The organism is Chryseobacterium aurantiacum, assembly GCF_003020585.1.
In the GTDB taxonomy this organism is placed as follows: domain Bacteria; phylum Bacteroidota; class Bacteroidia; order Flavobacteriales; family Weeksellaceae; genus Chryseobacterium; species Chryseobacterium aurantiacum.
This window is the reverse complement of record NZ_PXUE01000001.1, coordinates 576,715-633,311: the sequence shown is the minus strand read 5'-3', so window position 1 is coordinate 633,311 and position 56,597 is coordinate 576,715. Positions and strand designations below refer to the sequence as shown.

General features: G+C 35.0%; 62 protein-coding genes and 1 other RNA gene (2 of these 63 only partly in view). 31 read left to right on the top strand and 32 right to left on the bottom strand.

The features are described from left to right. The 3 genes from C7D53_RS02880 to C7D53_RS02870 all read left to right on the top strand — a co-directional run. Positions 1-1,196, top strand: partial view of a ribonucleoside-diphosphate reductase subunit alpha gene (locus C7D53_RS02880; RefSeq protein WP_106914880.1) — the 3' portion only. Its footprint begins 463 nt before the window's first position; the window shows 1,196 of its 1,659 coding nt (coding positions 464-1,659); its start codon lies off the left edge, out of view; it ends in the stop codon at positions 1,194-1,196. Positions 1,197-1,332: 136 nt separating this feature from the next. Further along, positions 1,333-2,223, top strand: a complete 891-nt coding sequence (locus tag C7D53_RS02875; protein WP_106914879.1) for a DUF72 domain-containing protein — start codon at positions 1,333-1,335, stop codon at positions 2,221-2,223. A 150-nt stretch (positions 2,224-2,373) separates the two neighbouring features. Next, positions 2,374-2,604, top strand: coding sequence for a hypothetical protein (locus C7D53_RS02870; protein ID WP_106914878.1), 231 nt, complete (start codon positions 2,374-2,376; stop codon positions 2,602-2,604). A 62-nt stretch (positions 2,605-2,666) separates the two neighbouring features. Here C7D53_RS02870 and C7D53_RS02865 read toward each other — a convergent pair whose 3' ends face one another. The 6 genes from C7D53_RS02865 to C7D53_RS02840 all read right to left on the bottom strand — a co-directional run bounded on the left by C7D53_RS02865 (position 2,667) and on the right by C7D53_RS02840 (position 9,180). Next, on the bottom strand, positions 2,667-3,191 hold the full coding sequence (locus C7D53_RS02865; protein WP_162926060.1) for a hypothetical protein: 525 nt from the start codon (positions 3,189-3,191) through the stop codon (positions 2,667-2,669). Between the two features lie 113 nt (positions 3,192-3,304). After that, positions 3,305-3,949, bottom strand: a complete 645-nt coding sequence (locus C7D53_RS02860; RefSeq protein ID WP_106914876.1) for an HD domain-containing protein — start codon at positions 3,947-3,949, stop codon at positions 3,305-3,307. After that, positions 3,946-4,791, bottom strand: coding sequence for an alpha/beta hydrolase family protein (locus tag C7D53_RS02855; RefSeq protein ID WP_106914875.1), 846 nt, complete (start codon positions 4,789-4,791; stop codon positions 3,946-3,948). Before C7D53_RS02855 ends, C7D53_RS02860 begins: the two co-directional genes overlap by 4 nt. Before the next feature lie 88 nt (positions 4,792-4,879). Beyond that, on the bottom strand, positions 4,880-5,770 hold the full coding sequence (locus C7D53_RS02850) for a ribokinase (protein ID WP_106914874.1): 891 nt from the start codon (positions 5,768-5,770) through the stop codon (positions 4,880-4,882). 67 nt (positions 5,771-5,837) lie between these two features. Then, positions 5,838-6,473, bottom strand: a complete 636-nt coding sequence (locus tag C7D53_RS02845; RefSeq protein ID WP_106914873.1) for a DUF4241 domain-containing protein — start codon at positions 6,471-6,473, stop codon at positions 5,838-5,840. A gap of 91 nt (positions 6,474-6,564) precedes the next feature. Next, complete coding sequence (locus tag C7D53_RS02840; protein ID WP_106914872.1) at positions 6,565-9,180, bottom strand: valine--tRNA ligase; 2,616 nt, start codon at positions 9,178-9,180, stop codon at positions 6,565-6,567. Between the two features lie 128 nt (positions 9,181-9,308). Between C7D53_RS02840 and C7D53_RS02835 the strand changes: the two genes are divergently transcribed. The 3 genes from C7D53_RS02835 to C7D53_RS02825 all read left to right on the top strand — a co-directional run bounded on the left by C7D53_RS02835 (position 9,309) and on the right by C7D53_RS02825 (position 11,753). Next, positions 9,309-9,773, top strand: coding sequence for a DUF1573 domain-containing protein (locus C7D53_RS02835; RefSeq protein ID WP_076352624.1), 465 nt, complete (start codon positions 9,309-9,311; stop codon positions 9,771-9,773). A gap of 109 nt (positions 9,774-9,882) precedes the next feature. Then, on the top strand, positions 9,883-10,755 hold the full coding sequence (locus C7D53_RS02830; RefSeq protein WP_106914871.1) for a polyphosphate kinase 2 family protein: 873 nt from the start codon (positions 9,883-9,885) through the stop codon (positions 10,753-10,755). Positions 10,756-10,937: 182 nt separating this feature from the next. Further along, positions 10,938-11,753, top strand: a complete 816-nt coding sequence (locus tag C7D53_RS02825; protein ID WP_106914870.1) for a hypothetical protein — start codon at positions 10,938-10,940, stop codon at positions 11,751-11,753. A 74-nt stretch (positions 11,754-11,827) separates the two neighbouring features. Here the strand turns inward: C7D53_RS02825 and rnpB are convergent. Next, positions 11,828-12,151: RNase P RNA component class A (rnpB, locus tag C7D53_RS02820), an RNA gene on the bottom strand. 273 nt (positions 12,152-12,424) lie between these two features. On the opposite strand from rnpB, the gene C7D53_RS02815 reads away from it, so the two are divergent. The 3 genes from C7D53_RS02815 to C7D53_RS02805 are packed head-to-tail and all read left to right on the top strand — an operon-like array spanning position 12,425 to position 15,262. Further along, a complete protein-coding gene (locus C7D53_RS02815) occupies positions 12,425-12,916 on the top strand; it encodes an RNA polymerase sigma factor (RefSeq protein ID WP_027374652.1) in 492 nt (163 codons plus the stop codon). Next, positions 12,909-13,583 (top strand): beta-carotene 15,15'-monooxygenase, encoded by a 675-nt coding sequence (locus C7D53_RS02810; RefSeq protein WP_106914869.1) that lies wholly within the window; start codon positions 12,909-12,911, stop codon positions 13,581-13,583. Before C7D53_RS02815 ends, C7D53_RS02810 begins: the two co-directional genes overlap by 8 nt. Before the next feature lie 59 nt (positions 13,584-13,642). Continuing rightward, positions 13,643-15,262 (top strand): AMP-binding protein, encoded by a 1,620-nt coding sequence (locus C7D53_RS02805; protein ID WP_106914868.1) that lies wholly within the window; start codon positions 13,643-13,645, stop codon positions 15,260-15,262. A 162-nt stretch (positions 15,263-15,424) separates the two neighbouring features. Here the strand turns inward: C7D53_RS02805 and rpoN are convergent, their stop codons facing one another. From rpoN to C7D53_RS02780, 5 genes are all read right to left on the bottom strand, one after another. After that, positions 15,425-16,888 (bottom strand): RNA polymerase factor sigma-54, encoded by a 1,464-nt coding sequence (gene rpoN / locus C7D53_RS02800; protein WP_106914867.1) that lies wholly within the window; start codon positions 16,886-16,888, stop codon positions 15,425-15,427. 159 nt (positions 16,889-17,047) lie between these two features. After that, positions 17,048-18,496, bottom strand: coding sequence for an asparagine--tRNA ligase (gene asnS / locus C7D53_RS02795; protein WP_106914866.1), 1,449 nt, complete (start codon positions 18,494-18,496; stop codon positions 17,048-17,050). Positions 18,497-18,607: 111 nt separating this feature from the next. Further along, complete coding sequence (locus C7D53_RS02790; RefSeq protein ID WP_106914865.1) at positions 18,608-19,207, bottom strand: CDP-alcohol phosphatidyltransferase family protein; 600 nt, start codon at positions 19,205-19,207, stop codon at positions 18,608-18,610. 11 nt (positions 19,208-19,218) lie between these two features. Further along, positions 19,219-19,881 (bottom strand): LA_2272 family surface repeat-containing protein, encoded by a 663-nt coding sequence (locus tag C7D53_RS02785; RefSeq protein WP_106914864.1) that lies wholly within the window; start codon positions 19,879-19,881, stop codon positions 19,219-19,221. Next, positions 19,878-20,525, bottom strand: coding sequence for a hypothetical protein (locus C7D53_RS02780; RefSeq protein WP_106914863.1), 648 nt, complete (start codon positions 20,523-20,525; stop codon positions 19,878-19,880). The genes C7D53_RS02785 and C7D53_RS02780 overlap by 4 nt, the downstream gene beginning before the upstream one ends. Before the next feature lie 105 nt (positions 20,526-20,630). Here C7D53_RS02780 and C7D53_RS02775 point away from each other — a divergent pair, with 105 nt between their 5' ends. The 3 genes from C7D53_RS02775 (at position 20,631) to C7D53_RS02765 (ending at position 24,071) form a co-directional block, all read left to right on the top strand. Then, complete coding sequence (locus tag C7D53_RS02775; protein WP_106914862.1) at positions 20,631-21,560, top strand: helix-turn-helix domain-containing protein; 930 nt, start codon at positions 20,631-20,633, stop codon at positions 21,558-21,560. Then, on the top strand, positions 21,557-22,360 hold the full coding sequence (locus C7D53_RS02770; protein ID WP_106914861.1) for a helix-turn-helix transcriptional regulator: 804 nt from the start codon (positions 21,557-21,559) through the stop codon (positions 22,358-22,360). Before C7D53_RS02775 ends, C7D53_RS02770 begins: the two co-directional genes overlap by 4 nt. A 64-nt stretch (positions 22,361-22,424) precedes the next feature. After that, positions 22,425-24,071, top strand: a complete 1,647-nt coding sequence (locus C7D53_RS02765) for a serine hydrolase domain-containing protein (protein WP_106914860.1) — start codon at positions 22,425-22,427, stop codon at positions 24,069-24,071. 58 nt (positions 24,072-24,129) lie between these two features. Here C7D53_RS02765 and rimM read toward each other — a convergent pair whose 3' ends face one another. The 6 genes from rimM to C7D53_RS02735 all read right to left on the bottom strand — a co-directional run bounded on the left by rimM (position 24,130) and on the right by C7D53_RS02735 (position 27,917). After that, a complete protein-coding gene (rimM, locus tag C7D53_RS02760) occupies positions 24,130-24,672 on the bottom strand; it encodes a ribosome maturation factor RimM (RefSeq protein ID WP_106914859.1) in 543 nt (180 codons plus the stop codon). Between the two features lie 14 nt (positions 24,673-24,686). After that, complete coding sequence (locus C7D53_RS02755) at positions 24,687-25,250, bottom strand: 30S ribosomal protein S16 (protein WP_106914858.1); 564 nt, start codon at positions 25,248-25,250, stop codon at positions 24,687-24,689. A gap of 108 nt (positions 25,251-25,358) precedes the next feature. Next, positions 25,359-26,159 (bottom strand): WG repeat-containing protein, encoded by an 801-nt coding sequence (locus C7D53_RS02750; protein ID WP_106914857.1) that lies wholly within the window; start codon positions 26,157-26,159, stop codon positions 25,359-25,361. Between the two features lie 7 nt (positions 26,160-26,166). Further along, the gene (locus tag C7D53_RS02745) at positions 26,167-26,679 is read right to left on the bottom strand and encodes a nitroreductase family protein (protein WP_106914856.1); all 513 of its coding nucleotides are present in this window, start codon (positions 26,677-26,679) and stop codon (positions 26,167-26,169) included. Positions 26,680-26,727: 48 nt separating this feature from the next. Then, positions 26,728-27,348, bottom strand: coding sequence for a DoxX family protein (locus tag C7D53_RS02740; RefSeq protein WP_106914855.1), 621 nt, complete (start codon positions 27,346-27,348; stop codon positions 26,728-26,730). 119 nt (positions 27,349-27,467) lie between these two features. Next, positions 27,468-27,917, bottom strand: coding sequence for a GreA/GreB family elongation factor (locus C7D53_RS02735; RefSeq protein WP_106914854.1), 450 nt, complete (start codon positions 27,915-27,917; stop codon positions 27,468-27,470). Between the two features lie 132 nt (positions 27,918-28,049). On the opposite strand from C7D53_RS02735, the gene C7D53_RS02730 reads away from it, so the two are divergent. After that, positions 28,050-28,412, top strand: coding sequence for a DUF805 domain-containing protein (locus C7D53_RS02730; protein WP_106915554.1), 363 nt, complete (start codon positions 28,050-28,052; stop codon positions 28,410-28,412). A gap of 36 nt (positions 28,413-28,448) precedes the next feature. Here the strand turns inward: C7D53_RS02730 and C7D53_RS02725 are convergent, their stop codons facing one another. Further along, complete coding sequence (locus C7D53_RS02725; protein ID WP_106914853.1) at positions 28,449-28,973, bottom strand: SRPBCC family protein; 525 nt, start codon at positions 28,971-28,973, stop codon at positions 28,449-28,451. A gap of 213 nt (positions 28,974-29,186) precedes the next feature. On the opposite strand from C7D53_RS02725, the gene C7D53_RS02720 reads away from it, so the two are divergent. The 5 genes from C7D53_RS02720 to C7D53_RS02700 all read left to right on the top strand — a co-directional run bounded on the left by C7D53_RS02720 (position 29,187) and on the right by C7D53_RS02700 (position 34,010). Beyond that, a complete protein-coding gene (locus C7D53_RS02720; protein ID WP_106914852.1) occupies positions 29,187-31,205 on the top strand; it encodes a M3 family metallopeptidase in 2,019 nt (672 codons plus the stop codon). Between the two features lie 28 nt (positions 31,206-31,233). Next, the gene (locus C7D53_RS02715) at positions 31,234-31,617 is read left to right on the top strand and encodes a tetratricopeptide repeat protein (protein WP_106914851.1); all 384 of its coding nucleotides are present in this window, start codon (positions 31,234-31,236) and stop codon (positions 31,615-31,617) included. Positions 31,618-31,717: 100 nt separating this feature from the next. After that, positions 31,718-31,918 carry a YqaE/Pmp3 family membrane protein gene (locus C7D53_RS02710; protein ID WP_106914850.1) on the top strand — a complete coding sequence of 67 codons (201 nt, stop codon included), beginning with the start codon at positions 31,718-31,720 and terminating at the stop codon, positions 31,916-31,918. A gap of 147 nt (positions 31,919-32,065) precedes the next feature. Then, on the top strand, positions 32,066-32,797 hold the full coding sequence (locus C7D53_RS02705; RefSeq protein ID WP_106914849.1) for a class I SAM-dependent methyltransferase: 732 nt from the start codon (positions 32,066-32,068) through the stop codon (positions 32,795-32,797). A 109-nt stretch (positions 32,798-32,906) separates the two neighbouring features. Beyond that, entirely contained in the window at positions 32,907-34,010 is a 1,104-nt protein-coding gene (locus C7D53_RS02700; protein ID WP_228422155.1) for a serine hydrolase domain-containing protein, read from the top strand. Between the two features lie 27 nt (positions 34,011-34,037). On the opposite strand, the gene C7D53_RS02695 is transcribed toward C7D53_RS02700, so the two are convergent. Both C7D53_RS02695 and C7D53_RS02690 read right to left on the bottom strand, forming a co-directional pair. After that, the gene (locus C7D53_RS02695; protein ID WP_106914848.1) at positions 34,038-35,438 is read right to left on the bottom strand and encodes an MFS transporter; all 1,401 of its coding nucleotides are present in this window, start codon (positions 35,436-35,438) and stop codon (positions 34,038-34,040) included. Positions 35,439-35,477: 39 nt separating this feature from the next. Next, the gene (locus C7D53_RS02690; RefSeq protein WP_106914847.1) at positions 35,478-36,041 is read right to left on the bottom strand and encodes a TetR/AcrR family transcriptional regulator; all 564 of its coding nucleotides are present in this window, start codon (positions 36,039-36,041) and stop codon (positions 35,478-35,480) included. 118 nt (positions 36,042-36,159) lie between these two features. On the opposite strand from C7D53_RS02690, the gene C7D53_RS02685 reads away from it, so the two are divergent. The 4 genes from C7D53_RS02685 to C7D53_RS02670 all read left to right on the top strand — a co-directional run bounded on the left by C7D53_RS02685 (position 36,160) and on the right by C7D53_RS02670 (position 40,632). Then, positions 36,160-36,825 carry a hypothetical protein gene (locus C7D53_RS02685; RefSeq protein WP_106914846.1) on the top strand — a complete coding sequence of 222 codons (666 nt, stop codon included), beginning with the start codon at positions 36,160-36,162 and terminating at the stop codon, positions 36,823-36,825. Positions 36,826-36,949: 124 nt separating this feature from the next. After that, positions 36,950-37,327: a VOC family protein gene (locus C7D53_RS02680; protein ID WP_106914845.1), complete on the top strand. Its 378-nt coding sequence runs from the start codon at positions 36,950-36,952 to the stop codon at positions 37,325-37,327. A 137-nt stretch (positions 37,328-37,464) separates the two neighbouring features. Next, positions 37,465-38,079 carry a hypothetical protein gene (locus C7D53_RS02675; protein ID WP_106914844.1) on the top strand — a complete coding sequence of 205 codons (615 nt, stop codon included), beginning with the start codon at positions 37,465-37,467 and terminating at the stop codon, positions 38,077-38,079. Between the two features lie 180 nt (positions 38,080-38,259). Further along, positions 38,260-40,632, top strand: coding sequence for a TonB-dependent receptor domain-containing protein (locus tag C7D53_RS02670; protein WP_106914843.1), 2,373 nt, complete (start codon positions 38,260-38,262; stop codon positions 40,630-40,632). 112 nt (positions 40,633-40,744) lie between these two features. On the opposite strand, the gene C7D53_RS02665 is transcribed toward C7D53_RS02670, so the two are convergent. Further along, on the bottom strand, positions 40,745-41,098 hold the full coding sequence (locus tag C7D53_RS02665; RefSeq protein WP_106914842.1) for a hypothetical protein: 354 nt from the start codon (positions 41,096-41,098) through the stop codon (positions 40,745-40,747). After that, positions 41,098-41,232: a hypothetical protein gene (locus tag C7D53_RS21195; RefSeq protein ID WP_262497850.1), complete on the bottom strand. Its 135-nt coding sequence runs from the start codon at positions 41,230-41,232 to the stop codon at positions 41,098-41,100. The genes C7D53_RS02665 and C7D53_RS21195 overlap by 1 nt, the downstream gene beginning before the upstream one ends. A 100-nt stretch (positions 41,233-41,332) precedes the next feature. Here C7D53_RS21195 and C7D53_RS02660 point away from each other — a divergent pair, with 100 nt between their 5' ends. The 7 genes from C7D53_RS02660 to C7D53_RS02630 all read left to right on the top strand — a co-directional run bounded on the left by C7D53_RS02660 (position 41,333) and on the right by C7D53_RS02630 (position 46,784). Continuing rightward, entirely contained in the window at positions 41,333-41,953 is a 621-nt protein-coding gene (locus C7D53_RS02660; protein ID WP_106914841.1) for a TetR/AcrR family transcriptional regulator, read from the top strand. Next, positions 41,931-42,437 (top strand): GNAT family N-acetyltransferase, encoded by a 507-nt coding sequence (locus tag C7D53_RS02655; protein WP_106914840.1) that lies wholly within the window; start codon positions 41,931-41,933, stop codon positions 42,435-42,437. Before C7D53_RS02660 ends, C7D53_RS02655 begins: the two co-directional genes overlap by 23 nt. Beyond that, the gene (locus tag C7D53_RS02650; RefSeq protein WP_106914839.1) at positions 42,437-43,255 is read left to right on the top strand and encodes a helix-turn-helix domain-containing protein; all 819 of its coding nucleotides are present in this window, start codon (positions 42,437-42,439) and stop codon (positions 43,253-43,255) included. Before C7D53_RS02655 ends, C7D53_RS02650 begins: the two co-directional genes overlap by 1 nt. Before the next feature lie 74 nt (positions 43,256-43,329). Beyond that, positions 43,330-43,932, top strand: a complete 603-nt coding sequence (locus tag C7D53_RS02645; protein WP_106914838.1) for an NAD(P)H-dependent oxidoreductase — start codon at positions 43,330-43,332, stop codon at positions 43,930-43,932. Between the two features lie 448 nt (positions 43,933-44,380). Next, positions 44,381-45,580 (top strand): tyrosine--tRNA ligase, encoded by a 1,200-nt coding sequence (tyrS, locus tag C7D53_RS02640; RefSeq protein WP_106914837.1) that lies wholly within the window; start codon positions 44,381-44,383, stop codon positions 45,578-45,580. Positions 45,581-45,721: 141 nt separating this feature from the next. Then, positions 45,722-46,270 (top strand): hypothetical protein, encoded by a 549-nt coding sequence (locus tag C7D53_RS02635; protein WP_106914836.1) that lies wholly within the window; start codon positions 45,722-45,724, stop codon positions 46,268-46,270. Positions 46,271-46,343: 73 nt separating this feature from the next. Beyond that, positions 46,344-46,784 carry a GNAT family N-acetyltransferase gene (locus tag C7D53_RS02630; RefSeq protein WP_106914835.1) on the top strand — a complete coding sequence of 147 codons (441 nt, stop codon included), beginning with the start codon at positions 46,344-46,346 and terminating at the stop codon, positions 46,782-46,784. 38 nt (positions 46,785-46,822) lie between these two features. Here C7D53_RS02630 and C7D53_RS02625 read toward each other — a convergent pair whose 3' ends face one another. From C7D53_RS02625 to panD, 8 genes are all read right to left on the bottom strand, one after another. Continuing rightward, positions 46,823-48,334, bottom strand: a complete 1,512-nt coding sequence (locus C7D53_RS02625) for a helix-hairpin-helix domain-containing protein (RefSeq protein WP_106914834.1) — start codon at positions 48,332-48,334, stop codon at positions 46,823-46,825. Positions 48,335-48,339: 5 nt separating this feature from the next. Beyond that, positions 48,340-49,608 (bottom strand): PP2C family serine/threonine-protein phosphatase, encoded by a 1,269-nt coding sequence (locus tag C7D53_RS02620; protein WP_106914833.1) that lies wholly within the window; start codon positions 49,606-49,608, stop codon positions 48,340-48,342. Between the two features lie 11 nt (positions 49,609-49,619). Further along, the gene (locus C7D53_RS02615; protein ID WP_106914832.1) at positions 49,620-50,663 is read right to left on the bottom strand and encodes a TerY-C metal binding domain-containing protein; all 1,044 of its coding nucleotides are present in this window, start codon (positions 50,661-50,663) and stop codon (positions 49,620-49,622) included. A gap of 19 nt (positions 50,664-50,682) precedes the next feature. Then, positions 50,683-51,321, bottom strand: a complete 639-nt coding sequence (locus C7D53_RS02610; RefSeq protein WP_106914831.1) for a vWA domain-containing protein — start codon at positions 51,319-51,321, stop codon at positions 50,683-50,685. Between the two features lie 81 nt (positions 51,322-51,402). Further along, on the bottom strand, positions 51,403-52,077 hold the full coding sequence (locus C7D53_RS02605) for a TerD family protein (protein WP_106914830.1): 675 nt from the start codon (positions 52,075-52,077) through the stop codon (positions 51,403-51,405). A 26-nt stretch (positions 52,078-52,103) separates the two neighbouring features. Continuing rightward, positions 52,104-52,679 (bottom strand): TerD family protein, encoded by a 576-nt coding sequence (locus C7D53_RS02600; RefSeq protein ID WP_076352669.1) that lies wholly within the window; start codon positions 52,677-52,679, stop codon positions 52,104-52,106. A 185-nt stretch (positions 52,680-52,864) separates the two neighbouring features. Beyond that, on the bottom strand, positions 52,865-53,887 hold the full coding sequence (locus tag C7D53_RS02595) for a lysylphosphatidylglycerol synthase transmembrane domain-containing protein (RefSeq protein ID WP_106914829.1): 1,023 nt from the start codon (positions 53,885-53,887) through the stop codon (positions 52,865-52,867). A gap of 3 nt (positions 53,888-53,890) precedes the next feature. Beyond that, complete coding sequence (panD, locus tag C7D53_RS02590; RefSeq protein ID WP_029294648.1) at positions 53,891-54,241, bottom strand: aspartate 1-decarboxylase; 351 nt, start codon at positions 54,239-54,241, stop codon at positions 53,891-53,893. A gap of 315 nt (positions 54,242-54,556) precedes the next feature. Between panD and C7D53_RS02585 the strand changes: the two genes are divergently transcribed. Both C7D53_RS02585 and C7D53_RS02580 read left to right on the top strand, forming a co-directional pair. Continuing rightward, complete coding sequence (locus C7D53_RS02585; protein ID WP_228422153.1) at positions 54,557-55,288, top strand: carbonic anhydrase family protein; 732 nt, start codon at positions 54,557-54,559, stop codon at positions 55,286-55,288. Between the two features lie 430 nt (positions 55,289-55,718). Beyond that, positions 55,719-56,009: an HU family DNA-binding protein gene (locus C7D53_RS02580; RefSeq protein WP_047097388.1), complete on the top strand. Its 291-nt coding sequence runs from the start codon at positions 55,719-55,721 to the stop codon at positions 56,007-56,009. A gap of 232 nt (positions 56,010-56,241) precedes the next feature. Here the strand turns inward: C7D53_RS02580 and pdxH are convergent, their stop codons facing one another. Continuing rightward, on the bottom strand, positions 56,242-56,597 hold the 3' portion of the coding sequence (gene pdxH / locus C7D53_RS02575) for a pyridoxamine 5'-phosphate oxidase (protein ID WP_106914828.1). It continues 286 nt past the right edge of the window; 356 of the gene's 642 nt are visible here — the last part of the coding sequence; the start codon falls outside the window, past its right edge — the gene reads right to left on this strand; it ends in the stop codon at positions 56,242-56,244.

The following is a 56,597-nucleotide window of genomic DNA, read 5'->3' as shown; positions in this document are numbered from 1 at the left end:
GAAGAGGAGCCTTTGCTGCGTATCTAGACATTGATCACGGAGATATTGAAGAATTTTTATCAATTAAAGATATCGGTAGCCCGATTCAAAACCTGTTTACCGGAGTTTGTGTACCAGACTACTGGATGCAGGATATGATTGACGGCGATATGGAAAAACGTAAAGTTTGGGCAAGAGTATTGGAAAGCCGTCAGCAAAAAGGTCTTCCGTACATTTTCTTCACAGACAACGTTAACAGAAATAAGCCTCAGGTTTATAAAGATTTAGGAATGACGGTAAACGCTAGTAACCTTTGTTCTGAAATCATGCTTCCATCTACAATGGAAGAATCTTTCATCTGCTGTCTGTCTTCTATGAACCTTGAATTGTACGATGAGTGGAAAGATACTGATGCCGTGAAATTAGCAGTATACTTCCTTGATGCTGTTTTATCTGAATTTATTGATAAAACTGAAGGAAACTACTATCTACAAGGAGCCAGAACTTTTGCTATGCGTCACAGAGCGCTAGGATTAGGAGTTCTAGGATACCATTCTTATTTACAGAAAAATATGATCCCGTTTGAAAGCTTTGAGGCTACTCAGTTCAACGCGAGAGCATTCAGACATATCAAAGAACAGGCTGAGCAGGCTTCAAGAGAGCTTGCCAACATCTATGGAGAACCAGAAGTATTGAAAGGATACGGATTAAGAAATACCACTACAATGGCTATTGCTCCTACCACTTCAAGTTCTGCAATCTTAGGGCAAACTTCTCCGGGAATTGAACCTTTCTCTTCTAACTATTATAAAGCAGGTCTTGCTAAAGGAAACTTTATGCGTAAGAACAAATACCTGGCAAAATTATTGAAAGAAAAAGGACTGGATAACGAAGAAACATGGAGAACAATCATGTTGAACCACGGTTCTGTACAGCACCTGAATGAGCTTACTCCTGAAGAAAAGGCAGTATTCAAAACATTCAAGGAAATCTCGCCTATGGAAGTTATTTCCCAGGCAGCACAGAGACAGCAATACATTGATCAGGCTCAATCTTTGAACCTTCAGATTCCTTCCACAATGCCTGTAAAAGATGTAAACTACCTATACATTGAGGCTTGGAAAAAAGGAGTAAAAACACTTTACTACCAGAGAAGTTCTTCCGTTTCAAAAGAAATGATGGTGAACTTCGTATCATGCTCAAGCTGTGAAGCATAAGATCAAGTAATAAACACGCTATATTTACAAAAGCACGCCGAAAGGTGTGCTTTTGTCGTTATTCAAAATATTCCATAGTATTACAGGGAATCCACTGAAAAAAAATGCTTAATTTTAAAAATTAAAACAGCTTAATATGAAATTCGGACAAGTAGAAGACCCATCAAAAATAGACTTCACCCTTCCAAAAGATCACTCCAGAACCAAGGAAATTTTAAGCCTTAATAAAAAAGGACTGGAAAACATTTCCATCGGATGTGCCAAATGGAACAAAACAGATCTTAAAGGATTCTATCCCAAAGGAACCAAGGATGAGCTTACATATTATGCCACACAATTTAACTCCATTGAATTAAATGCAACCTTTTACGGAATGCCCACGCCGGATCAGGTAAAAACATGGAAAGAAAAAACTCCGGACAACTTCAAATTCTTTCCGAAGATCACCAATACTGTTTCCCATTTCAGAAGACTGATTGACGTTACAGATCCGGTGACTCATTTTGCCTCAGCAGTTATCAATTTTGAAGAAAAACTGGGAATGGCCTTTCTTCAGCTTCATGATAACTTTAAACCTAAAGATTATGACAGACTGGAAAAATTTGTAAAAGAATGGCCCAAAGAAGTTCCTTTAGCAATAGAGCTTAGAAATACAGAATGGTTTACTGACGAGGAAATCCTTAATACAACCTGCGAGCTCTTTGAAGCCCACAACATCACCAATATCATCGTAGATACTGCCGGAAGAAGAGATATGCTTCATATGCGCCTTACAACACCCAACGCATTCATCCGTTATGTAGGAGCCAATGCAGAAAGTGACTATGAAAGGTTGGATGACTGGTTAAAACATCTTAGCCAATGGAAAAAGGACGGTCTTCAAAATCTTTATTTTTTTGTGCATCAAAATATTGAAAAGGCTTCACCTCTTCTGTCTGCCTACTTCATCAAAAAATTGAATGAAGAATGGAAAACCGATATTCATATTCCACAAATGGCCACTGAAAGCACAGGTACTCTTTTTTAGTAAAAAGCAATTATTGAACAGTTTAAAATTTAAATAGACTCATTTTAATTTACGCCTGTAACAGCAATAAAGACCTTTTCATATCTGAAAAATTTATACATTAGAGTACATCATATTTCACAAATAGGATGTACTTAAAAAAATTTGATCATGGACAAGGAAATTTGTAAAATCAGTGTTGCAAGCAACTGGCTTGGCGATGAATATATCTTTTATGAGGATCATACCATCAAAAGAATATATGATAATCACAGTTTAAGCTCCAATAAAACAGAATGGCTGAGACCTAAAGAAATCAGTAAACAAAACAAAGACAAGATTGTGAAGGGCTGTCCGGAAGAATTTAAGGAACAGGTTATGCAAATCTTAGACTACCCTTAATGAGCAACCCTTAATAATTAACAGGTAATGAGTGATTTTTCACGTTACTCATTACCTATCAACTATTTATTTTTATTTTTCTTCAAAAGCAATACGAGATTAAGGAATAAAAGCAGAAAATCTAATGAAATCCAAATTCCTAGCTTAGTGTTCTCATAATTGTAGGCATCAACCTGCTTTTTTGCTGCATCAGAAAGCTTCATGCTTTGGTTAATGTAATTTTGTACCTCCACAATCTGATCTATATTCTTATTAGGAACAGAATGCTGGGAAAAATATACCAGATTCTTTTTACCAAGATAACCCACAATCCAGTACTCGTCAGACTTATCCATCTTCAGGTATTCTACCCTATAATATTCCGGGCGTACTTTTCCGATGTGCTTTGGTTCCAGCGAGATGTTTTTGTCAATCTTATTTACATTGATCAGATAAAAATCCAGAGTTTGTGGAAGTTTATTAATTACCTGCAGCCCTACGGAGTTATCTACAAATGCTACAGCACTTTTTTTGATAAACCAATAGGTAAAAACAGAGATGGACGAAACCACCGTTACAATACGGAACAACCTTGCCCATTTTGCCATTCTTCCTGATTTTATTTTATACAAAATCAAGGAAAGGATACAAGCCCAAAAGATAACAAGAATGAAAAATACCATACTGCAAAGATACTGATTTCAGAATTTTTCAGAGAATGTTAATCCACATTCCACTCTTTATAAAACTGATCAAGGAAATTCAGCATATAATTATGTCTTTCTTCAGCCATTTTTTTCCCTTTTTCAGTATTCATAAGGTCCTTTAGAAGCAATAGTTTTTCATAAAAATGATTCACGGTTGTTCCATTAGACTTCTTATACTCTTCTTTAGACATGCCTAGCTTCGGCTCAACTTCAGGGTCATACATTGGATTATTTTTAAATCCTCCAAAATTGAACGTTCTGGCAATTCCAATAGCCCCAATGGCATCAATACGGTCTGCATCCTGTACAATCTGCAACTCCAAAGATGGATTTTCAGGGGCATCTCCTCTATTTTTAAAGGAAATATTTTCAATTACATATAAAACTTTTTCAATAGTTTCATCAGGAACATTCTGCTGCTCCAAAAACGCTCTTGATATTTTGGGGGCAAGGGTTTCATCCCCATTATGGAATTTAGGATCAGCAATATCATGCAGTAGTGCAGATAACTCTACAACTTCCTGATTACAATTTTCTGTTTCTGCTATTTTTTTAGCCAGTTTCCAGACTCTTTCGATGTGAAACCAATCGTGTCCTGCTTCGGCTCCTTCTAGTTTTTCCTTTACAAATTCTACGGTGTTGTCAATCGTACTTTTCATTTATCTATCAGTTCATTTAAAATAATATCCCAAAGTTTATGATTGTAACTTCTAAAAAAATTAATGTGTCCTATTTCTTTTTTCTCAGATTCGGAGGTTTTTACAAGTCTGTAGGTTGGTTTAAGGTTGGGATAGGTTGTATTCAATAAGCTTAATACTCCCTTTTCTGTCAGCCAGACATCATCCTCCGCACGAATTACAAAGACTTTTTGTGTTAATTTTTTAGAATAATCATCAATCTTTTCCAACAATCGGTTGGTAGATTTCTTATTTAAAATTAAGGTTCTCCAGTCATATGCGCAATTTTTTGGAAGACTTTCTCCAAGTCCAAACCAATTTGCAGGAAAATAACCTAATAACGAAGTGGTTACAGGCTGAACAATTCCAAATCCCAAATAGGCTTCGATTTTGGTTTTCAACTTTAGATTACCAACAAAAGCATTTTGAGTTCCTACAAAAACAAATTCTTCAAACATTTCAGAATCATCATTCATTCCTAAAATCAAGGCGCCCACAGAATGGCCCAGACAATATTTTCTATAATCAGAAAACTCGGTTTTGATGTACTCAGTTAATGTTTTATAATCCCGTGATCCCCAAACTCTCATAGAACTATGAAAGCCTTTCATATTCTTTGGCTTAGAAAGTCCGATTCCGGTATAATCGTAGGTTATTACTGTAAAACCCTGCTCAGAAAAATAATTGGCAAATGAAAAATACACCTGTTGTTTCACACCAGTAGCAGAGTTAATCAACAGCAGTTTTCCATTATTTTTTTCGGGTTGAAAAAGATGTATAGCTAGAGAAGCATGGTCTTTTGTGGTAAGTATTAGTTTTTCCATAGATAAAAGAAAAAATCCACTATAAAAGTGGACATTTTCAATATATTTTTATGTTAAGTTTCTAAGTTTTGATATGTCGCAAATAGCTTTAGGACATAAAATCTGATCTTCTTGGCAATCCTGTCTGAGATCCTTTACCTTCAGAAACTCTTGAAGAAACCTCATTTCCAAATTTCACGCATTCTTCAATGGAATTTCCATGACAAAATGCGATGGCAAAACCTGATGTAAATGCATCTCCCATTCCCATCTTATAAACAGTTTTATCTTTATCGTTTCTGTAGTATTTCATTTCTGTTCCATCAAAGTAAATGGTAGAATTGGAATCATCCCTTACAAAAACCTTATTAAAGTATTTCTTCAGTACCTCTTCTCTCTGTTCTTCACCAAAAATGATATAAAGTTCACTACTTTTGGTTACGATAAAATCTACTGCTTCCAGAATTTCATCACTTACCCTCATGGCAGGAGAAGCATACAACCCTACTTTTTTACCATATTTCTTTGCTTTTCTTACGGTATACTCTACTACTTCCATAGAAACTTCAAGCTGCACAAGGACAAGATCAGAAGTATGAAAATACCGGTCTGCCTCGTCAATATGGGATGTATTAAGATATTTATTAGCTGCAGGCACTACTACAATAGCCGCATTACCCTCAGAAGTCGTTACATAAGCAGTACCTGTAGATTCTTTATCTGTTTCATGCACAAAACCTACATTCACGCTTTCGCTTACCAGATTTCTCATGATTTGCTGTCCCAGAGGATCCATTCCTACACAACCTATAAAGTAAACACTCGCTCCCAATCTTGCGGTACCTACTGCCTGATTAGCACCTTTTCCTCCAAAATAACTTTCTGAATTCACAGCCAGAACTGTTTCATTAGGCAAAGGGAGTTTATCGGTTTCTAAAACAAGATCTATTGAGGAACTTCCTACAACAATAATTTGGGGTTGATCTGATGAGAAATTCATTGTGTTTTATATTAGTTTTAAAATTTATAACAGACGAAATTTCATGCCAAAAGTAACTAATTTTTATTTAACTTATTTCAATAAATTCAGTAATAATTTTCACCGGCGATTGATCTTTACTATAAGCAATATAGCTGGCATAGAAACCTTCTCCATAACCGGTCTCAAAAGCGAATATAGTTCCGGGATGAGCAGCTGATGGTTTCAAAAATGCATATTGATCTATGGCACCGTTTTCATCAAAGAAATATTCATGGAAAAATTCTTCATAGATTCCCATAAAATCTGCGCCTTTGTTATGATATAGCTTTTGCTCCAGATCATTAAGGCTATTTTGGGTATCTACATCCATAAAACATCCCATTCCACTTTCTACAGGATATCCAAAAACCTCTTCTTTTGCGAGTTCTTTGATATTTTGCCCTGCTGTAGTGGCAAGCTTCCAGTCTGTAATTTCGTCATTACCGAATACGATTTCTGCATAAGCAACACAGTTGCTTTCTCTTTCTTTATGAAGCATTACCGAGAATTCTCCTTTCGGAAAAACTGTAGAAAAAGGGAGCATATCATTCGTAATTAACGGATCACAGGCTACTAGCTTTCCACTGGAAAGATAGATTTTTCCTACCTCAAAACTTTCTAACAAAGGGCTTTCTACGAAGTCCTTCGAAAATAGTTTTTTAATGTTTTCTATATGTGTCATTTTATATCTTTTCTTAAACCATCAGGCTGGATACAAGTTTTCATCTGTACCCAGCCTGATATTAAGACAACGTGTTGTCTCTATTTTAAATTTACAAACTTTTCAGCTTCTCTTCCAAGATCGCAATCTTGTCAATAGCATCTTTTTGTTTTTTACGTTCAACGTCTACAACTTCTGGTTTTGCATTGGCAACAAACTTTTCGTTGGAAAGTTTCTTTTCTACTGAAATAAGGAATCCTTTTAAGTACTTTAATTCTTCTTCAGTTTTTGTTTTTTCTTCTCCTAAGTCTAAGTTTTCACTTAAAGGAATAGAAACCTCAGTAGCTCCTACCAGGAAAGTAAAGCTTGGCTTATCTGTTTTTTGCCCGAAGTTAATTTCAGAAACGTTCGCCAGTTTTCTTACGATTGCTTCATTGGCAAATTCTGCAGCGTTTGTAAATACCTCTACTGCTTCTCTTGGTGAAATTCCTTTGGTCTGACGATAGTTTCTAACTCCGGAGATCAATTCTTTTGAAATTTCAAAGTTCTTAATTACTTCTTCGCTGAACTCATCTGCATTTTTCTGCTGGGCAATAACAAGAGCATCATCAATACTTCTCTCTGAAATTAAATGCCAAATTTCTTCCGATTGGAAAGGCATAAACGGATGAAGTAATTTCATCAATTCTTCAAAGAAAATAATCGTTCTGTCATAAACCTCCTTAGAAATTCCCTCTCCATAGTTTGGCTTGATTGCTTCAAGATACCAACCACAAAAATCATCCCAAATTAATTTATAAATCAAATGAAGTGCATCTGAAATTCTGAATTTCTCGAATTGATCATTGATCTCAACAATTGTTTTGTTTAATTTGTTTTCAAACCATTCGATAGCCTGGTGATCTGTAGCAATTGCCGGCTTATCTTCATGGTTCCACATGTTGATCAAACGGAAAGCACTCCAGATTTTCGTCATGAAGTTTCTTCCCTGAAGCATTAAATCTTCATCAAAAAGAAGGTCGTTTCCTGCAGCTGAACTCAATAGAATCCCTACACGAACACCATCTGCACCATATTTATCCATCAATTCAAGTGGATCCGGAGAGTTTCCTAAAGATTTTGACATCTTTCTTCTCTGCTTATCTCTTACAATTCCTGTAAAGTAAACATTTTTAAACGGAACCTCTTTTCTGTATTCCAATCCGGCCATGATCATTCTCGCTACCCAGAAGAAAATAATGTCCGGACCTGTAACCAGGTCAGATGTAGGATAGTAATAGTTGATATCTTTATTTTCAGGATCAAGTAATCCATCAAATACAGACATTGGCCACAACCAAGATGAGAACCAGGTATCCAGTGCATCGTCATCCTGTCTAAGGCTTTCTGTTGTTAAATCCTGATTTCCTGTTTTTTGTTTTGCTAATACTAAAGCTTCTTCCTTAGTTTCGGCAACTACAAAATCCTCATCTCCTGTACCATAATAGTATGCAGGAATCTGCTGTCCCCACCAAAGCTGACGGGAAATATTCCAGTCACGGATGTTTTCCATCCAGTGTTTGTAGGTATTTTTAAACTTCTCAGGATAGAACTTCACCTCATCATCCATTACTACATCCAATGCAGGTTTAGCAATTTCAGACATCTTAAGGAACCACTGTACTGAAACCTTTGGTTCAATAACAGCTCCGGTTCTTTCGGAAGTTCCTACTTTATTTACATAATCTTCTGCTTTTAGTAAAAGATCTTTTTCTTCTAATTCTTTTGCGATTTGCTTTCTTACCTCAAATCTGTTTTTCCCTGCATAATGTAGACCATGCTCGTTAAGGTTTCCGTCATCATCTAAAGCATCAATCATTTTCAACTGGTGCTTTTGCCCGATTTCATAGTCATTGATATCATGCGCCGGAGTAATTTTCAAGGCACCTGTTCCGAACTCAATGTCCACATATTCGTCTTCAATAATAGGAATTACTCTATCTACGATAGGTACAATTACGTTTTTACCTTTTAGGTGGGCATATCTTTCATCATTAGGATTGATACATACCGCAGTATCCCCGAAAATTGTTTCAGGACGTGTTGTAGCAACTGAAAGAAACTCTTCAGATCCTTCAATTTTATATTTAAGGAAATATAATTTTCCGTTCTGCTCTTTAAATATTACCTCTTCATCTGAAATATTGGTCTTCGCTTCCGGATCCCAGTTTACCATTCTGTAGCCTCTGTAGATTAATCCTTTATTGTAAAGATCTACAAAGCTTTTGATAACCTGTTGAGAAAGCTTTTCCTCCATCGTAAAACGGGTTCTGTCCCAATCACAAGAACAACCTAATTTTTTAAGCTGCTCAAGGATAGTTCCTCCATATTTATTCGTCCATTCCCAAGCGTGCTCAAGGAACTGTTCACGAGTAATATCTGACTTATTGACCCCTTCAGACTTCAATTTAGCAACAACTTTAGCTTCGGTAGCAATTGAAGCGTGATCTGTTCCCGGAATCCAACAAGCATTAAACCCGCGCATTCTTGCACGACGGACCAGAACATCTTGAATGGTATTGTTCAACATATGCCCCATGTGTAGTATCCCCGTAACGTTTGGCGGAGGGATAACAATGGTATATGGTGGTTTGTCATTAGGCTCTGAGTGGAAATACTTGTTTTCCAACCAGTAATTGTACCATTTTTGTTCTGTTTCCTGTGGATTGTACTTTTCTGAAATCTGCATAAATTCTATTTCTTTGGCTTGCAATTTGCAAAAATAGTCTAAAGAAAAAAATTTTTAAGCATGAATTAAAATAATTTTTAACTTTGTTTCACAAAATTTATCTAACAAACATATTAACATTCAAGAATATGAAGAAATTAATCGCAGGAATTGCATTATTCGGAACATTTGCTCTTGCATCTGCACAAACTATTACATTTGATAAAACTACTTTCGACTATGGTACTATTAAGCCTAGCTCTGACGGTACAAGATTTTTCACAGTAACCAATACTGGTGACAAGCCTTTGATTATTTCAAATGTAAAACCATCTTGTGGATGTACAACTCCTGAATTCAGCCAAGACCCGATCATGCCAGGAAAATCTGCTAAGATCAAGGTTGGATACAACACTGCCCTTACAGGAGGTTTCAACAAAATGATCGAAGTTTTTTCTAACGACCCTGCAAACAGCAGAAGCGTAATCTATATTAAAGGTAACGTAGATGCTAATGCTCCTGAGCCAAAAGTATTGACTCCTGCAGAGCAGAAAGAAGCTGCTAAAGCTGAGAAGAAAGCTGCTAAACTAGCTAAAAAAACTGCTGCAAAGTAAGCTCTACTTAAAAAAATAAAGAAACCGCCTCCACTGAGGCGGTTTTTTTATTACATTTATGTAAGAGTAGATCAGAGACATACAACAATCTTTTAATATTAAACAAAATATGGACACCAATTTCTCAGATGATTTTAAAGTAAACGGAAAATTCTCAATAAAAAAAGCATCAACATCCTATCAGGGAAAGCTCACTAAAGAAGAGGGAACTCAATTATTGATTCAGGAAAAAGAAAAGCTTCGTGAGTTGCAGGAAAGACTTTATGCGGATGGTAGCCAATCTCTTCTGGTTGTACTTCAGGCAATGGATGCTGCGGGAAAAGACAGCATGATAGAACATGTTTTTGGAGGAGTAAATCCGCAGGGATGTAATGTTACCAGCTTTAAGACACCGAGTTCTAAAGAATATTCTCATGATTTTTTGTGGAGGCATTATCTGGCATTGCCTCAAAAAGGAATGATCGGAATCTTTAACCGTTCCCACTACGAAAGTGTTTTGGTCTGCAAGGTTCATCCTGAATATAATTTAAGTGAAAAAACATGGTCCTCAGTAAAGGATTTTGACGATAAATTTTGGGAAAACCGCTATGAAAGTATCCGAAATTTCGAAAAACATCTTGCTCAGAATGGAACAACCATTATCAAAATATTCCTGAATGTATCCAAGGACGAACAAAAGAAAAGACTGCTAGACAGAATTAATGAACAGGAAAAAAACTGGAAATTCTCTGCTGCTGATCTTCCTGAAAGGGCTTTATTCAGCCAATATATGGAAGCTTATGAAACAGCTATTAACGAAACTTCCAAAGATCATGCTCCATGGTATGTGCTTCCTGCGGACAATAAATGGTTTGCAAGAGTAGCTGCTGTTCAGATCATTATTGACACTTTGGAGAAAATGAACCTGAAATATCCAAAGCTTTCAGAAAAAGACAAAGAGGACCTTCAAAAGGCTAAACAGCAATTATTGAGTGAAAAATAGAGTAAGATTAAAAAAATAATTATGATTGAAATACTTTCGTGAATTGAAATTGACAAGTTTTTTCATTTTAAAATCATAATAGCAGTAAAAACTCAGAAAATAAGCTAATAAAATAATAATTGGGATTGTAACAATCTAAAAATGATAAATAGACAGTACCCATTACCTTAAAAAAACACAAAATGATTTCAAAAGAGACTTTCTATAAAACGTTTTTCCTAGAAAATGTAAATAAGTTTTTTCAATACATCGAAGACGCTGAAAGATTTTCAACAGAAAATTTTTATAATAGATATCATAAAATAATTGGCCATCCATATTATATGACAATGGCTTATGATGAACCACTAAATGGATATTCATCGTATCTTGATTTTGGAAGATTAAAACATCAAATTGAAAATGAGGACTTTTTATTCTGTACGTTTGCAGAAAATATAAACTTCTTGGCTTCAATATATTGGTCAGGCACTTACATAGACAGACAGGTAAGCGGAATAAGGCGATTACTTAAAGCCAAGTTGAAAGAAAAAGAAATTGGTTATGACAAAAAGAAATATAAGGAAAAGACTGATGCTCTTGAACTCAACAGAAAACATTATGGGAATGTGCTTCAAACAGGTTATAAGTTTTTACTTTTAGAAGAAGAGTTAAACAGAAAATACGGCTATAAAATATGTTATATAATTCGAAGGTCAGCACTTTACATATCATATGATTTACCTGATATAATGATTTATTATTTTATTATACCAGAAAATGAAATAGAAACATTTCAAAGTTATAAGTCAGACACATTTCATATTTATACCAGTGAATTATTTGAAAATACAGATTTGGTAGAAGAAATGAATAATTACTGTAATCGCTTCAACAATCCCAATTTACCTTATGACATAGTAAACAATTGGTGTGATATAGCTAAAAAAATTGAAAAGGGAATTTATCCACAAAAAGATGCGAAAGGAAATCTCATAATCAAGGCGAGTAGTTTATAAGGGTTTCACAAAATACAGGGTAAGTACTAAATTAATGCCAGTCCTTTTATTACATTAATTATTTGAAATAAGAAAAAACGAGAAAATCTATAAGCCGGATTTTGTACTTCCGAAGAAGTGCTTGTTATTTATCTACGCTTTACATTGCTGCAAAACTTGAGCTGATTACCCCTCGGTTTTCAGGACGAGCCGCCCCTATTTCCATTGCTGAAAAGAACCGATATACTTACCATTGCACCGCAAAGAGTTTACCTGGTTTCACTACAGCCGAACTGTACCTGCTTTCTGTTGCACTTGTCCTACCCTCACGGGTGACGGATGTTATCCGCTTTGCTGCTCTATGGTGTCCGGACTTTCCTACCCCTGCCGAAACAGGAATCAACAAGCCGATTTTCTCGTGGGCGCAAAGATACATAAATTTCGTGGTAAAAGGGTGAAAAGATGAAACAGCAAAGGGATTGGGGTGAGAAAAACTTTTTTATTGAACCTATCTGATTCCCAACAATTTGCATGATATTGATAAAATCAGCAGACTTATATTCTTTCATTAACTACTTTATTTTCAACATTATTGTTTATTTATATTTCGTGATTTTACCTTTTCGTGATTTTGGAATTATTATTCTTCATCAATTACTACATTATTGTTATCTTCGTGCCATTATACATCTATGAATTCCAGAGAAAAAGAATTTGCGCAACTTATCAAAGATAATCAAGGCCTGATTATCAAAGTATCGCGCTTATATACCAATTCCCTGGAAGATGAGGAGGATCTTTTTCAGGAGATCGTCCTGCAACTTTGGAGAAGTTATGATTCTTTTAAAGGAAATTCAAAGATTTCCACATGGATGTACCGTGTAGCGCTTAATACCGCCATTACTCTTTTTAGAAAAAAAAGCAAAAGCCTTCCTACCAATGAACTGGATATCAACCACAAAGATTTTGTGGAAGATGATGATGAGAAACAACAACAGATATCGCTTTTGTATACTGTGATCAAGACTCTTCCGAATATAGAGAGAGCCATTGTCATGATGTATCTTGACGATCTGCCTTACAAGGATATTGCAGAAAACCTCGGAATCACTGAAGTTAATGCACGTGTGAAAATGAACAGATTAAAGAAAACCCTTAAAGAACAGATGGAAAAATATGCCTGAATTTGATTTAGATAGCTTTAAGAAAACATGGCAGGAACAACCTGTACAGCCAAAATATGACAACAGTGAGATTCTTCAGATGCTGAATAGAAAGTCACGCAATTATGTAAAGTATATTTTCTGGATCAGTGTTGTAGAATTTTTGTTCTTTTCTGTTTTGGGCTTATTCTACTTCTTTCAGGAGGAAGAATCTGATAGTTTCCGCAAAATGCTGGAAAGATTAGGGGCTCAGGAGGCACCTGAAGTTGAGAATAACTTTGGCCACGTTTATTTAGCTATAAAAGTGTTGAGCTTATTGATTACGGCTTACTTTGTCTTAAAATTCTACCAGAATTACCGAAAAATAAAGATTGAAGAAAATCTTAAAGGACTTATTACCAGAATTATTAGTTTCAAAAAAACGGTAAATGCCTTTATTCTTATCAGTATTGTATTGCTGATTGCGTTTACTTTTGTATTGACTGCTTTTATATTTTATACACTGAGCTCTCAAAATATACAGCCTACGAATTCTAATCTTACCATCATTATTGTTGGCATTACCATCAGTACATTACTGGCTGTTTCCATGATTTGGTTTTACTATAGATTGGTATATGGAAGTATCATTAAAAAACTTGATAAAAACCTGAAGCAGCTTAAAGAAATAGATTCCCAGGAAAATTAATATCCATAGGCTATAGTTCAAGATATAATTGTTAATTTTATTTAACCAAATCTTATACTATGCCTTTATCTTATGTGTATGGAACTTCTGAGGTTCCATTATTAGGACAGACTATTGGAGGAAACCTTAAAAGTACTGTCGAAAAATACCCCAATCAGGAAGCACTTGTCTGTGTTCATCAGGGCTACAGAGCTACTTATCAAGAATTTTACAACCAAACGACTGCCATTGCAAAAGCCCTTTTATTTTTAGGTGCAAAATCTGGTGACCGAATTGGGATATGGTCTTCCAATCGTTATGAATGGGTTCTTTTACAATATGCAACGGCCAGAATCGGAACTATTTTGGTTAATATCAATCCGGCATACAGAACTCATGAGCTAACTTATGTCCTGAATCAGTCTGAAGTACGTTTCATTTTCTCTTCCTTACATTTTAAAAGCAGTAATTACAAGGAAATGGTAGAATACGCCAAGGAGGTGTGCCCTACCCTTGAACATGAAATTTTCTTTGATGATAACTGGGAAGACTTTGTCAATAACGGACAGGATATTTCGGATGAAGTCCTGCATAGCTTCGAAGAACATGTACAATTCGATGATGCAGTGAATATTCAATATACTTCAGGAACAACCGGCTTTCCCAAAGGAGTAACACTTTCCCATCACAATATTTTAAACAATGGTTATTTTATCGGTATAAGATTAAAGTATACGGAAAAAGACCGTGTCTGCATACCTGTACCATTTTATCACTGCTTTGGAATGGTGATTGGAAATATCTGCTGTACCACTCATGGTGCCTGCATGGTTATTCCTAATGACAGCTTTGATCCAGACATTACTTTAAAGGCTGTTTCTGATGAAAAATGTACTTCATTATATGGAGTTCCTACCATGTTCATTGCTGAACTTGCAGTAAAAGATTTTGACACCTACGATTTTTCAAGTCTAAGAACTGGTGTGATGGCAGGCTCAGTGTGCCCTCCAGAAATCATGAAAAAAGTGGAAAGCCTGATGAATATTAAAGAAATGAGCATCTGTTATGGAATGACAGAAACGTCTCCTGTTTCCACACAGACTTTAATTGGTACTTCCTTGGAAAAACAGGTCAGCACTGTAGGAACTGTTCAGGACCATCTTGAAATAAAGATCATTGATGAAAATGGAAAAGTGCTACAACGGGGTGAACATGGTGAGCTTTGTACAAGAGGCTACTCAGTCATGCTAAAATACTGGAATGATCCTGAAAACACAAAAAAGGTACTGGATGATGCCCGCTGGATGCATACCGGAGATATGGCTGTAATGGATAAGGATGGGTATATTACGATTTCCGGAAGAATCAAGGATCTTATTATTCGGGGAGGAGAAAATATCTCTCCAAAAGAAATTGAAGACTTTTTATACACCTATACCCATATTTTAGATGTTCAGATTATTGGAGTTCCCAGTGAAAAATTTGGAGAGGAGGTAATGGCATGGGTAAAAGTAAGAAAAGGGTTCTCTATTACAGAAGAGGAACTGAAAGACTACTGCAAAGGAAGAATTGCTCATTATAAAGTTCCGAAGTATTGGAAGTTTGTGGATGAGTTCCCGATGACCATTTCAGGAAAAATAAGAAAGGTAGAAATGCGGGAAATTTCTATGAAAGAACTAGGATTGGGAACTAAAGTTTAATCGGTAATATCCCAACCACAAAGTCATATTTCTTTTGAAACACTTAATTCCTTTTAATCGGAATCTAATATAAAAGTGATTGATCAGATGGTTTTTACCTATTTTTTATGATTTTGTATAAAAACAAAAAAAGCATTTCAATTGAAATGCTTTTTTTATTATTTAAAGTTCTTTTCTTAATCTGGCAACCGGAATATTGAGCTGCTCACGATATTTTGCAATCGTTCTTCTGGCAATATTATATCCCTGTTCTTTTAGAATCACCACTAAGGCATCATCTGTCAGAGGTTTTCTCTTATTTTCTTTATCAATGACTTCCTGAAGATGAGTTTTAATTTCTTTAGTAGAAACTTCTTCACCATCATCATTCGTTAAGCTGTCTGAGAATAGATCCTTAAGGTAGACAATTCCATTAGGGGTGTCTGCATATTTACTTTTCACCACCCTTGAAATGGTAGAGATATCAAACCCAGTAATGTCTGCAACATCTTTCAAGATCATTGGTTTCAGAGATTTTTCGTCCCCGGTAATGAAATAATCTTTCTGGAACTTAACAATAGCCGTTATAGTTTGCAACAGCGTATTCTGACGCTGATTAATGGCATCAATATACCATTTGGCAGCATCCAGTTTTTGCTTGATGAATAAAGCGGCCTGCTTATGCTCAGAAGATTTTTTATCGTGTGAGTAAGTGGTAAGAATATCTTTATATTCCTCAGAAACCCTTAACGTAGGCGCATTCTTACTGTTAAGCATAGGAATTACCAATCCATCTTTCACCTGAATCACAAAGTCCGGAATAATTTCCTGGTTGATCGTGATGGTTTGTGTATCAAAGTTTCCTCCAACTTTTGGCGATAGTTTAGAAATTTCATCCAATGCATCTTTCAGATCATCTTCTTCAATATCGTACTTCTGGATAATCTTGTTGTAATGCTTATTGGTAAGCGCATCAAATTGATGTCTCAAAATACTAGCTGCCAAAGAAACAGCTTTATCTGAGCTTACTTTCTTTTCAATCTGTAATAATAAACATTCCTGAAGTCCTCTTGCTCCTACACCGGATGGATCCAACTTTTGAACATAGTTTTCCAAAATGTCTTCTACCTTTTCTTTTGTAGTATAGATTCCTTGTGAGAAAGCTAGATCATCCACAATAGATTTAATCTCTCTTCTCAAATATCCGTCTGTATCTAAGTTTCCGATTAGATATTCTGCAATCTTCAGGTCTTCATCACTGATATTTACCAGGTGAATCTGTTCCATCAGATAATCATATAATGACTGTCCTTCTGTTAAAAGGCTTTCGTTGTCAAATTCTTCATCATCCGGAGAGTAGTTGCTGGATGCGGTTTTATAGCTAGGTTCGTCGTCGTAAAGATATTCATTAACGTCGAAGTCTGTTTCAATGCTTTCTGTACCCTCATCCTGATAAGCGTCTTCCAGGGAAGAATATTCATCTTCCTTAGAATCCTCCTTTGCAATTTCCAAAGCAGGGTTCTCTTCTAACTCTCTCTCCAACTCCTCTTCAAATTCAAGAGTATGAAGCTGAATAAGCTTCATCAACTGGATCTGCTGAGGGGCCAGCTTCTGTCCTAATTTGAGTTGTAAGTGTTGTTTAAGCATATTCGTATTTACGTTTTAACATAACATATTCTACGAATTTAATAAATTTATTTGATAAAAAATGCATTTAGCATGATTTTTGCATTATACTCTCTACATAATAAACTATAGAAAAATAAAAAAAGCCTTAAACAGATGTTAAGGCTTTTTTTTATATCTCTAGAATTCAGCGCTTTTCGGCGTTCTTGGGAAAGGAATCACATCTCTGATGTTGGTCATTCCTGTTACGAAAAGAACCAGTCTTTCCAATCCTAAACCGAAACCTGCATGAGGTACAGAACCGAATTTTCTGGTATCAAGGTACCACCAAAGTTCGTGCTCATCTACATGCATATCTGCCATTTTCTGTTTTAAAACATCTAATCTTGCTTCTCTTTCTGATCCACCGATGATCTCACCAATACCAGGGAAAAGAACATCCATAGCGGCAACGGTTTTATTGTCTTCGTTCAGCTTCATATAGAAAGCCTTAATTTCCTTTGGATAATCGAACAATACAACCGGACACTCAAAATGTTTCTCTACTAGGTATCTTTCGTGCTCAGACTGAAGATCTGCTCCCCAGCTCTCCACCGGATAAGCAAATTTTCCTTTTTTGTTTTCTTTTGAGTTCAATAAAATCTCAATAGCTTCTGTATAACTTACACGCTTGAAACGCTTAGCAATTACGTTTTCAAGTTTTTCGATAAGTCCTTCTTTTGCTCTTTCCTTTTCTGGTTTTGTCTTTTGTTCTTCTTCAAAACGCTTGTCCAGGAATTCAAGATCGTCTTTACAGTTATCCAATACATACTGGATTACATATTTTAGGAAATCTTCCGCCAGGTCGATGTTATCTTCAAGGTTGTTGAATGCCACTTCCGGTTCAATCATCCAGAACTCAGCAAGGTGTCTTGTTGTGTTTGAATTTTCAGCACGGAAAGTTGGTCCGAAAGTATAAATTCTTCCTAGTCCCATTGCTGCAGTTTCTCCTTCAAGCTGTCCTGAAACGGTAAGGTTAGTCTTTTTTCCGAAGAAATCCTGTGCAAAATCAATTTCACCTTCTTCAGTTCTTGGCATATTGTTCAGGTCAAAGTTTGTTACTCCAAACATTTCACCTGCTCCTTCTGCATCTGCCCCTGTAATTACGGGTGTGTTAATATAGAAGAATTGGTTTTTGTTAAAGAATGAATGAACAGCAAAGCTGACAGCGTGACGTACTCTGAAAACAGCTCCAAAAAGATTGGTTCTGAATCTTAAGTGTGCCTGCTCACGAAGCTTCTCCAGGCTATGTTTTTTAGGCTGAAGAATGGTACTTTGAAGTTCTTCTGTAAAGTTATCTCCTAAAACAATGATCTTTTTAGCAACAATTTCTACAGACTGTCCTGCTCCCTGACTTTCTACCACTTCACCAACTACTTTAAGGGAAGAAGCTGTACTAATATTCTTGATGATTTCTTCATCAAAATTTTCGAAATCAACAACTATTTGCAAATTATTAATAGTAGATCCATCATTAAGGGCTATAAAGCGATTTGCACGGAATGATCTAACCCATCCGTAAACTGTAATGTCATGATGTAATACTTTCTTGTAATCCTTTAGGATTTCTTTGATCGTTTGCTTTTTCATTTGTTGATAATAAATTTTCGTATAAAAATTAATGTTTGCAAAGTTACAAAAAAACGGCGCAACTTGATGATTGCGCCCTCTTTAAAAATCATTTATCAATTATTTAACCCATTAGTTAAAGAAAATAGACTTTTTTCTCTGTTTTCCGTTCCTGATTTTCAGGGCATGATAGCAGCTGGGCACATCATATTGCCATTGTGGAAGAAACAAAATAATGAGGATAACATCAATGTGAGAAATTAACCCCAGAATGACTGCAAGACTGAAGGTCCATCCTGCTTCCTGAAAACCTATGAGGTAGGTAAATGCCAACAGCAGACTTAATCCCCACATTTTTGCTAAAAAAGCATGAGTACAGGTTTCCTTTCCAAACTTCCAGATACTGATGATGTAACATAAAGCCTCCATGATAAAGATCAGCAGAATACCTTTCCATTCATTACTGATCAGCTCAGGATTCAACAAATAGGAAGCAAATCCCAGAGACAACCAGAAAATAAGATCTGTCTGACTGTCTAACCGCCTCAGTTTTTCTGAAGAAACGCCTGTTTTTCGGGCAATAATTCCATCAAAAATATCGGTTAACAAACCAAAGTACATCAAAATCAGAATATACTTGCGGGCTGATTCTCCCATATAATATCCCAGATACAGAATTACAAAAGCAGTAATAAAACGGGATAGAATCAATAAATAAGGAATATTTTTCATTTTATATTTTTTTAAAAATTAATGAGGGGTAAACTTCTCTTATGATTTTTGTTCCATATTCCTATTTGAAGCCCCTTGATTTTTTTAGATCTGTTAAGAATACCAATCTGAACACCTTTCATTTCGTTTGAATAGTTACTAAGCCCTATCTGTACCCCTTGCGCCTTTTCAGAAGCATTAAAACCTGATATACTTAAACCTTTCATTGCCACTACATCATTTCCTATTACAGAAATCAGAACTCCGTTTCCTTTGTCTATGAAATTCATCCAGCCCGCTACTGAAACCCCACTTACTTTTTGTCCATAATTGTAAAGGGAAATAGATACACCATGATGAATTACTTTTTTATCATATCCTGCACTAGAAATTGTAAGCCCGTTTACGATGAGGGAAACACCATCATCTCTTTGCTTGCTTGGGTCTTTAAACATCCAGATCAAAATTCCCAAGGGATTTGGCTCAAGATTAAAACCATTAATTTTCTGAGTACTTCTTGCATGATTATCTAATAAACTCCCTCCTAATCCTATGGCGATTCCGTTTACTTCTTTTACTTTTCCGCTCAAAGGGGTTAGTGAAATTATTTTATTCTTTACAACCGACAGAGAGTCCTGTCCGTATAGCGCTCCTTGCCATAAAAAGAAGCCTATAATTAGTGATATTGTTTTCATAAGTTTTTCTTTTCTTGTTTTTTAAAATTCCAGTTGATTAAAGGAAGTTTTCTTTTCCCGTTTTCATTCCATGCTCCAATCTGTATCCCTCGAAAATCTTTGCAGCTGTTGTAAAGCCCAATCTGAAGTACCCTACATTTCTGGCCTATATTCGCCAATGGAGCCACAGAAATCCCTTTTATTTCATGATGTAAATTGAAAAAAGGAGAAAGAGCAGCCCCATTTGTAATGGCATACGTATTTATATTGCTTGAGACATTCACCTCCAAACCATTGGTAACTGTAGGCTCCATATTGATGAGTGACAGCTGAACTCCATTAATTTTGTTCATCTTATTCTCAGGGATAATTCCATAATCATTATTTAAGCTCCATTTACCTGCATCAGGTAAATACACTAGCAGCAATGCAGGAAAGAAAAGCCCAACCGGGTTAACCCCCATTCCCAGTCCATTCGTTTTTTTAGGAATAATCTTTTCGTCTTCATCAAAATACTTAAACATCACTCCGTTTACATTTCTCACATTCTTTGAAGGCGAAGCTCCAATAAATCTGGGTTTCAAAGAATCTGTCTTTATACTGTCTGATGCATAGATCAAACTATTAAGAAAAAGAACCATTAATATTACTATTCGTGTTTTCATAACTCATAATTTTTAAATTATAATTCAAAATTATCCGCAGAATAACCAATTCCGAATGTGAAAAAAAATTAAAAAAAATACTACATTTGTGAAAATCACAAAATCATGCATCAGGAAGCTTTATTAAAGGAGATCCGAAGAAAAATCGGGGACAGGTCTTTGAATGATGAGATTGCTAATATTCTCAATATCAGCTATGATGCAGCCCATCGTAGGACTTCTCTGAAAGCAAAATTCAGCTTTGAAGAAGCGTTGGAACTGGCCAGATATTATCAAATTTCGCTGGACCAGTTTCTGGGCACAGAAAATCAATTGGTTGTGAAGAGAACACAGCCGGTAAGAACCACAGAAGACCTTTTAAATTACTTTGAGAATTCGCTTAAGATTCTAAATGTTTTTCAGAATATAACAGATTCCAAGGTATTTTATTCCGCCAAGGATATTCCGTTTTTTTATACTATTTCCGATACAATTCTTTCCCGCTTTAAGTTTTATGTCTGGATGAATTTATTAAATCAGGATAAGTTTTTAAGTCCTTTTCATGAGTTTACCATGGAGTATCATTCTGTAAAAAATGAAATGCTCAAGGATTTATATGACAAGCAAAATGTGACAGAAATATGGAATGATACTACAATCATGAGTGCTTTAAGGCAAATTTCCTTTTATTTCGAAATTGGATTATTAAAAGGAAGTGATGCCTGCCTGATTCTGGATGATCTTAAAAAATTACTGGAAGGGATTGAAAATAAAACACTGGAAAAAACTAATTTTCAGATATATGTGAATGATTTAGTAATTTTAAACAACAGTATTTTATTTAAAAATGAGCAGCAATGTTCTTTTTTTGTTCCTTTCAGCATGTTTGGATATATGATGACTAATGATAAGCTCACTTGTGAAGATTCTCTGAGTTATTTTGAACATCAGATCAAAAACTCAAAGTCTTTAAATGAGTCCGGAAACCGTGAAAGGAAAGTATTTTTCAATAAAATGTATGAACAGATTGAACGGTTAAAACAAAATTTATCATGAATACTTTACGTAACGGCGAATATTTTGGTCAGACCAATGAGCTTGTTAATTTGGAAGGATTAATCATTACAGATACTGAATATACGCACCCTTACGTAGATTGGCATTATCATGAAAATGCATATTTTACTTTTTTGCTTCAGGGAAATATGATTGAAGGAAATAAAAAAGAAAGCTACGAATGTTCTGCAGGCACCTTGCTATACCATCACTGGGAAGATCCGCACTACAACATTAAGCCGGATATATTTACAAGAGGTTTTCATATTGAAATTTCGCAAAAATGGTTTGATCAGTTTGATTTTCAAAAAAATAATACGGAAGGAAGTTTTAACATACAGGACCCTTCTTTAAAATTATTGATTTATAAAATTTTCAGGGAAAACCAAGAGAGAGATAATGCTTTTGAACTATCTATTCATCAACTTCTGTTAAATTTATTCAGTCAGTTCATTATTCAAAAGGACAAAACAGAAAGGAAACCAGTATGGGTGGGCTTGATCAATGAAATTTTACACGAAAGCTTTACTGAAAAATTAAGTCTTACTGATCTTTCTGCAACTTTAAACATTCATCCGATTCATTTAAGTCGCGATTTTCAAAAATATTTTCATTGTAATTTGGGGGAATATATCAGAAAACTGAAATTGAACAAATCACTGGAACTCCTAACCAGAAAGGATTCGTTAACGGATATTGCTCTGGAGTGCGGGTTTTCAGATCAAAGCCATTTCATTCGTTGTTTTAAAGAAAATATTGGAGTAACCCCTCTGAAATACAGAAATCTTCTAAGAAAATAGGGATGTTAATTTTGTTCTATTTTATAAGATAATTGCTTTTTATTTTTGCTAAAATATTTTTAAAATGAAGCCTATAATACTGCTGATCTTTATTTTCACATTTTATCTTTATCCGGCACAAAGCCAAAATATTTTTATCCCAGAGAAAATTGAAAATCCGATTCAGAAAAAATATTCGGGAAAAATTATTTTTCTTGACAAAACGATCAGTCTTGAAAACTTAAAGGAGGACCATATTCTTTCCTCTTCAATTTTTCAGGAAGATAAAGACCTTGGTATTCATGCTTTTTTTGATAATTCTCTGGTAAATTACCTGCATCAGATTGAGCCCAAGCTTACTGCTGATGAACTCCTTAAAAATGGAAATTTTCAATTCACATTTTATGTTGATGGGAAACTGATTTACAAAGAAAACCTCAATACAGGGGCAGGTACCCCGGAAAATAAGAAAACAAAAACCAGCCTGAGAATTCCTCTCACCAGCAGCAAGAATGAAGATTCATGGGGGAGATATTTATGGATGCGTTTTTATTTAATTCATAACGGAATTGATGCTTTAACAAGCGGAAATCATGTTTTAAAAATTGAAATCCGTCCCTATTTAAAAACCGTATCACTACAAACAGGACCTGTTATTGCAGAAGGGGAGATAAATATTAATGTTCCTCAAAAAAATATTTCTGAGCAACAGATAGCTGTTCAACCTATTCAGCCTAAGAGTGGATGGCATGCTTCCGGAGAAAAATTTGATATTGAAATCATTAAAAATTTAAACAAAAAGATTGCAGAAGAAAGATTCAAGAACTTAACAAGCATTATTGTTGTAAAGAATGGAAAACTCCTGATGGAAGAGTATTTTAATCATTCGGGAAGAGATTCTTTACAGGATACACGATCTGTAGGCAAATCTTTTTCTTCAGCTTTGATGGGGATTGCAATAAAAGAAAACCATATAAAAAGTGAGACTCAAAATCTAAAAGACTTTTACAATGTAGAGTCATTTAAAAATTATTCTCCTAAAAAAGAAAGTGTTACCATCAAAAGCTTATTAACGATGAGTTCCGGTTTTGATGGGAATGATGAAGACAATGAATCTCCTGGCAATGAAGAAAACATGTATCCCACTGAAAATTGGGTGAAATTTGCATTAGATCTACCTATGACAGGCAATACAATTGGGAAAAAATGGAGCTACTTTACTGCCGGTGTTGTAATAACGGGAGATATTTTAGACAAGACGGTTCCAAAAGGTCTAGAAAATTATGCTGACAAAAAACTATTCCAACCCCTTGGAATAAAGGATTATAAGTGGCAGTTTACTCCTCAGAACAAACCATCTTTGGCAGGAGGATTAAGAATGAAAGCATTAGATTTTGCTAAATTTGGTCAACTGTATAAAAACAATGGGTTATGGAATGGGAAAACAGTTTTGGATAAAAACTGGGTTAGAAAATCCTTTACTAATTATTTTGCTGATCATCCAGATTTTGAGGGATATGGATATTTATTCTGGAGAAAAGTTTATAAAGTAGGAAATCAAAGTTTTGAAGCCTACCAATGCAGTGGAAATGGTGGCAACAAGATCGTTGTTTTCACCCATATACCTGTTGTCATCGTAATTACAGCTACAGCCTATAACAAGCCTTATGCTCATTCTCAGGTTGATAAAATGATACAGGAATACCTTTTGCCCGCACTTAATTATAAGTAGGGAGATTCATTGTCAGTAAAAATATAGTGGGAAAGATGTATCTTACTTAGTGTAAAATTTATTCGTCCTTTTTAGATGGAACCAGGAATACGTCCATCAGGCCTTCCGGCAACTGCATTTTAATAAATCTTTCTTCTCTGTTTACCTCAAGTACCCAATCTTTAATTAATGGAATAACGATTTCTCTTCCCTCAAAACCAAGGATGAAGTAGTTTTGCGCTGTCTGATCATTTACAGATCGTATAACACCACATTCGTTATCATTTTCATCAATGATATCATAACCTATGATTTCATGATAATAGAATTGTTTTCCTGAAAGTTTAGGCAATGTAGTCAATGGCAGGTAAACACTTTTACCAAGAACCTGATCTACTATTGCTTCAGAAGAGTTTTTGAATGCAAGATTCAGAGCATCTAGTTTGCTCCATGATGATTTTTCAATAAAAAATGGAACCAATAATCCGTTGATTTCAACGAATATTGATTCCAATTTATTGTAAAGCTCGGGTTGGTCGGTATCTAATTTAAGGATAACGTTACCCGCAAGTCCATGTCTGCGTGTGATTTTTCCTAAAAAATAGCAATCTTCTTTACGCATAACAGGAAATGTTCTTAAGCTTCAGTGTTTTCTTCAGTTTCAGCAGCAGGAGCTTCTCCTTCTGTAGCTTCAACAACTTCTTCAGCAGGTGCGTTTGCAGCTTCTTCAGCAGCTTTAGCATCAGCCTCAGCTTGTGCAGCAGCAGCTACTCTAGCTTCGTTTACTTTTACTTCAGCTTCTAATGCAGCTTTCTTAGCATCAGCTTTAGCAGTAGCTAAACCTTCTACTTTACCTTGAACTTTAGATTCTTTAGATTCTAACCAAGCATTGAATCTTTTTTCAGCTTCAGCTTGATCAAAAGCACCTTTAGCTACACCACCTTGTAAGTGTTTTTTGTAAAGAGCACCTTTGTAAGAAAGAATAGCTCTAGCAGTATCAGTTGGCTGAGCACCGTTGTTTAACCACTGTACAGCAGAGTCAACGTTCAATTCGATAGTTGCTGGGTTAGTAATTGGGTTGTAAGTTCCTAGTTTCTCGATGAATCTACCATCTCTTCTAGCTCTAGAATCTGCAACCACGATGTGGAAAAAAGGTTTTCCTTTTTTACCGTGTCTTTGTAATCTGATTTTTACTGACATAATGTTTGAATTTTACGGGAACTCGTCCCAGTTAAATATTTAAGAGTGCAAAGATAAATAAAAATTCTAATGTAACAATCTAAAAATGTAAGAAATTCTATCTTTTTCTTATTTGTTTCCATCAAATGTTTCTTCCTTTCCATTTGAATGAAGTTTATAAATATTTGTAGCTTCATCCAAAACAATTTCATCATATTGTAAGGGGAATATTGTTTTACCCTCAATATCTATAATTCCAAACTTCTTATTGATCTCTACAATAAAGTATTTTGCGGTTTTGTAGCGAAGCAAATATCCACTATCACTTCTCTGTCTATAGCGCATCCCAATGGTATCTATGGAATCATATATAAAGGGAGTCACTTCTTTTCCATCCTTTATTAATCCCCATTTATTATTGACGTACGCCATGATTACATTATTATAAATATTGGGATAAGAATATTTATCTACCAAGGACATTCCATTTCTGAAATAGAACGTTTTTTTACCCAAGCTATCACTTAAAACAAGAGTAAAGCCATTATTCACAATGAGATCGTTCTTTGTTTTTAGGGCAAGCTTGTATTGATTATCAGAATCAAGAACGTAGATAGATTTCTCTCCTTTGTTAACTGCTACAAAAGTGTCTTCTGATATGAAGTTGATCTGATCTGCAGCGGTAGGCAAAATAACCTTATCTAAATAAAATACATTAGTCTTACCGGATTTTGTCAGGCTATAACGGTCTTTACCCTCTTCCCAAACATTATCATATTCAGCTTTAAGCACTATATTTTCACGGTTCCTAATGCCTAGTTTCTTTCCCTCTAAGAATGGATAAGTATTAAATTTTGGTACAATTTCCTGGGCATAATTTGCTTGAAAAAATACCATTCCAAACAGAGCAAGGAATAATCTTTTACTCATATAAAATCTAATCAATATTTCCCATGTAGAAAAGTCCCAGACACTTTTGGTTTTCTTCAATTGTTAAAGATTCTTTCAAAGCATTAACAATTGCAGGAGAACTCCAGTAACAACCAACATTATTTGCCGTACAGCTTAGGTACATGTTCTGAACAGCCATTGAAGTAGCTGCTATTTCTTCCCATTCAGGAACCATTCCGCTGAAATTAACAATAATGGACACTACAACATTGGCTTTGTTGATTTTGAAACCGATGTCATTATATTTTTTTTCCAGAAAAAGTTGTTCGGGTTGGCTCGCTTTATAGATAGCCTGCATTTCTGAGGCTAGTTTTGCCTTTTCCTCACCTTTGAATATCTTGAAACGCCAAGGCTTTGTACGTTTATGATTGGGAGCTAAAGTCGCTGAATGTAAAATCTCGTCAATAACTTCCTGAGAAATTTCTGTGTCTGTATAGTCCTTTGGAAAAATACTTCTTCTTTGCTCTATTATTTCTTTTAAAACTGTTGCTTTATTCATACCTACAAATTTACAACATGAAATTTAAAGTGTTAAACATTTAAAAACCTATTTGCTATTTTTATAAGCTTTATAATTGCTCACAAAAAAAGTTATTAGAATGGTTAAGGCAAATAATCTAAACAACCATTTTTCATATGGCTGTCCATTTGTGGGATCTATTATATACAAAACAATGAAACAGATAACATATACTATTCCTGCAAGAATCCAGCTATATTTGGGATCAGGATATTCTTTGACGGTACTTGCTTTGTTATAATTAAAAATTGAAAGCAGTTTATGCTTATCCCAAATTACCAATATAACAACTGCAATCATCATTAAAGATGTTATTACCCATGTTCCCGTAAATGAAAGACTGATTGTGATGATCCATATATTAGTCAGTATGGCTAGAAATATTAAGACTCCTAATGTAGCATAGCGTTGTGTTATCAGCAAAATTCCTGCTGTTATCTGCGCCAATCCTAAAAAATTCCAGTAGGAGCCAGACTGATACAAAGCCTCAAAAAAATACCCAATTGGGTTGTCTGTTGAAATCCGAGTGAACCTCTCTCCCATAAGCTTTACCAGTCCAAATGGAAAAAAAGCAAATCCCATCAAATATCTCAGATGTATAATTATCCAATGATTTAATCTGCTGGTTCTTAAACTGTCAAATTTCATAGCAAAATATTTTGAAGCCCAAAGTATTAAATAAAAATAAAAACTTCAAATAAATTTGAAAATTGCCTTTTATAGAACCATTCACCATTCACTTGTGAAGCATAATTAGCCATTAACATTTATAATACTTCTATGATCTTCTGATGAATTTTGTTTAGGGTAAACTCGTCTCCTGCTTTCATTCCCATTAATTTTTTAGCCATGGGGCTTTCAGGAGAGATAGCATAAAACCGATCACCCTCGAAGAAAAACTCACCCAATGAAACAGAAATATAAAAACGGGCTTTATTGGTAATAACCAAAGAGCCAAGCTGAACTCTTTCTGTAGAGGTATTCAGGACTTTGGCCATATTCTTTTTAAGATCGTTCAAGGCTCCAAGCTGGCGTTGCATCTGGTAAATTTCCTCCTGCATTTCCTCTCTCATACTGTCATACTTCGGCGTTTTTTTGATGTCACGGCTTGCTTCCTGGGTAAATTCTATAAAATTTTTAAGCTTCTCAATTTTCTCTGCAATAGTAGTGTTTACAAAGTCCCTGATACCACTTTTTTCAAATACAATCTTCTCCATAAATCGATTCTTTATATAAAGATAATATTTTTTAGAATAATTAGTTCCGGCTTAACATAAAATAACTCTATTCAAAATTTTCTACTATATCTAAAAATTATGTATAGATTTGGTTCCTTAAAAACTAAAATCATGTTTAAAGCACCATTTTCATTTGACGGAAGAATTAGAAGAACAGAATACGGACTATCCTACCTTATTTATTTGGTATTTTCTGTTCCTTTCAATATTTACTTTCAGACTACTCCAGAACCATCTGGAATGGTAATGTTATTTTTCTTTGTTCTCCTCATTCCCTTTCTTTGGTTCCTTCTTGCACAAGGTTCAAAAAGATGTCATGATAGAGGAAACTCCGGTTGGTATCAATTAATTCCTTTTTACGGTTTGTGGATGTTATTTGCAGACAGCGATCACGGTTCAAATCAATATGGACCCAATCCTAAGGGCCAAGGAAACTTTGACCCCATTAGCGAAATTGGTAAAAAAGAAATGTAATAAAAAAGCCTTGTATTATTTTACAAGGCTTTCTTTTTATTTTTCTGATAGTTTCTTGAGATCATCAAGTCCCTGTCCAAACATTTTATCCATATTATGATCCATCATGGGCTTCATCACCTTCATCATGGTATTCAACTCATTATCAATCTTCCATGTTACCTTTGTTCCATTACCTTCAGGAGTCAGAACAAAAGTTCCTTTAGCATTCCCATCAAAAGGCTGAATAAAATGAAGCGCAGTGACCAATTTTTCATTGGGTACAATTTCGGTGATAGATTGCTCTCCCTCACTGTCATCACCTTTCCAATGGTAGGAATCTCCCATTTTATCTCCTTCTCCGGAATAGGTAATTGTAATGTTTTTTATTTCTTTCGAAAAAGGATCCCACATATTATATCCCTTTAAGGAACCTACATATTGCCATACCTTTTCCTTTGGAGCATTGATGACAACGGATTTTTCATAATGATAATCTTTGCTAAAAGCCAGGATAGCGATTACAGCGTATACAATAATCAAAAGAATGATTATGCCTATAATCTTTAAGAGTGTTTTCATAGTCTATATATTTAAGGTTATTTATTTTAAATATGATTACTGAACCTGTTCTCAAAATTAAATATTCCGACATCACCCGCTCTTTCCATATGACAAGATTATCTAAAGTTAATGCATTTTTGTCATAACTTGGTATCCGGGCATTATTTTTGTGCATTACAGCTAAGATTCTTTGATGAATCGCTACATTTACCTTAACTAAAAATCGGAAAAATGAATATTTTAACAGAAAAATTTAACACTCCATATCATTCAGCACCATTCGGTGATCTTAAAAATGAAGATTATCTTCCTGCTTTTAAAGAATTAATTCAAAAATCTGAAGAAGAAATCAATGCCATTGTTAACAATTCTGACGCTCCAACTTTTGAAAATGTTATTGAAGCATTAGCATATTCGGGTGAGCAATTGGATGTGGTTTCCAATATATTTTTCAATTTAAATTCTGCAGAAACCAGTGATCAGCTTCAGCAGATTGCTCAGGAGGTTTCTCCAATTTTAACGGAATATTCTTCAAAAATATCTCAAAATGAAGCTCTTTTCAACAAAATCAAAAAAGTATATGATGAAAAGGAAAAATATAACCTTAATGAAGAGCAGACAATGCTTTTGGACGAAACCTACAAGGGTTTTGTAAGAAATGGAGCTCTATTGAACGAGGAAGACAAGGAAAAACTAAAGAAAATCAGCATGGATCTTTCTCTAAAATCTCTGCAATTCGGACAAAATGTATTGGCTTCTACCAATGCTTATTTTAAACATATTACCAATAAAGAACAATTAGCAGGAATTCCTGAGGCTATTATTGAGCAATATGCAGAAGAAGCCAAAGAAAGAAACCTTGAGGGATGGGTGATTACCCTGCAATATCCAAGTTATATACCGTTCATGACCTATGCAGAAAACCGTGACCTGAGAAAGGAACTGGCATTGGCCAATGGTAAGAAATCTTTTGATGGTGGAGAATTTGACAATCAGAATCTCATTAAAGAACTTCTTCATTTAAAACAGCAAAAAGCTGAACTTTTAGGATATAAGAGCTATGCAGATTTTGTTCTTGAGGAAAGAATGGCGAAATCCCCTGTAAAGGTTTTTGACTTTTTAAATGAACTTTTAACCAAGGCAAAACCTTACGCTGCAAAAGAGGTTGAAGAATTGCAATCTTTGGCTAAAGCTGACGGAATTGATGAAATACAAGGCTACGATCATGCTTTCTATGCTGAAAAACTTCGTAAGGAGAAGTACGATTTTAATGATGAGGAATTGAAACCTTACTTTCCATTAGACCAAGTACAGGATGCTGTTTTCGGGCTATCCGGAAAACTGTTCGGGTTGACTTTTGAGGAAAGAAATGACATTCCGAAATACCATGAAGACGTAAAAGTGTATGAAGTAAAAGAGAACGGAACTTACAAATCTCTGTTATACGTTGATTATTTCCCAAGAAAAGGGAAAAGAGCCGGAGCATGGATGACCAGTTATAAAAATCAATACAAGCAAAAGGGAGAAAACTCACGCCCACATATCTCTATTGTTTGTAATTTCAGTAAACCAACCAAGGATACACCTAGTTTATTGACTTTCCAGGAGGTGACAACTTTGTTCCATGAATTTGGTCACGCACTTCACGGAATGATGGCGGATACTCAGTACCCTACTCTTTCCGGAACTTCTGTAAAATGGGATTTTGTAGAACTGCCTTCTCAGTTTTTAGAAAACTTCTGCTACGAGCCTGAATTTCTGAAAACGTTTGCCAAGCACTATAAAACAGGAGATGTACTTCCTGACGAAAAAATTAAAAAAATTGAGCAGTCCAAAAGCTTCATGGAAGGCTATCAGACGTTGAGACAAATAGGTTTTGGGCTTCTGGATATGAACTATCATACAAAAATTGCAGAACTTGAAAATGAAAGCGTGAAAGCATTTGAAGATAAATACACCAAAGCTACAGCTCTTTATCCTACCAATCCTGAAACAGCAATGAGTCCAAGCTTTTCACACATTTTCCAGGGTGGATATTCTGCAGGATACTACTCTTACAAATGGGCAGAAGTGCTGGATGCTGATGCATTCCAGTATTTTAAGGAAAACGGAATATTTAATGCTGAAATTGCAGCTAAATATAAAGTACTTCTTTCTTCAGGAGGAACTAAGGATCCGATGGAATTATATAAGAATTTCAGAGGCAGTGAACCAAAAGTAGAAAGCTTATTGAAGAGAGCATTTGGATAGGAAAACATTAAAATACATTTCAAAATAAATGAACAGCATATCGCAAAGACTTGAAAATGTTAAAAAACTTCAGGCAAAAAGATGGCAGAATGAAGATCATTGGGATACTTTAAACGATCTTTTGGTTAAAGAACTGGATGAAATTTTACTTATTGAACCTGAAAATACCTCTGCGCTAATCAACATTGGCGCAGTTTATTCTGATATGGGAGAAAATGAGAAAGCTTTGTATTATTTAAAAAAAGCCTTAAAGCTAGGTTCAGAAGATAAAAACCTTTTTGTCAACCTGGCAATTGTTATGATTTATATGGAGAAGCATCAGGCAGAATATTTAGAATATCTCGAAGAAGCTGAAGGTAAAGTTGAAAACTCTCTTACTTTTAAAGCTTATTTCGATCCACAATCTCATTAAAGCAAATTGTAGAAAAATTAGGTACAGTTAATGAAATAAATAAGCTGAAAACCAATATCTTTAAAATAATAATTTATTTAATTTTTAAAATCTTTAAACCATGTTATTAGCTATTTTACTTCCTTTCTTCTCTTTTATGATCCGTGGAAAGGTACTTACCGGAATCATTTGCCTGATTCTACAGATTACTTTAATAGGCTGGCTTCCTGCTGCAATTTGGGCCGTCTTATCATTAAACAATGAAAGAGCCGATAACCGAAACAAAGAATTAATTCGTGCCATGCGCCAAAATCAAAGGTAAAATCACTTTTGATTATAAAAATTTATCAATCCTTTATTCATGTAAAGGATTTTTTGTTTTAAAAATCTTTCAGTTTATAATTGTAATTTTATTATCCTTTATTATTGAAAGTCAATAGTAAAAATAACAGCAAAATTTCCTTATTCTATGAAAGAAAATAAATACGATAACCAGTCGTTTTTCGACCAGTACGAAAAAATGCTCCGATCCCAGATTGGGTTGGAAGGAGCCGGAGAATGGCATGCCTTAAAAGAGATGTTACCCGATTTTAAAGGAAAAAATATTCTTGACCTTGGCTGTGGTTTTGGATGGCACTGCCGCTACGCAATGGAAAACGGTGCAAAATCCGTCGTGGGAATAGATCTTTCGGAAAAAATGCTCACTAAGGCAAGAGAAATCAATAGTCTTGAGGGAATTCAATATGAAAGAAAAGCCTTAGAGGACATTAACTACCCTGCTGAAAAATTCGATCTTGTTTTAAGTTCTCTGACACTGCATTATGTGGAATCCTTTGGTAGTATTGCTCAAAATATTTATCAATGGCTAACCTCTGGAGGACGCTTTGTTTTCTCAGTGGAACATCCTGTATTTACAGCTGAGGGAAGTCAGGATTGGGTTTATGATAAAAATGGTGACAAGACATGCTGGCCGGTTGATCGATATTTTATGGAAGGAAAAAGAAATACTACCTTTCTGGGAGAAAATGTTATCAAATACCACAGAACACTGACCTCCTATTTGAATACTTTGTTAGCACAGGGTTTCAAAATCCGGGAAATTATTGAACCCGAACCTAGCCGGGAAATGCTCAATGAGATCCCAGAAATGAAAGATGAACTCCGCAGGCCCATGATGCTGTTGATCTCTGTAGAAAAATAAAATACCTTTTTTGATGCCTGAAAAACAATTGTCTATTTTTCTCTCAAACTATATTGCATTACATAGTAATTAAAATAATTTATATCTTTGTATAACAAAATACATAAATATGATTATTATAAAAACTATAACCATGCTGATTCCGCTGTTCATTTTAGGCGGTACAATTAATGCACAAGTACATACAAAGAAGTATGAAAAGAAAATAGACAGCCTTATTCTTACGGGATTTGGAAATAAAAATGAACCGGGAGGTGTTTTTATGGTAACCCAAAAAGGGAAAAGCCTTTATCGTAAAGCCTTTGGAAAGGCCAATTTGGAGCTGGATGTCAACATGACCCCCGATAATGTCTTCCAAATAGGCTCCATGACCAAACAATTTACGGCTGTGGCTATTTTGATGCTGGAGCAACAAGGGAAGCTTCATGTAAATGATCCTGTTTCAAAATATATCAAGGATTATCCGAACGGGGATAAGATTACTATTCATCATCTTCTCACCCACACGTCAGGAATCAGGGATTTTACAAAAATGAAATCACTCCCATCCATTGCACAAAAAGAAATGGAACCTAAAGCCATTGTGGATTTCTTCAAAAACGAACCGGCAGATTTTGCTCCAGGCGAGAAGTTCGATTATAATAATTCTGGATATGTGATGTTGGGACATATTATAGAAATTGTTTCCGGAGATACCTACGAAAATTTTATTCAAAAAAACATTTTTGACAAAACAGGAATGTCAAAGTCTTATTATGCCTCGGACCGAAAAATTATACCTCAAAGAGCTTATGGTTATCATAAAAAAGAACAGGGATTTGTCAATAAAACAATGATAAGCTTTAGTATTCCTTTCTCCGCAGGTTCATTGATGTCTACTGTAGATGACATGTTGAAATGGCAACAGGCATTAAACAAAAATATTCTTTTAAAGCCTGAAGAAGTTCAAAAGGCATTTCAAAGTTATAAACTAAACAACGGCGATGAATTCACCTATGGATATGGATGGCATCTGAAAAAAATCAATGGAACTCCGGACCGCGAACATGGTGGAAATATATTTGGATTTAAAAGCATGGGAGTTTACATTCCCGATGAAGATATTTACGTGATAGGCTTAAGTAACTGTGATTGCCACTCTCCAACCGACATTACCAGAAATATTGCCCAAATCACTTTAGAAGAATTAAAAACCTCAGCAAAGAAGCCCTAAAAATAGAGCGTAGATGATTTTTCTATGTTAGTTTTTTCTTTTAGGAAGAACATTTGCCGGTACTTTAATAACAACAGCCATGGCAAAAACCAAACAAACAATATTAATGATTACAGTTGCTGAAAAAGCATTATGGTAATCCTGTATTAAAGGTTTTTTTCCAAGAAAATAATAAAAAACACTTCCAATGGCTACAATGCCAATAATGGCCGCAATCTGTTGAAATGTATTATAAACACCTGATGCATTTCCCATCAGTTTTTCTGACATACCGGATAAAGCAATATTCGCCAGTGACGGAATGATGGAACCTACTCCGACCCCGTGCAGGAACAACAATAGGCATAAAAGATAAAAGTCTGTTGATGTTTGGAAGAATAAAATCTGAAAAAATAGAATCATAATAATAAACCCTAATCCTACAATCAATGCTTTTTTACCATATTTTAAAATGAATTTTATGGAAAAAACGGAAGCCAAAATAAATCCAGATCCCTGAAAAACAATGATTTCTCCTGCATTCAGGGGACTCATTTTTAATCCATCCTGGAAAAATAATGAGAGAATGTAAAAATAGGAATCGAGCATAATAAAAAAGAAAGAAACCGCTATAATCCCCAGGTTAAAGTTTTTATATTGAAACAACTTAAAATCAATTAAGTATGATTTTTTTTTCTTCAGTTTATCCTTCTGATTTTTTATAAAGAATATTAAAATACAGGCAGAAACAGCAACCAGCAATATATTTTGAATGGTAAACCCATCTTTTTCGGAATCCGTTAAAGCATACGTAGCTCCAAAAAGTCCTGCAGACAATACCAAAACGCCCCAGACATCAAAAGATTGGCTTTCTTCTGTCTTTGACTCATCCAATTGTTTTAAACTATAAAAAACAGCAAGAAGACAAATAGGAATATTGATGAGAAAAATAAGCCTCCAAGACTCTTCAAATATCGTTAATGAAGAAAAATACCCTCCTAAAAACTGGCCTAAAATAGTTCCTATTCCAATTGTAATTCCATACCATCCCATTGCTTTTGTACGTTCTTCATGCTCCGGAAATAAAGTCTGTATCATGGAAAGTACCTGTGGAGACATCATTGCAGCGCTTACTCCCTGTATCAATCTTGAAGTAATAAGCTGAGCAGCTCCTGATGAAATCCCACAGGCTATGGAACTGATCATGAAAAATATAAGCCCGATATTGAAGATTTTTTTCCTGCCATATAAATCACCTAATCTCCCTCCGGTAATCAGAAAGGAAGCAAAACCAATAAGATATGCCGCTATAATAAACTGCATTTCCCCATTGGAGGCATGAATGCTCTGTTGTATAGAAGGAATGGATACGTTAATAATAAAAATATCCATTATAGTTAACAGTTGTCCAAAAAGTATAACAATTAATTTCAGAGAGTTATGTTTCATTTTTATATAGATATATCTATTTTTTATAATTAAAAAAAATTAAGGTAATAAACCCTTAATCATTTTTTTCACCTGATCGAAAGAATCATTCTTTTTAGAAATTGTGGAAGTAACTACCGCTCCCTCTATTAAAAGGAAAACTTGATCTGCCATTAAGCTGGCATCTTCCAATTGATGTTTATCACTGTATTCTTTTACAATGATTCGGATCATTTCTTTTTGTTTATCCTTATGTTTTTTAACAAAATCTGAGACCACTGCATTCCCGTCTCCTATTTCAGAGATAATTTTGATGAAATGACATCCTGCAAACCCTGAAGACTGCTGTAGTTTTTTTCGATAATCAATCACCGCAATAATTTTTTCCTTTGGTTCCTCAATATTGGCGATACTCTTTTCAAAGCCTTCAAACCAACCTATCTCTTCTTGAATCAAATATGCCTGAAGAAGGTCATTTTTGGATGAAAAATGATTGTACAAGGAGCCAATAGCGATATCAGCTTCTGCAATAATCTGATTAATCCCTGTAGAATTATATCCTTGCTTATAGAAGAGTTCTGAGGCTACCCTAATGATTCTGTCGTGAACTTTTTCTTTTTTCATTCTAAAATTTTTACAAATCTACATAAAAAATAGATAAGTCTATCTATTTTTAGATTAAGGAAAAATTGTATTTTTAAATAGGATTAAAGAATAACCTTTAAACAGTAAAAAACAAACCATGTTCAACTTATTTAAGAAGAAAAAAAATAAAGCTAGTATTCTTTCTATAACAGTTCCGGATCAGGGATGGAATAAATTATCAGAAGATGAAGATGCTGTCAGATGGGTTAACCCACAGCAGTCTGCCCTTATTGTTTTGCACTTTTTTGATAAAGAACCTGATCTTCCTACTGCAAAGGATCTGGATTATCTGAAAAAGTTTTACAGAAATATTGCAGCCACTTCCAATGGGGGTACCATAGAAACAGATATTCTTCATATTCATGATATTCCTGCGGTAAAAACCATTATTAAAATTCCGCAACAGGAAACAGGAATGGTCTACATTGCATCCCTAACGATTCCTTTTGAAAATTGCAGCTATGTTGTAAAAATTCAGGCGAATGAAATTGGTATTACGGGAATGAGGGATGCTGTTATTCTGAGCAGATTGATGGAAACCGGGGAAGTAGAATTAGATGAAGAAACCATGACTAACTGGTTTGAAGACCCTTATGATGCAGACTTTAAACAAGGAACTCCCATGAATAAGTCGGAACTGGAAAAATATGACCCTGAATTTCCGGAACATCCTCTTTCTGTAGCAAGATACCTGATTAAGAAAATAGCTGCTGAAATGGTATTTGATCCAACCATAAAGGAACTGCCATCATTTAAAAAATAATTTCAAAATAAGAAACGGCTTGAATAGAATCATCTCTATGAGTTTGCAGCAGTCATTATTACTATTTTTAATTTTGACCTGTATATCTTGTAACCAGCCACAGAAAACCTTTCCCACAAAAGTTATGAGCAAGACTAATCCTGTTGTTTATTTCGAAATCCCTGTTAATGATCTTGAACGCGCCGAAAAATTTTATTCTGCTGTTTTTAATTTTAGCTTTGACAAGGAGATTATTGATCATTATGAAATGGCATTATTCCCTTTTGAGGATAAAAACAGTGGCATCACCGGTGCTTTAGCCAAAGGAGATGTGTATAAACCCTCAAAAAGTGGTGTTATTATTTACTTTAAAACGGAAAATATTGAGGTTACTTTAAACAAGGTGGTTCAACAGGGAGGAAAGATACTCTACCCCAAGAAAACTGACGAAAAATATGGTTTTGCCGTGGCTGAATTTGAAGATTCAGAGGGAAACAGGATAGCCCTTCATGAGACTCTTTAACTTATTGATATTGAGAATTAAAAATTTCATAGAGCTATAATTTTCCTTTCCATTCAATACATAATACTTTTTGGAGGTAGTTTCTGCATATTTTGTATCTTTAATTACCATTTTATAAAATTATTTGGTCAATAGACATGGCAGAAGAACTTTATTTCATCAAAACCAATCCGAATATTGCCAAAATTAATTTGTACAATAAACTCTGCCGTGAAGAAGAAAATATCTTAACCTTTTTGCAACCTAGCGGAAAAGCCAGCCTTGAGATCATTAAAGATAAGGTAAAAGACTCTGTGGAAGAGCTAACCAAAGCGGAACTGTTAAGTATTTTTTCATGGTTCAGCAAAATGTATCACTCGGATGATGAGGAAATAAAGACTCAATTATTCATCCACGGAATAGATCTTTTTTATGAAATTCCGTCTACCCATCATGTGGAAAACTTTCTACAGATTCTGTCCAATTATGAAAAACTCTTTCAGCAAGATCTCAATTATATCGTTAATGCTGAAAATTTTAACCAGTTTCTGGTCTACGGAATCTTTTTAACGGAAATAATCAACAAGGAACAGGGTAAAGAAAATATTCTTTATGACTATCTGAAGTCTGATTATCAGTCTTTATATGTACTCGCCGAAAAGCAAGCAAACTTAGAAACTTTCGAGAAAAATGATAACGCGAATCTGCAACATTATTTCAGTGATTTGTATGATTTAACCAAGTTTTATAAAGGTTCCATTATCCAGCTTTAATATAAAAAAAGCATTTCTTTATCATCATTTAACACTTCAAAATCTAACACTCATTCATCATTGATATGAGTGATTTTTTATTTCTTACTTATTCCTTTTTGCGGCAATACTGAAGAAATATTTTTCATAAAGTCATGTAATATCCTGCAATTTTTAATTGTCTTGTATAAAAAACGAAACATGAACCGAAGGATTATTCTTCTTATAAGTCTTATCTCCACCTCTTTTATTTATGCTCAAAGTATTGAAGGAACCGTTACCGATAATACCAATAAACCTGTATCTGAAACTGAAGTACTGATTACAAAAGACGCTGCTAAATTTTCTGCAATTACAGATGAAAAAGGAGCGTTTAAAATTCCCTTAAAAGAAAATGGAAATTACTTACTAGAAGTCATAAAAGATGGGGTAAAAACCAATAGTGAAAATATTACAGTAAAAGGCAATGCCAGAAAGGATGTTCAGATTAAGGAAGAACCCGTTGTACAGAAAGTAGAAGGGGTGACCGTTACTGTGAAGAAAAAATTATTCGAGAGAAAGGTAGACCGCCTGGTCTTTAATGTGGAAAACTCTGTGGCTTCCCAGGGAATTGATGCGATAGAAGCTTTAGCCAAAACTCCCATGGTAAAAACAAGTGATGAAGCCATAAGCATTGCAGGAAAAAGCAATGTGGCTGTTATGATCAATGACAGGCTTCTGAACCTGAACGGGCAGGAACTTATTAATTATCTGAAGACTCTACGTTCTGATGATATCCTTAAGATTGAGGTTATCACCACCCCACCGGCAAAGTATGATGCAGAGGGAAAAAGCGGACTGATCAACATTATTTTGAAAAAGAATGCCAACCTTGGCTGGAATGGTTCTCTTCAGACTTCAGGAAATTATTTTTGGGGAAAACCAACAGTTTCCGCCAGAAGTGGGGCTACTTTTAATTATCAGGGAGAAAAGCTTTCTTTAAGCACTAATCTTTCGGTTGGAGATAATTATTGGCAATACAATACTTACAGCAATATGATGGGTACTACAAACAATAATTTCTGGAACAGAGATAGTGATAACCTTAATAATTATAAATACAAAAGTGGAAATATAAAGGCTGAATACAAGATCAATGATAAAAATGTGGCAGGGTTCAACTACAATTATTCACACAACAATCCTTGGGAAAGGAGTGAAAACACTTCAACCAGATTTAATGATAAAGGCCTGGTGAACATTAACTCTAATTTCAGTAACAGAAATAGTAGGGATGTTCACAATGCAACGGCATTTTATGAGGCTAAGATAGACAGCACGGGCGGAAAATTAAATTTAACGGCCAATATGATGCTCAACAACTCCAATGGAAGAAACTTTTCTAATACCCTGAGTCCTGAAACAGTTTATACGATGGCTAATCCTATCAGCAAATACAAAATCTATTCGGGGCAGGCTGATCTTGAAAAAACCTTTGGCAAAATTAAAACAGAGTCAGGGGTAAAGTATACGAAGATTAAAAATGATTCGGACTTTAATTTCTTTGATATTAAGGATGGACAATATAATCTTAATACGGATAAGACCAACACGTTTCTCTATAATGAAGAAAACTATGCCGCTTACTTTTCTACCAATTTTAAAATTAATGAAAAATGGGATGCAAAAGCTGGGCTTCGCTACGAGTACACTACGCTGGAGGGAGTTTCCATGAATGATGATACTTCTGCAAACATCAAGTATGGTAAGTTTTTCCCAACCGCCTATTTAAGCTATAAACCGAACGAGAATCATTCATTTTCAATGAACTATTCACGTAGAATTTCACGTCCGTATTTTGGCAATCTGAATCCATTTAAATATTTTATTTCAAATTATGAATATACAACCGGGAATCCTTACTTGTTGCCATCGTTTTCCGATAACTTTGAACTAGGATATGTGTTAAATAACAATTTTAATGTCACATTATACTATAATTACAATAAGGACAGCTGGGACAGGGTTCAAATGGTAGATGACAATTACAGATACACCGTTGCCAAAAACTTTTACAATGAAGATCAGGCAGGAATCAACATCAGTTACAACTACAACAAACTGAAATGGCTTGAATCCAATGTTTTTGTGAATGGGTTCTATGCAAAATCAAAATCCTACGATCCTGCCATTATATCTACACCGGCAGGCTACAGTGCCAACATTAATATTGATAACAACTTTTTCCTTAACAAAGAAAAAACAGTTACCCTGATGCTTGGCCTTTGGGGAAGCCTCCCTAACAGAAACGGAAATACCTATTATTATACCAATGCTTCATTGTATACGGGAATGAAGCTCAGTCTGATGGATAAAAAACTTCTTGTGAATCTTTATCTCAATGATATTCTGAATACCAACCGTGAAAAAGGAATAGAGTATTATCCAACCTACAATATAGATTATCAATACAAGGGAATTACAAGAAATATACACCTTTCTCTTACCTATAAATTCGGGAACAACAATGTAAAAGGAGCTACCAAACAGGTGAAATTTGAAGAATCTAACAGAGCGGGTGGAGGCAACAATTAAAACAGATCAATTGAATTCAATATAAAAACAGGATAGAAACTATAACCCCGACCGGCAGTTCCTACATATAAGGTTCTGTCGGTTTTTTTATTAAAATTAATGGCGGTTATCTTTAAATATAAGTTGGTCTGATCTTAAAAATATAATATATCATGCCTCCCGTAAAATAGGCCAATGCATCAAAAACATCTCCTGTAAAATGTTCCGATAGCTTTGGGCAAAGAATTTCAAAAAGAAAAGAGAGATATATAACTGAGGTCAAAACAAACCTGAGATCAGGTTTCCAACGAAACCCCAATAAGGCGTTCATCATATATTCAATCAGATAACAATACATGGGAACTGTGATAAAATCTGTGAAATGATCATTAATGACAGGAATATAAATATGGTTCTGTCTCAACAGGACAATAGCCACCCAAACTACCAGACCCAATAAAAACCAATATGAAATTCTCTTTTTCATTACATATGCAGAACTGCCATAATAAATCCAATGATGATCTGCAGAGCTTTTGCCACTATATCCTGTAAATCTGTTTCATTTTTCTTTTCATTTTTTGGTGCTGCGTTGTAATCAAATTTTTGTTTTCCCTCCATTGTAATACAATTTGATACTACAAAGATATTAAAATTAGAACAATTGTTCTAATTTTGAAAATATGATTTAACACAGTTCTTATATTCTTATATTTGAATCATGAACACAAAAGAAAAAATTCTGTCTAAAGCACTGGAACTCTTTAATGAAAAGGGATACAACAATATTACCACAAGGCATATTGCGGCCGAACTTGCTATAAGTGCCGGAAACCTGCATTATCACTTCAAGCATTCTGAGGATATTATCAAGATCCTTTTTGATGAACTTACTCTGAAAATGGATGACCTGCTGAATGAGATGAAAAAAATGGAGGTAACAACACTGGAGGACCTCTATAAGTTTACCTACTCTACTTGTGAAATTTTCTACTCGTATCGGTTCATTTTTATCAATTTTGTAGATATTCTTAAAAAACTTCCTGAGATAGAATCTAATTATGAAAAAATTAATTTCAACAGAAAAGAGGAGTTTCAAGTGATTTTTTCGGGTTTTCAGAAGAATAATATTTTTCAAAAAGATATTCCGGATTTTATTGTAGATTGTCTTACAGAACAGATCTTCATTATTGCAGACAACTGGCTTACCCACAACCGATTAATATCAAAGCTTAATAAAAAAGCAGCTATTCAGCATTATACGCTTCTGCAGATGAACCTCTTTTATGCTTTACTTAATAAGGACCAACAAAAACTTTATGAACAGCAATACATCAAGTAATTCCAAAATATCCATTAGAAATGCCCATAAAGACGATCTGCAGGAAATGCTAATCCTTTTTCAGAATACCATCAGCTGTATCTGCAAAAGGGACTACACCAATGATCAGCTTGAGGCATGGAAGTCTGGTGCAGAAAATAAGGAAAGATGGGAAAATGTAATTTATGACCAATTTATTTTGGTAGCGATATACAAGGATCAAATTGTTGGCTTCTGTAGTCTGAATAAGGGAAGTTATCTCGATTTACTATTTGTTCACCAAGATTATCAACATCAGGGAATTGCTTCTCAACTCTATCATCAGATTGAAAAAGAAGCTGTAAGACAAAATAAAAAATACCTGACAGCAGACGTCAGCATAACTGCAAAATCTTTTTTTGAAAGAGCAGGTTTTGAGATCATAAAAGAACAGACGGTGAATGTAAAAGGGATTGATCTCATTAATTATAAAATGGAAAAGAAACTCACCTCATCAGCCGAATAATGGAATTAGAACCGGAATATCATCAGTATAAAATTTCAGTTCCTCAGGAATTTGAAAATGTATTTACTCACTTTTATTTTGCTGAGAACACTTCCGACACACCGGTTACCAAGACCTTGCTTCCTACTTACCAGACCATTTTATTATTTTGTTTTGGAGAAAATGCCTCTATGGTAACACGAAAAAAAACAAAAATAATTGTTGATAAGTGCCTGGTATTTGGTCCTGTAAGGCAGGCTTTCGAGTATACTCTTCCGGCAAACAGTTCTATTCTCGTTCTTAATTTTAAAGATGATTCATTTTACAGATTTTTCGGAAAGTTTTCTGTTGAAAAATGGATAAAACATCCTGATGAATTAGTACCGGAAAACTGTTTTACTCATCTCTGGCACCAGTTGAAAGAAATAGATTCAACCACGCAGCAAATTCATTATATCCTAGAGTTTTGCAAGCCTTATCTTCAGCATCAAAATACAACTGGACAGCTTTTAAGCACCTATGAAAATGATCTTTTAAATCCTATTAAGGTCATTGCCGAGCAAACTCATCAAACGGAAAGAAATATTCAGCGTAAACAGAAAGAGCAGTTTGGATACTCTATTAAAGAGTTTAATCGCTACAACCGATTTTTGAAAGCAATAAAAATTATTGAGGAAGAAATAGAGAAGAAAAATAAAATAAAGTGGTTTACAATCATTGACCAATGTGGGTATTATGACCAAAGCCAGCTCATTCATGATTTTAAACATTTTTTAAATATATCACCCACCCGCTACCTGAAGTTTCAGCAGGAAATATGCAATCCAAAATCTGAATAATCATTTCGTTTTCTTACAATTTTCGCATATAGAGTCTCTTTACTTTTGTCTTATTAATCTTAACAATCAAAGCAATGAGACATCTAATTATTTACGCGCATCCTAATGAAAACAGTTTAAACCATAGTCTTTTAGATATTGTGGTTGAAAATCTGAAACTCCAAAATCATGAGATCATTATCCGAGATCTATATAATATCGGTTTTGATCCTGTTCTTTCTTTAGATGATATAAAGAAACAGCACATGGGAAAAGTAAATGATGATATACAACTTGAACAGGAATACATTTCCTGGGCAGAACAAGTAACTTTTATTTATCCTATCTGGTGGACGGGTTTACCTGCTATTATGAAAGGTTATATAGACCGCGTATTCAGCTATGGTTTTGCGTATCGCTATGATCTGGGGATACAGAAAGGGCTTTTGAAAGGAAAAAAAACAATTATTATCAATACCCACGGGAAATCTCATGAAGAATATGAGCGGACTGGAATGGACAAGGCATTAACTTTAACTTCTGATAATGGTATTTTTATCTATTCCGGGCTGGAAATTATTAAGCATCTCTTTTTAGATAAAGCCGATAAAGCAACTCACGAAGATTTTAAAAACTGGAAAGATCAAATCAAAAATGTGTATTCACAACCTAATATCATCATGAGTAATAGCAGATAAAAATCAATACCCCTTTATTGAATGTTATACCAGCAAAGAAATTAATCTGATATCGTTTTTGCCACTCTATATGATATTTTACATATAAGAAGTTTATGGCATAGAATTAGCTTCAGGAATGACAAGTAAAATTGTTTTGAACCTCTATTTTAAACCATTAAGATTAGTAGACGGTTAAGTTTTTTTATAAAAACAGATCTTGTTATAACCTATACAATGCATCTTAATGGTTTAAATATTGGATTTACAGGGGAAACCTGTTATATTTACAACCCAATGAAACATTTAAACAGCATATTGCGTCTTCCTTTTTTCAGTGAGTATTACTCTCCGAGCTATCGTTCGGGAAGATTTTCTATATCTGTGATTCAATAATTACAATAATCTCAATCTATATAGAGCCCGGACAGTACCTGTCCGGGCTTTTTTATTTCAAAAATATTTCAAAATGATCAATACATTACAAGAAAATGTGGCTATTATTCTTCCGGAAAACGGATTGGAAGAAAAATTAAATCAGGCCCAAAAAGAAAACAGAAAACTATCCATTAAACTAGGTTTTGATCCTACGGCTCCCGATTTGCATTTGGGGCACGCAGTTGTACTTAAAAAGCTAAAGCAATTTCAGGATCTGGGACACCAGATTATTATTGTTGTAGGAAGCTTTACGGCGAGAATTGGTGATCCAACCGGAAAGAATAAGGCAAGAAAACCTTTAGGTGCAGAAGATGTACAGCACAATGCACAAACCTATATCAATCAGCTTTCCAAGATAATTGATGTTGAAAAAACAAAAATTGTCTTCAATTCTGACTGGCTAGATGCGCTGCCTTTTTCAGAGGTGATCCAGCTGATGTCAAAGGTTACGGTGGCCCAACTGATGCACAGAAATGACTTTAACAAAAGATTTACAGAGAACACACCTATTGCAATGCATGAACTGGTATACCCTATTCTTCAGGGATTTGATTCTGTGAAAATTGAATGCGACATTGAAATGGGTGGTACCGATCAGCTTTTCAACTGTACCATGGGAAGACAGCTACAGGAAGTTCATCAGATGCCTGCCCAGATTGTGATGTGTATGCCATTACTGAAAGGATTGGATGGAAAAGAAAAAATGAGTAAATCTCTGAATAATATCATAGGGCTAACTGATGAGCCTAATGAAATGTTTGGAAAGACCATGTCTATTCCGGATGCCTTGATTGAAGAATTTATTGATCTGGCAACAGATTTATCCGTTGAAGAAAAAGCAGGTTTAAATTCAAGGCTAGAAAATGGTGAAAACCCTATGAACATCAAAAAACTGATTGCAAAAAATATTATTCGTCAATACCATGATGAAACAGCCGGAGAACATGCGGAGATGTTTTTTAATAATCAGTTTCAGAATAAAAATTTTGAGGAGAAAGCGTTTGAGCCTGTTTCTATAGATACTCTACATCATATTGAAAATAAAACAACCTTAGTTGAGCTTTGTCATCAATTAAAAAATGATCTCAGCAAATCTGCTGTACGAAGACTTATCATGAGCGGTGGAGTTCAAATGAACAGTATAAAAATGACAGAACCTGATCAGGAAATTGAACTTTTAAAGGAAATGAAGATAAAAATTGGAAAAAGAAACTTCTTTGAGTTGGTATAACAGAGAAGCGGAAAGCTGGAAGTTGTTCAATAATGATCAATTTAATGATCACTTCCAGCTTACTTTTCAGGTTACAATCCGGGACTTTTTATTTTCTGAGTCAGCTTAAATCAATATCTTCGCTTTCGTAAACAGATCGTAATGACTCAAGCCGATATTCTGACCCTCATTGATGATGAACTGCTTCTGGATAATATTAAAACTGAGCTGAATAAGCAACATATTGTCTGGACGGATCACCTGGGTACAGAAAACTCTATAAATATTCAACAAACAGCTGTCAACAATGATGGAGTTATTGCCTGGTGGCAGTATAATGAAGCAGGAAAAGAACAGATTCGTGTCAGGTTAGAGGAAAGAAAGATTATTACCTGGAAACCTCCTATTAATACTTTGGGACAACCATCGTTTAGGGATGGATTTTTATACTTTTATGAAAACTATCTGATCATTCAATACAAGGACAAGCATTATCAGAGATTATTTATTTTTAATATCAAAACCTTACAAACTGAGGAAATCATTATCAACGCTCTTACCATCCAGACAAAAATAATAGGCAATGAACTGTTTTTGGGTGGATTTTATCAGGATGAAGAGTTTATCAAGATAACCATGTATTCTGACTATTTTGAAAAAGAAAATATTGATGAAGCTTATCTTCAACAAAGAAATATTACTTTTGATTAAATAAATTGCAGGGAGTAAACAGGTTTCACTTCATAACATTCAGAGAGGGTCTAAAATTGGAATTTAAAACAATATGAACACTTCACTTACCTATAGAAAAGCTACAGAAAAGGATCTTGATTATCTTCTTGATCTTAGAACGAAGACCATGGTTCCACACTATGCTGAGGCCAATCTTCCTACAGATCATGATACAACGCTTAAAAGGGTTCTTCATGAATTTGAAAAAGCAAATATCATTCTGATGGATAATCAGCCAGTGGGACTATTAAAAATAAACAAAACCAGCTCTGCAACGGAAGTTCTACAGCTTCAGATTGATCCTGCTCAACAAGGAAAGGGATTGGGACGGTTAATTCTTACCAATATTCTGGAAGAAGCTTCTTTGGTGAAAAGTATTGTTTCATTAAGTGTTTTAAAAACCAATAAGGCACAGAACCTCTATGCTAGTCTGGGTTTTAAAATTGTAAACGAAGATGAGCATTCCTACTTCATGGAATTCTCTCCAATTTAAAATATAAATTCTTATCCCATTCAACTTCTACAATAGATTTATTGATTGGCCATTGTCACATAGATCAACCGGCCGCCCTCTTCAGCAGACAACAAGATTTTTTTACCATCCGTAAGCTCCACCATAGAACCCATAGGAATTTCCTTTTGTTCTGTAATGTCTTTCATACTGGATAAGCTTTGATTCACCAATACCCACTTTCCCTGATGAAAAGTAAAATAGCCTACCGGCATTTTATCCTGTATGGTCAGATTTTCATTACGAATCACCTTTCTGGATACATGCCACTTGAATAAATATTGATTATGATAGACCATCAATCTATGATTTTCCGGTTTCCAGACCTCATCATCAAACCTGAAATAAAGATCCAGAACAGGTAATGTTCCCTGATGTGGGGTTCCGCAGAAAGGGCACTTCGGGCTGCTGGTATTATCAAATACATACCATTTTTCTGTACATCCGGAATTGTGACAAGGCTGGATAAGATCTACAGTCTTCAACAGCGCTGTTTCCCATTCATTGGCAGTAGGACGCCTGATGGGATCATGCAGGCCATCCACAAATGCTTTTCTAAATAAGTCTGCAATGTATGGCCCCGTTACTGTATAGGGAATCTTTTGAGGGTCACCCCAGAATGCATCCCATTTTCTAAGGTGATCTGCTTTCACATGATTTCCTGAATCATTCGGATGCTCTATGAACATTGCTTTTTCACCCATTGATAAAATTTCATCTTTTTCAGAGTCCAGATCCCAGATCTTTCCGCCCCGCAGAGGATGTCTTCTGAGCAAATACATATAGATGAGTACTGCAAGAGCATGTAGATCTGTTTTTTGGTTGGGTAAATGCCTTTCGGGATCCTGAAGTTTCAGGTGTTTGGTCTTTAAAACTTCAGGAGCAATGAAATCTGCCGTACCTATTACTTCAGGAGGGAATAGTTTTGGAACAACAAGTCCGTCTATATCAATGATGCATGCAGATTTTGTCACCGGATCCACCAAAATATTATTATAGGAAAGATCAGAATGAGCAAGCCCCATTTGATGTAATTTTTTGACTCCTCTACTGATATTAATGGCAATCTGAAAATAGCTCAACCAGTCACCGAGTTCTGACTGATCAAGTCTTAACGGATACTGCTGATTACGAAACATAGGGGCTGTATACCACTTTCCTACCTTATCCTCTCCCTGAATATTATCTGAACCTACATAGCCTTTAGCAAAGAAAAATTTCTGACTGTAAATAGGAACTACAATTCCTGTAAGTTTATTTTTCTCTACAATATCATAAGGCCATCTGAATATTTCATTCAAGAAATACTCTGAAGCGTTTCCATTCTGAATACTTTGAAGATAGGTAGAAACAATTCTCATGATTCTCTCTTTTTGCCCCTCATCCAGTGGATTTCTGTAAAAAGCAACTACATAATCTCTTTCAGGAGAAAAGTAAACATCCTTTACTCCCCCTTGAATTGGTTTTTCATCAACATATTCATAGGATTTGGATGCATCAAGAACTGAGGCAACCCTTATGGTATTTTTCATGTTTATTAATAGATTATTGCCAGTGTACGGTCATCATGGTTACCTCTGCTCCAGAAATCGGTCCAGCTCAGTAGTTGCTGATCAATCTCTGCATCATTGATAAAATCGACCTTTGTGTGATCTTCATTATCTCCATTCAGATCCTTAAAAAATGTTGTCCAGCTTTCAGTATTCTCTAACTTATTTTCTGTAAGAAATTTAGGATCATAAATACCGTCTGTCATAAGAACAAGACGTGAAAAATCTTTCACACACGTTATTCCGAAACGGGAAGCAATATGATCGTTGAAAATTTCTTTCATGGTAATAAAACGGGTACCGCCACTGAACTCTCCCACATCCATCGGATTCAAAAGTTTTACTTTGGAAAAGTCCGGATTGATCAGATTGATCGGGCAATCTCCTACTCCAAAAGTAAGGATGACATATCCGAAGCTGAATTTTTTAACCAATGCAAAAATTAAGGTCGCATGCAGATCATTAATGGAAAAATTATTTTCTATTGCCGTTTTTTCAAGAGTATGGTGAACAGATAAAACTCCCTCATACAGAAGTCTTATAACGTTTTGCCAGCACTCATTTCGTTCTGTTTCTGAATGTTCAGATGAGTAAATAAGATGGACATTCTTCTCAATTTTATCTAAAACTTCAGGAGAACTAAAAAAGTCGTTTATTGAAATAGTTGCCATCCTTGATCCCTCTCTTGCTGCTTTTGCAGAGCCAGCACCATCTGAAACGGAGACTATACTCCAGTCTGCAGGAAGTTCTTTCACAGCAAAATCATCTTCTCGGAATTTCCCTTCGTGGGCATGGGAGCGGCCTCTTTTAGAAGCAACAACAATTTTTTTGTCTAAAAATTTTCCTTTTAATGAAACTTCATCTTCTTTATAAAAATCGGCAGTTGTATCACTTGGAATATTCTTCCATAAGTCTTTCGGATCAACATTCACAAGCAATTGCACTCTTTTCCTATCAATAGTATTCTGATCCTCTGTATGGAAAAATTCCAGGTCTAAATGATACAAATTATTGACCATGGGAGTTCCGGAAATTCTGTTATTTTCAAACGTAAGGCCGGTTTCTCCAAGGTTTTCAATATTTTTAATCCTTATATTCGGAAAATCTTTCATCTCAAAGCTGAATTCATAAGGCTTCCCCGCATTGGCATTATTTAATACCCAATGAGTTTCTTTAAATTCTTCTTTTTCTTTATAGATGCTGGCTTTTTCCATAACCTTTTTTCGGGTTCCAAAATAAAATGAGGGTATTTTCATGATCGGTATGATTATCCCAAAGTTCTATTGATATCAAATCCTTCTCCTGAGAATCCGTAATAATCCGAAGTCCCGCACCAAGGGCATTTATTATACCCTTCACCCTGCAGGCAGTGAATTCCGCCGCAAGAACAGGTGGCTAGCGCTATTGGATTTGCACAATGAGGACACGAGGTGCCTCCCTGAAGCTCTTCTATGGAAATTTTCAGGGTACTTCTTTGATGAGAGGAAAGTCTGTAGTATGCTTTTTCATCAATTTTATAAGCTCCATCCAGTCTGTAGTATCTGGTAGACATCCCAGCTATACTGGATTCTGCGAATGTTTTTTTAAACTTCATCAGATACAGCTTTTCTGTTTCAGAACATTTACCATTCAGAACAACAAAATTATTGTCAGGAAACCTTTGTTCCATCTGTGGATCTACCTTTTCAAGGATTACAGAATCTATCTTCGAAAGATTAATACCTTCTTTATTGGCCTCAGTCACACTTTGGCTGGTCGTTTTAATGGAGTCTGTTACCCATTTAAAAAATTCCTTATAAGAATTTTCGTCAGTATTGTTGAATAATAAAACATTATCAGCCAGAGAGCCTAAAAGTTTATAGTTTGTATTTTCTCCTATGGATACAGCAATGGTATTGGTTTTTCCGTTATACTTATTGTTCCATCTTTCAATGGCCTTGGTAGCATCATCGGTGGGAACACCATCCGTAAACAGGAAAACAATGGGTTTCCAGTCGCCTTTTCTTTCATAGGTTGTTTTTATGACATCCCTATCTATGCAGTCCATGATTTTAATCAAACCTTGTGACAATGATGTACCGCTTCCAATTGGAATTTTCGGTGGATAAAAACTGATAATATCCTGAAGTGGCGTAATAACTTCCGCCTCACCCGCAAAACCTACTACGGAAATATAAACTGTTTCCAATGAATAGGGATCTTTTTTCAGTTCCCTGATAATATTGGAAATTCCCTCCTGTACCTGTTCTATAGGATCTCCTACCATAGATTCGGAGACATCGATTAAGAAATAAATTGGAAGTCTTCTCATATCTGTAAAGACATTTTTTTTAAATAATAATATTAAGCTCCGTTGGTGGCGGAGGAAGTGTTATATGTTCTCCTGTATCTTGCGAATGCCCTCCTTGTGTAATGGAAGAGCTTACCCATCTGAAAAAAGAAGATAATGTAATGGCATCTGTAGTATCCAGTTTTACCACATGATCTGTCAATTCTTTAAGATATTGTTCATCCGCTTTAGGACCGGCTGCACAGCCTACAATTGCTCCAAATTCAAGATTTCGTATTGCGGGAATCATCTGTCTGTACTTTTGAATATCCGATGGCTTCCCATCCGTAAATATAAAAAGAAGGGGCTGCCAATCTCCTTTTTCATCTCCTGAACCTTTTACAAGATCTTTCTGTACTAATTCTGACACCATCTCCAAGGCTGCACCAGTATGGGTAGGCCCACTATCTGGACAGGTAATCTCCATGGGGTAAAAATTGGCAAGAGCAATTAAAGGAATGATATTTTTAACTTCCCTATCGAAAGTAATAACACTTAAATGAAGGCTGTCCATAGCCTGTGGATCTGCTCGGAGCATACTGATCAACCCGTTGAATCCATTATTCAGAGCCTGAATAGGTTCTCCATTCATGGAACCGGAAGTATCCAGTAAAAAATAGGCTAATAATCTTCTGTTCATAAGACAATTATTAATTCTGAAGCCGGCGGAGGAAGTCGAAGACTTCCCAGCCGGCTTGTATGTTGAATAAAAAGTTAAAGTCTAGTTTGAATACGAGTACTGCTGTCTCAGAATGTCTATAAAGTTATCCGTTTGATGAGGTTCTCCCACAGCACGGAATTTCCAGTCACCATTATGACGGTAAGCTTCAGCAAAAACCATAGCACACATCCCATTCATGCTGGAGTCTCCGGAAAGACTGTATTTTGTAATTTCCTTTCCTGTAGCATCCACCGCACGGATAAATGCGTTTTCAATCATTCCAAAGTGTTGGTTATTGGTTCTTCCCTGATAAATGGTTACAAGAAATACAATTTTCTGGTAGCTTGGGTCCAGCTGATCCAGTTTAACAATAATTTGCTCATCATCACCATCTCCTGCACCGGTTCTGTTATCCCCAGTCAACCATACATTTCCACTTGGGTGCTGCATAGAATTAAAGAAAACCACATCCCCTTGATAAAGTCCCATTTGTCTTCCATCATTGGTCTGAACCGTTCTTCCAAGGTTGGCAACCTTTCCGTTACCATCTAGAAGAAATGCCACTGCATCAAGATCATATTCTGCCTCTTTGCTGAATAGTTTCCCCAGAAAACCACCTTGTTTTCTTACATCCCATCCTAAACCTATCGTCACTTTTGAAAGGTCATAAACACTTTCTCCACGGTCATTTTTCCTTAAATCAATTGTTTGACCTTTCTGTAAATTAATTGCCATAGCTATAGTTTTGTGTATTTTGATGATTATTTGATAATTTGTCCTTTATAGTATTTTTCAAGAAAGAACCCAAGGTCTGCTCTGTATCCTATTCCCGAAGCTTCAAATTTCCAGCTTCCGTTTCTTTTATATAATCTTCCGAATTCAACTCCTGTTTCAATAGAGAAGTCTTCATCCAGTTCATATTTTGCAATCTCCTGATTCGAACCATTATCTACCACTCTTATATATGAGTTCCTTACCTGTCCGAAATTTTGTCTTCTTCTTTCAAAATCCTCTATGGTTACCACAAAAAGAATCTCTTCCACCCTTGAATCTACTTTATCAAGGTCAATCACAATTGCTTCATCATCATCCCCGTCACTGTTTTTACCATTTGGATCATCTCCTGTATGGGTAAGAGCCCCATCCGGAGAAGTCAGGTTATTATAAAAAACAAAATACTCCTCGCTTACTAATTTTCTGTCAGAATCAATCATAATTGCCGAAGCATCAAGATCGAAATCGTAGCCTGTCCCTTCATTAGGATCCCAACCAAGTCCTATTGTCATTTTTGTCAATCCGATCTCGATTTTTTGTCCTTTCTGTAGATTAATTGCCATAGTGTTTTATGTTATGAATTATTTTTTGCATTAAGATAGAAGTGATTTATGAATTGACCAAATTTATTTACGAAAAATAACGGGAACACCTCACTTATCATCAATCTTTCGCTTACATAACTACCACAAAAAAGGCTCAATTAAAAAATTGAACCTTTATAAAAATATTGTTATTGAATAAATTCTTAAAAATCTTTATCTACAACTGCTGTATTTCTTGCTTTAGCCAGCATAGGGATAGAGATAAGTCCCATCACCAGCATAATCACAATCTGAAGCGGTAAAGAGATAAATGAATACGTAAGCCCCATTTCACCTCCAAGATCGGCACTTTTACCCATTGAGATAAAAAGAGCCATAAAACCATACTTCATCGCCAGATTATAGGCACCAATTCCTCCACTCGCAGGAATAATCATCCCCAGTGTCCCTACAACAATAATAAAAAATCCGTCTGCCATTGTAAATCCTGAGGTTTCAGGAAGCGCAAAACATACCAGATATGCTGCAAAATAATAGGAAATCCAGATTCCTAATGTGTATAATATGAACTTTCCTTTTTGCTTTAATTTGAAAATGGTAGTCAACCCCTGGAATATCCCGTCTATAAAATTCACAATCTTTCCTAAAAAAGGAACACCTGCCAATTTCTTTTTAAAGACAAAAAACAAAACTGTACCACCAATCAATATTAAAAGGATAAGCAAAATCTTGTTCGGGTTAATATTCACTCCGGAATTCTGATAAAATGACAAAATTGCCTCATATTTAAACAATAAAGTAAGACCTAAGAAACCAAGCATACATATAAGATCCACCACCCTTTCCAGGATAATGGTTCCAAATGACTTGTCTACAGGTACCTTTTCTACCCCATACAAAGCCGTAGCCCTTGCCAGCTCACCACTTCTTGGAATGGTAAGATTCATTAAATATCCAAATGATATGGACCAAAGTGAATTGGAATTTGAAATTTGATGTCCCATTGGCTCCAGCATCAGATTCCAACGAATTGCTCTAAACCAGTACGCTAAAAGACCAAATACTGACGCAAACAATACCCAAAGGTAATTCGCTTTTGCCAATGACTGCTGAATCACTTTAAAATCAAGGCCCTTTAACGCAAGCCATAAAAAAAAGCCTGCAAAAGCAAGCGATATTACTATTGTGAGAACTGATTTTAATGGATTTTTTGATGTTTTCTCCATGAACTAGGTTAGAAGGTTTGTTTTTTCGTCAGGGAAAACGATCTTCGGCTGAAAATCTTTTGCTTCTTCAGGAGTCATCTGCGCATAGGCAATAATGATAATGATATCATCTCTTTGTACCTTTCTTGCAGCAGGCCCATTCAGACATACCTCTCCTGATTTCCTTTTCCCTTTGATAACATATGTATCAAAACGTTCTCCGTTGTTCACGTTTACAATATAAACTCTTTCTCCCACTACCAAACCGGCAGCTTCTATAAGATCTTCATCGATCGTTATACTTCCTATATAATTAAGGTCTGAGGCTGTAACTCTTACCCTATGAATCTTGGATTTGAAAACTTCTATTAGCATGGTGCAAATTTATTAATAAAAATTAATAAAATATGATTTTCTACTTATTAAAAAAAACACCTATAGCCAGTATTAATTTATTAAAATCACTGTTCTCAGCCCGTGCTTATAATTTTTTAATTATTTCAAAAAAACAATTATTAAGTATCTAATAGAGAGTGAGATAATAATAATTTCAAATTTAAAAAAACAGATAATTATCATGTTTTTAAATTAAAAAACATACAAATAATTACAATACCTTTAAGTTAGAAAAACACAAAAAATCGCTCAATTTATTATCAAATATTTTGAAAAAATAAAATTTTAAATACAATGATGAAAAAAAGCCTCTCATTATTAATCATTTTACCTCTTTTACTTTCTTCATGTAAACAAATAGGTAAGAATGAAAACACCGCAATGCAAAAAGCACAGGTAGTATCAAATGTAATGACAAAAGAAACTCAGGAAAAACTAACTCCTGATGAAATTTTCAAAGAACTTGTTGAAGGTAATAAAAGATTTCAAAGCGGTAATATAATGTTAAGAAACTTTAATGAACAAGCCCGTAAATCCGCAATAAAACAGTATCCAAAAGCAGTAATATTAAGTTGCTTGGATAGTCGAGTACCTGTAGAAACCATCTTTGACCAAGGATTAGGAGATGTTTTTGTAGGTAGGGTGGCCGGGAATTTTGTAAATGAAGACCTTCTAGGAAGCATGGAATATGCATGCCACATGGCAGGTTCTAAACTTATACTAGTAATAGGACATCAACATTGTGGTGCTATCAAAGGAGCTATAGATAATTTAGAATTTGGTAATATAACAGCAATGCTTTCCAAAATAAAACCGGCCGTGCGAATGAGCCAAAACTTTACAGGGAAAAAATCTTCGAAAAATGAAGAGTTTGTAAAATATGTTTCGAGAAACAATGTATCTTATACATTGGACCAAATAAGAAAGAACAGTCCAGTATTAAGAGAAATGGAAAACAAAAAGGAAATTAAAATTGTAGGAGCCTATTACAATTTGGCAAATGGAAACTTAGAGTTTGTAAAATAAAATTATTCATTTAAACAATTCTTTTTTATTACAAAAAATAAGGTTAATAAAAATTAATAAAACAGACCTTAACTATCATTAAAAAACTCCCATAAACACGGGTATTTAATTTTATAAAACACAAGAAATGTGACTTTTACTTATAGAATTAATAATTATATTCTTAAAAACATTAATACTTTACACTCAATTTAGGATTTAATAAATACAGGAAATAATATTAACTTTTTGCTAAAGTCAATAAACATAAGCATTTGGCACGATTTTAGTAACCCGTAACGTAGATTTTTCGTGAAAACCCGAATTATCATATTTTAACTATTTTCACTGAAAAGCAAAAAAATTATATAAGTTTTAATAAAAAAATTGCACAATTAGAAAATAGTATTATATTTGCTATAATTACGAACTAACTTTAATATTAAAAATTATGAACAAGTCTGAATTAATCGACGCAATCGCAAAAGATGCAGGTATCACTAAAGTTGCAGCAAAGGCTGCTTTAGAATCTTTCATTTCTAACGTAACTTCTACATTAAAGAAAAAAGACGGAAAAGTTTCTTTAGTAGGTTTCGGTACTTTCTCAGTAGCTGAGAGAGCAGCTAGACAAGGTATTAACCCTGCAACGAAAAAGCCAATCAAAATTGCTGCTAAAAAAGTTGCTAAATTCAAGGCTGGAGCTGATTTATCAAATGCAGTTTCTGGTGCTAAGAAAAAATAATCATTCAGATTACAAAAATTCAAAGGCTGTTTCTAGGAAACAGCCTTTTGCTTTTAATAAAAAAAATAAGCGGACCCAATGTCCGCTTTTATTAATTTATGCTTTTATTCGAGGTTAATTAAAGCCATAAGACCCTCATAGAAACCCTACCCTCATACCTCCTCCATCTATACACAATGAAAAAGAGTGAACGATATTCTATAACCTCTTATTTAAAGCTTCAAAAACCCCATTAGGGAGCCAATCTCGAAATCTTCCAGTCCAGATCTTCTAATTCATAAATAATCCTATCATGAAGACGATTAGGTCTTCCTTGCCAGAACTCAATTTCGTAAGGTTTTGCAAGGTATCCACCCCAATTGGACGGCCTTGGAACTTCGGTATTTTCGTATTCTTTTTCCAAATCTTTTAGCTTCTCTTCCAAAAATTCTCTGTTCGGAATAATTTGGCTTTGCGGAGAAACCATCGCCCCAAGCTGGCTTCCCTTCGGCCTTGAATGGAAATAGCCATCACTAAGATTTTCTGCAACTTTCTCCAAATTAGCTTTGATAATAATCTGTCTTTCCAGATTAGGCCAGAAGAAATGAA

Excerpts from the sequence above, each read along its gene's own strand:
- C7D53_RS02875 (WP_106914879.1), top strand. The coding sequence starts at position 1,333 with ATGAAATTCGGACAAGTAGAAGACCCATCAAAAATAGACTTCACCCTT.
- C7D53_RS02870 (WP_106914878.1), top strand. The coding sequence starts at position 2,374 with ATGGACAAGGAAATTTGTAAAATCAGTGTTGCAAGCAACTGGCTTGGC.
- C7D53_RS02865 (WP_162926060.1), bottom strand. The coding sequence starts at position 3,191 with ATGGCAAAATGGGCAAGGTTGTTCCGTATTGTAACGGTGGTTTCGTCC.
- C7D53_RS02860 (WP_106914876.1), bottom strand. The coding sequence starts at position 3,949 with ATGAAAAGTACGATTGACAACACCGTAGAATTTGTAAAGGAAAAACTA.
- C7D53_RS02855 (WP_106914875.1), bottom strand. The coding sequence starts at position 4,791 with ATGGAAAAACTAATACTTACCACAAAAGACCATGCTTCTCTAGCTATA.
- C7D53_RS02850 (WP_106914874.1), bottom strand. The coding sequence starts at position 5,770 with ATGAATTTCTCATCAGATCAACCCCAAATTATTGTTGTAGGAAGTTCC.
- C7D53_RS02845 (WP_106914873.1), bottom strand. The coding sequence starts at position 6,473 with ATGACACATATAGAAAACATTAAAAAACTATTTTCGAAGGACTTCGTA.
- C7D53_RS02840 (WP_106914872.1), bottom strand. The coding sequence starts at position 9,180 with ATGCAGATTTCAGAAAAGTACAATCCACAGGAAACAGAACAAAAATGG.
- C7D53_RS02835 (WP_076352624.1), top strand. The coding sequence starts at position 9,309 with ATGAAGAAATTAATCGCAGGAATTGCATTATTCGGAACATTTGCTCTT.
- C7D53_RS02830 (WP_106914871.1), top strand. The coding sequence starts at position 9,883 with ATGGACACCAATTTCTCAGATGATTTTAAAGTAAACGGAAAATTCTCA.
- C7D53_RS02825 (WP_106914870.1), top strand. The coding sequence starts at position 10,938 with ATGATTTCAAAAGAGACTTTCTATAAAACGTTTTTCCTAGAAAATGTA.
- C7D53_RS02815 (WP_027374652.1), top strand. The coding sequence starts at position 12,425 with ATGAATTCCAGAGAAAAAGAATTTGCGCAACTTATCAAAGATAATCAA.
- C7D53_RS02810 (WP_106914869.1), top strand. The coding sequence starts at position 12,909 with ATGCCTGAATTTGATTTAGATAGCTTTAAGAAAACATGGCAGGAACAA.
- C7D53_RS02805 (WP_106914868.1), top strand. The coding sequence starts at position 13,643 with ATGCCTTTATCTTATGTGTATGGAACTTCTGAGGTTCCATTATTAGGA.
- rpoN (WP_106914867.1), bottom strand. The coding sequence starts at position 16,888 with ATGCTTAAACAACACTTACAACTCAAATTAGGACAGAAGCTGGCCCCT.
- asnS (WP_106914866.1), bottom strand. The coding sequence starts at position 18,496 with ATGAAAAAGCAAACGATCAAAGAAATCCTAAAGGATTACAAGAAAGTA.
- C7D53_RS02790 (WP_106914865.1), bottom strand. The coding sequence starts at position 19,207 with ATGAAAAATATTCCTTATTTATTGATTCTATCCCGTTTTATTACTGCT.
- C7D53_RS02785 (WP_106914864.1), bottom strand. The coding sequence starts at position 19,881 with ATGAAAACAATATCACTAATTATAGGCTTCTTTTTATGGCAAGGAGCG.
- C7D53_RS02780 (WP_106914863.1), bottom strand. The coding sequence starts at position 20,525 with ATGAAAACACGAATAGTAATATTAATGGTTCTTTTTCTTAATAGTTTG.
- C7D53_RS02775 (WP_106914862.1), top strand. The coding sequence starts at position 20,631 with ATGCATCAGGAAGCTTTATTAAAGGAGATCCGAAGAAAAATCGGGGAC.
- C7D53_RS02770 (WP_106914861.1), top strand. The coding sequence starts at position 21,557 with ATGAATACTTTACGTAACGGCGAATATTTTGGTCAGACCAATGAGCTT.
- C7D53_RS02765 (WP_106914860.1), top strand. The coding sequence starts at position 22,425 with ATGAAGCCTATAATACTGCTGATCTTTATTTTCACATTTTATCTTTAT.
- rimM (WP_106914859.1), bottom strand. The coding sequence starts at position 24,672 with ATGCGTAAAGAAGATTGCTATTTTTTAGGAAAAATCACACGCAGACAT.
- C7D53_RS02755 (WP_106914858.1), bottom strand. The coding sequence starts at position 25,250 with ATGTCAGTAAAAATCAGATTACAAAGACACGGTAAAAAAGGAAAACCT.
- C7D53_RS02750 (WP_106914857.1), bottom strand. The coding sequence starts at position 26,159 with ATGAGTAAAAGATTATTCCTTGCTCTGTTTGGAATGGTATTTTTTCAA.
- C7D53_RS02745 (WP_106914856.1), bottom strand. The coding sequence starts at position 26,679 with ATGAATAAAGCAACAGTTTTAAAAGAAATAATAGAGCAAAGAAGAAGT.
- C7D53_RS02740 (WP_106914855.1), bottom strand. The coding sequence starts at position 27,348 with ATGAAATTTGACAGTTTAAGAACCAGCAGATTAAATCATTGGATAATT.
- C7D53_RS02735 (WP_106914854.1), bottom strand. The coding sequence starts at position 27,917 with ATGGAGAAGATTGTATTTGAAAAAAGTGGTATCAGGGACTTTGTAAAC.
- C7D53_RS02730 (WP_106915554.1), top strand. The coding sequence starts at position 28,050 with ATGTTTAAAGCACCATTTTCATTTGACGGAAGAATTAGAAGAACAGAA.
- C7D53_RS02725 (WP_106914853.1), bottom strand. The coding sequence starts at position 28,973 with ATGAAAACACTCTTAAAGATTATAGGCATAATCATTCTTTTGATTATT.
- C7D53_RS02720 (WP_106914852.1), top strand. The coding sequence starts at position 29,187 with ATGAATATTTTAACAGAAAAATTTAACACTCCATATCATTCAGCACCA.
- C7D53_RS02715 (WP_106914851.1), top strand. The coding sequence starts at position 31,234 with ATGAACAGCATATCGCAAAGACTTGAAAATGTTAAAAAACTTCAGGCA.
- C7D53_RS02710 (WP_106914850.1), top strand. The coding sequence starts at position 31,718 with ATGTTATTAGCTATTTTACTTCCTTTCTTCTCTTTTATGATCCGTGGA.
- C7D53_RS02705 (WP_106914849.1), top strand. The coding sequence starts at position 32,066 with ATGAAAGAAAATAAATACGATAACCAGTCGTTTTTCGACCAGTACGAA.
- C7D53_RS02700 (WP_228422155.1), top strand. The coding sequence starts at position 32,907 with ATGATTATTATAAAAACTATAACCATGCTGATTCCGCTGTTCATTTTA.
- C7D53_RS02695 (WP_106914848.1), bottom strand. The coding sequence starts at position 35,438 with ATGAAACATAACTCTCTGAAATTAATTGTTATACTTTTTGGACAACTG.
- C7D53_RS02690 (WP_106914847.1), bottom strand. The coding sequence starts at position 36,041 with ATGAAAAAAGAAAAAGTTCACGACAGAATCATTAGGGTAGCCTCAGAA.
- C7D53_RS02685 (WP_106914846.1), top strand. The coding sequence starts at position 36,160 with ATGTTCAACTTATTTAAGAAGAAAAAAAATAAAGCTAGTATTCTTTCT.
- C7D53_RS02680 (WP_106914845.1), top strand. The coding sequence starts at position 36,950 with ATGAGCAAGACTAATCCTGTTGTTTATTTCGAAATCCCTGTTAATGAT.
- C7D53_RS02675 (WP_106914844.1), top strand. The coding sequence starts at position 37,465 with ATGGCAGAAGAACTTTATTTCATCAAAACCAATCCGAATATTGCCAAA.
- C7D53_RS02670 (WP_106914843.1), top strand. The coding sequence starts at position 38,260 with ATGAACCGAAGGATTATTCTTCTTATAAGTCTTATCTCCACCTCTTTT.
- C7D53_RS02665 (WP_106914842.1), bottom strand. The coding sequence starts at position 41,098 with ATGAAAAAGAGAATTTCATATTGGTTTTTATTGGGTCTGGTAGTTTGG.
- C7D53_RS21195 (WP_262497850.1), bottom strand. The coding sequence starts at position 41,232 with ATGGAGGGAAAACAAAAATTTGATTACAACGCAGCACCAAAAAATGAA.
- C7D53_RS02660 (WP_106914841.1), top strand. The coding sequence starts at position 41,333 with ATGAACACAAAAGAAAAAATTCTGTCTAAAGCACTGGAACTCTTTAAT.
- C7D53_RS02655 (WP_106914840.1), top strand. The coding sequence starts at position 41,931 with ATGAACAGCAATACATCAAGTAATTCCAAAATATCCATTAGAAATGCC.
- C7D53_RS02650 (WP_106914839.1), top strand. The coding sequence starts at position 42,437 with ATGGAATTAGAACCGGAATATCATCAGTATAAAATTTCAGTTCCTCAG.
- C7D53_RS02645 (WP_106914838.1), top strand. The coding sequence starts at position 43,330 with ATGAGACATCTAATTATTTACGCGCATCCTAATGAAAACAGTTTAAAC.
- tyrS (WP_106914837.1), top strand. The coding sequence starts at position 44,381 with ATGATCAATACATTACAAGAAAATGTGGCTATTATTCTTCCGGAAAAC.
- C7D53_RS02635 (WP_106914836.1), top strand. The coding sequence starts at position 45,722 with ATGACTCAAGCCGATATTCTGACCCTCATTGATGATGAACTGCTTCTG.
- C7D53_RS02630 (WP_106914835.1), top strand. The coding sequence starts at position 46,344 with ATGAACACTTCACTTACCTATAGAAAAGCTACAGAAAAGGATCTTGAT.
- C7D53_RS02625 (WP_106914834.1), bottom strand. The coding sequence starts at position 48,334 with ATGAAAAATACCATAAGGGTTGCCTCAGTTCTTGATGCATCCAAATCC.
- C7D53_RS02620 (WP_106914833.1), bottom strand. The coding sequence starts at position 49,608 with ATGAAAATACCCTCATTTTATTTTGGAACCCGAAAAAAGGTTATGGAA.
- C7D53_RS02615 (WP_106914832.1), bottom strand. The coding sequence starts at position 50,663 with ATGAGAAGACTTCCAATTTATTTCTTAATCGATGTCTCCGAATCTATG.
- C7D53_RS02610 (WP_106914831.1), bottom strand. The coding sequence starts at position 51,321 with ATGAACAGAAGATTATTAGCCTATTTTTTACTGGATACTTCCGGTTCC.
- C7D53_RS02605 (WP_106914830.1), bottom strand. The coding sequence starts at position 52,077 with ATGGCAATTAATTTACAGAAAGGTCAAACAATTGATTTAAGGAAAAAT.
- C7D53_RS02600 (WP_076352669.1), bottom strand. The coding sequence starts at position 52,679 with ATGGCAATTAATCTACAGAAAGGACAAAAAATCGAGATCGGATTGACA.
- C7D53_RS02595 (WP_106914829.1), bottom strand. The coding sequence starts at position 53,887 with ATGGAGAAAACATCAAAAAATCCATTAAAATCAGTTCTCACAATAGTA.
- panD (WP_029294648.1), bottom strand. The coding sequence starts at position 54,241 with ATGCTAATAGAAGTTTTCAAATCCAAGATTCATAGGGTAAGAGTTACA.
- C7D53_RS02585 (WP_228422153.1), top strand. The coding sequence starts at position 54,557 with ATGATGAAAAAAAGCCTCTCATTATTAATCATTTTACCTCTTTTACTT.
- C7D53_RS02580 (WP_047097388.1), top strand. The coding sequence starts at position 55,719 with ATGAACAAGTCTGAATTAATCGACGCAATCGCAAAAGATGCAGGTATC.